Annotated in this window: 46 protein-coding genes (1 of these 46 running past the window's edge); 27 read left to right on the forward strand and 19 right to left on the reverse strand. The window is 41.8% G+C overall.

Going from position 1 to position 57,671, the window contains the following annotated elements; translation table 11 throughout:
- Positions 1-791 precede the first annotated feature (791 nt).
- Together QNI15_RS35180 and QNI15_RS35185 are read right to left on the reverse strand one after the other, a co-directional pair.
- Positions 792-3,179 (reverse strand): ABC transporter permease, encoded by a 2,388-nt coding sequence (locus tag QNI15_RS35180; RefSeq protein WP_314036538.1) that lies wholly within the window; start codon positions 3,177-3,179, stop codon positions 792-794.
- 471 nt (positions 3,180-3,650) lie between these two features.
- Entirely contained in the window at positions 3,651-4,025 is a 375-nt protein-coding gene (locus QNI15_RS35185; RefSeq protein WP_314036539.1) for a DoxX family protein, read from the reverse strand.
- A gap of 125 nt (positions 4,026-4,150) precedes the next feature.
- Here QNI15_RS35185 and QNI15_RS35190 point away from each other — a divergent pair, with 125 nt between their 5' ends.
- On the forward strand, positions 4,151-4,486 hold the full coding sequence (locus tag QNI15_RS35190) for a winged helix-turn-helix transcriptional regulator (RefSeq protein ID WP_314036541.1): 336 nt from the start codon (positions 4,151-4,153) through the stop codon (positions 4,484-4,486).
- Between the two features lie 33 nt (positions 4,487-4,519).
- Here the strand turns inward: QNI15_RS35190 and QNI15_RS35195 are convergent, their stop codons facing one another.
- The 6 genes from QNI15_RS35195 to QNI15_RS35220 form a co-directional block, all read right to left on the reverse strand.
- Positions 4,520-5,026 (reverse strand): hypothetical protein, encoded by a 507-nt coding sequence (locus QNI15_RS35195; protein ID WP_314036543.1) that lies wholly within the window; start codon positions 5,024-5,026, stop codon positions 4,520-4,522.
- Between the two features lie 51 nt (positions 5,027-5,077).
- Positions 5,078-5,704 (reverse strand): class I SAM-dependent methyltransferase, encoded by a 627-nt coding sequence (locus QNI15_RS35200; protein ID WP_314036545.1) that lies wholly within the window; start codon positions 5,702-5,704, stop codon positions 5,078-5,080.
- Positions 5,705-6,107: 403 nt separating this feature from the next.
- The gene (locus tag QNI15_RS35205; RefSeq protein WP_314036547.1) at positions 6,108-6,761 is read right to left on the reverse strand and encodes a DUF5066 family protein; all 654 of its coding nucleotides are present in this window, start codon (positions 6,759-6,761) and stop codon (positions 6,108-6,110) included.
- A 140-nt stretch (positions 6,762-6,901) separates the two neighbouring features.
- Entirely contained in the window at positions 6,902-7,708 is an 807-nt protein-coding gene (locus QNI15_RS35210) for a hypothetical protein (protein WP_314036549.1), read from the reverse strand.
- Complete coding sequence (locus QNI15_RS35215) at positions 7,705-8,205, reverse strand: transposase (protein WP_314036551.1); 501 nt, start codon at positions 8,203-8,205, stop codon at positions 7,705-7,707. The genes QNI15_RS35210 and QNI15_RS35215 overlap by 4 nt, the downstream gene beginning before the upstream one ends.
- Positions 8,206-8,868: 663 nt before the next feature.
- The gene (locus tag QNI15_RS35220; RefSeq protein ID WP_313991951.1) at positions 8,869-9,006 is read right to left on the reverse strand and encodes a hypothetical protein; all 138 of its coding nucleotides are present in this window, start codon (positions 9,004-9,006) and stop codon (positions 8,869-8,871) included.
- Positions 9,007-10,226: 1,220 nt separating this feature from the next.
- On the opposite strand from QNI15_RS35220, the gene QNI15_RS35225 reads away from it, so the two are divergent.
- From QNI15_RS35225 to QNI15_RS35235, 3 genes are all read left to right on the forward strand, one after another.
- Positions 10,227-10,577 carry a helix-turn-helix domain-containing protein gene (locus tag QNI15_RS35225; RefSeq protein WP_313991948.1) on the forward strand — a complete coding sequence of 117 codons (351 nt, stop codon included), beginning with the start codon at positions 10,227-10,229 and terminating at the stop codon, positions 10,575-10,577.
- A gap of 3 nt (positions 10,578-10,580) precedes the next feature.
- A complete protein-coding gene (locus QNI15_RS35230; RefSeq protein WP_314036553.1) occupies positions 10,581-12,149 on the forward strand; it encodes a DEAD/DEAH box helicase in 1,569 nt (522 codons plus the stop codon).
- A gap of 444 nt (positions 12,150-12,593) precedes the next feature.
- Positions 12,594-14,765 (forward strand): VapE domain-containing protein, encoded by a 2,172-nt coding sequence (locus QNI15_RS35235; RefSeq protein WP_314036555.1) that lies wholly within the window; start codon positions 12,594-12,596, stop codon positions 14,763-14,765.
- A 524-nt stretch (positions 14,766-15,289) separates the two neighbouring features.
- Here the strand turns inward: QNI15_RS35235 and QNI15_RS35240 are convergent.
- The gene (locus QNI15_RS35240) at positions 15,290-15,466 is read right to left on the reverse strand and encodes a hypothetical protein (protein ID WP_314036557.1); all 177 of its coding nucleotides are present in this window, start codon (positions 15,464-15,466) and stop codon (positions 15,290-15,292) included.
- Positions 15,467-15,536: 70 nt separating this feature from the next.
- Between QNI15_RS35240 and QNI15_RS35245 the strand changes: the two genes are divergently transcribed.
- On the forward strand, positions 15,537-15,860 hold the full coding sequence (locus QNI15_RS35245) for a hypothetical protein (RefSeq protein ID WP_314036559.1): 324 nt from the start codon (positions 15,537-15,539) through the stop codon (positions 15,858-15,860).
- Between the two features lie 550 nt (positions 15,861-16,410).
- The gene (locus tag QNI15_RS35250; protein WP_314036561.1) at positions 16,411-16,755 is read left to right on the forward strand and encodes a helix-turn-helix domain-containing protein; all 345 of its coding nucleotides are present in this window, start codon (positions 16,411-16,413) and stop codon (positions 16,753-16,755) included.
- 113 nt (positions 16,756-16,868) lie between these two features.
- Here the strand turns inward: QNI15_RS35250 and QNI15_RS35255 are convergent, their stop codons facing one another.
- Complete coding sequence (locus QNI15_RS35255; protein ID WP_314036563.1) at positions 16,869-20,423, reverse strand: DUF7619 domain-containing protein; 3,555 nt, start codon at positions 20,421-20,423, stop codon at positions 16,869-16,871.
- Positions 20,424-20,897: 474 nt separating this feature from the next.
- Between QNI15_RS35255 and QNI15_RS35260 the strand changes: the two genes are divergently transcribed.
- Together QNI15_RS35260 and QNI15_RS35265 are read left to right on the forward strand one after the other, a co-directional pair.
- Positions 20,898-21,314 carry a hypothetical protein gene (locus tag QNI15_RS35260; protein WP_314036565.1) on the forward strand — a complete coding sequence of 139 codons (417 nt, stop codon included), beginning with the start codon at positions 20,898-20,900 and terminating at the stop codon, positions 21,312-21,314.
- 136 nt (positions 21,315-21,450) lie between these two features.
- Positions 21,451-21,705 carry a hypothetical protein gene (locus QNI15_RS35265; protein ID WP_314036567.1) on the forward strand — a complete coding sequence of 85 codons (255 nt, stop codon included), beginning with the start codon at positions 21,451-21,453 and terminating at the stop codon, positions 21,703-21,705.
- 38 nt (positions 21,706-21,743) lie between these two features.
- Here the strand turns inward: QNI15_RS35265 and QNI15_RS35270 are convergent, their stop codons facing one another.
- Positions 21,744-21,872 (reverse strand): hypothetical protein, encoded by a 129-nt coding sequence (locus QNI15_RS35270; protein ID WP_314036569.1) that lies wholly within the window; start codon positions 21,870-21,872, stop codon positions 21,744-21,746.
- Positions 21,873-22,106: 234 nt separating this feature from the next.
- Between QNI15_RS35270 and QNI15_RS35275 the strand changes: the two genes are divergently transcribed.
- Together QNI15_RS35275 and QNI15_RS35280 are read left to right on the forward strand one after the other, a co-directional pair.
- Entirely contained in the window at positions 22,107-22,292 is a 186-nt protein-coding gene (locus QNI15_RS35275; RefSeq protein WP_313981155.1) for a hypothetical protein, read from the forward strand.
- 158 nt (positions 22,293-22,450) lie between these two features.
- Positions 22,451-22,942, forward strand: coding sequence for an N-acetylmuramoyl-L-alanine amidase (locus QNI15_RS35280; protein WP_314036571.1), 492 nt, complete (start codon positions 22,451-22,453; stop codon positions 22,940-22,942).
- Positions 22,943-22,974: 32 nt separating this feature from the next.
- On the opposite strand, the gene QNI15_RS35285 is transcribed toward QNI15_RS35280, so the two are convergent.
- On the reverse strand, positions 22,975-23,943 hold the full coding sequence (locus tag QNI15_RS35285; protein ID WP_314036572.1) for an aldo/keto reductase: 969 nt from the start codon (positions 23,941-23,943) through the stop codon (positions 22,975-22,977).
- A gap of 109 nt (positions 23,944-24,052) precedes the next feature.
- On the opposite strand from QNI15_RS35285, the gene QNI15_RS35290 reads away from it, so the two are divergent.
- Positions 24,053-24,412 carry a winged helix-turn-helix transcriptional regulator gene (locus QNI15_RS35290; protein WP_313991915.1) on the forward strand — a complete coding sequence of 120 codons (360 nt, stop codon included), beginning with the start codon at positions 24,053-24,055 and terminating at the stop codon, positions 24,410-24,412.
- A 51-nt stretch (positions 24,413-24,463) separates the two neighbouring features.
- Positions 24,464-25,270: an alpha/beta fold hydrolase gene (locus QNI15_RS35295; RefSeq protein ID WP_314036574.1), complete on the forward strand. Its 807-nt coding sequence runs from the start codon at positions 24,464-24,466 to the stop codon at positions 25,268-25,270.
- 92 nt (positions 25,271-25,362) lie between these two features.
- Here the strand turns inward: QNI15_RS35295 and QNI15_RS35300 are convergent, their stop codons facing one another.
- From QNI15_RS35300 to nudC, 5 genes are all read right to left on the reverse strand, one after another.
- Complete coding sequence (locus tag QNI15_RS35300) at positions 25,363-26,085, reverse strand: hypothetical protein (RefSeq protein ID WP_314036576.1); 723 nt, start codon at positions 26,083-26,085, stop codon at positions 25,363-25,365.
- A 163-nt stretch (positions 26,086-26,248) separates the two neighbouring features.
- The gene (locus QNI15_RS35305; RefSeq protein ID WP_314036578.1) at positions 26,249-26,827 is read right to left on the reverse strand and encodes a hypothetical protein; all 579 of its coding nucleotides are present in this window, start codon (positions 26,825-26,827) and stop codon (positions 26,249-26,251) included.
- A 10-nt stretch (positions 26,828-26,837) separates the two neighbouring features.
- Positions 26,838-27,119, reverse strand: coding sequence for a hypothetical protein (locus tag QNI15_RS35310; protein ID WP_314036580.1), 282 nt, complete (start codon positions 27,117-27,119; stop codon positions 26,838-26,840).
- A gap of 165 nt (positions 27,120-27,284) precedes the next feature.
- Positions 27,285-27,635: a hypothetical protein gene (locus QNI15_RS35315; protein ID WP_314036582.1), complete on the reverse strand. Its 351-nt coding sequence runs from the start codon at positions 27,633-27,635 to the stop codon at positions 27,285-27,287.
- 46 nt (positions 27,636-27,681) lie between these two features.
- Complete coding sequence (gene nudC, locus QNI15_RS35320) at positions 27,682-28,638, reverse strand: NAD(+) diphosphatase (protein WP_314036584.1); 957 nt, start codon at positions 28,636-28,638, stop codon at positions 27,682-27,684.
- A 534-nt stretch (positions 28,639-29,172) separates the two neighbouring features.
- Between nudC and QNI15_RS35325 the strand changes: the two genes are divergently transcribed.
- The 5 genes from QNI15_RS35325 to QNI15_RS35345 all read left to right on the forward strand — a co-directional run bounded on the left by QNI15_RS35325 (position 29,173) and on the right by QNI15_RS35345 (position 38,825).
- Positions 29,173-31,581 (forward strand): S9 family peptidase, encoded by a 2,409-nt coding sequence (locus QNI15_RS35325; protein WP_314036586.1) that lies wholly within the window; start codon positions 29,173-29,175, stop codon positions 31,579-31,581.
- Positions 31,582-31,843: 262 nt separating this feature from the next.
- The gene (locus QNI15_RS35330) at positions 31,844-32,566 is read left to right on the forward strand and encodes a carboxypeptidase-like regulatory domain-containing protein (protein ID WP_313991895.1); all 723 of its coding nucleotides are present in this window, start codon (positions 31,844-31,846) and stop codon (positions 32,564-32,566) included.
- On the forward strand, positions 32,566-33,609 hold the full coding sequence (locus tag QNI15_RS35335; protein ID WP_314036588.1) for a transglutaminase domain-containing protein: 1,044 nt from the start codon (positions 32,566-32,568) through the stop codon (positions 33,607-33,609). The genes QNI15_RS35330 and QNI15_RS35335 overlap by 1 nt, the downstream gene beginning before the upstream one ends.
- 452 nt (positions 33,610-34,061) lie before the next feature.
- Entirely contained in the window at positions 34,062-36,179 is a 2,118-nt protein-coding gene (locus QNI15_RS35340) for a M48 family metallopeptidase (protein WP_314036590.1), read from the forward strand.
- A gap of 516 nt (positions 36,180-36,695) precedes the next feature.
- A complete protein-coding gene (locus QNI15_RS35345) occupies positions 36,696-38,825 on the forward strand; it encodes a HEPN domain-containing protein (protein WP_314036592.1) in 2,130 nt (709 codons plus the stop codon).
- Between the two features lie 81 nt (positions 38,826-38,906).
- Here the strand turns inward: QNI15_RS35345 and asnB are convergent, their stop codons facing one another.
- Positions 38,907-40,823 (reverse strand): asparagine synthase (glutamine-hydrolyzing), encoded by a 1,917-nt coding sequence (asnB, locus tag QNI15_RS35350; RefSeq protein WP_314036594.1) that lies wholly within the window; start codon positions 40,821-40,823, stop codon positions 38,907-38,909.
- 161 nt (positions 40,824-40,984) lie between these two features.
- On the opposite strand from asnB, the gene QNI15_RS35355 reads away from it, so the two are divergent.
- Complete coding sequence (locus QNI15_RS35355) at positions 40,985-41,431, forward strand: hypothetical protein (RefSeq protein ID WP_314036595.1); 447 nt, start codon at positions 40,985-40,987, stop codon at positions 41,429-41,431.
- Between the two features lie 719 nt (positions 41,432-42,150).
- On the opposite strand, the gene QNI15_RS35360 is transcribed toward QNI15_RS35355, so the two are convergent.
- Entirely contained in the window at positions 42,151-43,197 is a 1,047-nt protein-coding gene (locus QNI15_RS35360) for an oxidoreductase (protein ID WP_313991877.1), read from the reverse strand.
- Between the two features lie 378 nt (positions 43,198-43,575).
- Here QNI15_RS35360 and QNI15_RS35365 point away from each other — a divergent pair, with 378 nt between their 5' ends.
- The 9 genes from QNI15_RS35365 to QNI15_RS35405 all read left to right on the forward strand — a co-directional run.
- Entirely contained in the window at positions 43,576-44,829 is a 1,254-nt protein-coding gene (locus QNI15_RS35365; RefSeq protein ID WP_313981120.1) for an efflux RND transporter periplasmic adaptor subunit, read from the forward strand.
- Positions 44,830-44,907: 78 nt separating this feature from the next.
- On the forward strand, positions 44,908-45,585 hold the full coding sequence (locus tag QNI15_RS35370; RefSeq protein WP_313981118.1) for an ABC transporter ATP-binding protein: 678 nt from the start codon (positions 44,908-44,910) through the stop codon (positions 45,583-45,585).
- A 154-nt stretch (positions 45,586-45,739) separates the two neighbouring features.
- Positions 45,740-46,009, forward strand: coding sequence for a hypothetical protein (locus QNI15_RS35375; RefSeq protein WP_313981116.1), 270 nt, complete (start codon positions 45,740-45,742; stop codon positions 46,007-46,009).
- Between the two features lie 96 nt (positions 46,010-46,105).
- Entirely contained in the window at positions 46,106-48,496 is a 2,391-nt protein-coding gene (locus QNI15_RS35380) for an ABC transporter permease (protein ID WP_314036597.1), read from the forward strand.
- 273 nt (positions 48,497-48,769) lie between these two features.
- Positions 48,770-51,163, forward strand: a complete 2,394-nt coding sequence (locus QNI15_RS35385) for an ABC transporter permease (RefSeq protein WP_314036599.1) — start codon at positions 48,770-48,772, stop codon at positions 51,161-51,163.
- 94 nt (positions 51,164-51,257) lie between these two features.
- Positions 51,258-53,636 (forward strand): ABC transporter permease, encoded by a 2,379-nt coding sequence (locus QNI15_RS35390; RefSeq protein WP_314036601.1) that lies wholly within the window; start codon positions 51,258-51,260, stop codon positions 53,634-53,636.
- A 221-nt stretch (positions 53,637-53,857) separates the two neighbouring features.
- Positions 53,858-56,299, forward strand: a complete 2,442-nt coding sequence (locus QNI15_RS35395) for an ABC transporter permease (RefSeq protein WP_314036603.1) — start codon at positions 53,858-53,860, stop codon at positions 56,297-56,299.
- Positions 56,300-56,390: 91 nt separating this feature from the next.
- Entirely contained in the window at positions 56,391-57,134 is a 744-nt protein-coding gene (locus QNI15_RS35400; RefSeq protein WP_314036605.1) for a head GIN domain-containing protein, read from the forward strand.
- A 200-nt stretch (positions 57,135-57,334) separates the two neighbouring features.
- Positions 57,335-57,671 carry the 5' portion of an ABC transporter permease gene (locus tag QNI15_RS35405; RefSeq protein WP_314036607.1) on the forward strand. Its footprint extends 2,090 nt past the window's final position, so only the first 337 of its 2,427 coding nucleotides appear in the window; it begins with the start codon at positions 57,335-57,337; the stop codon falls past the right edge of the window.

Below are 57,671 nucleotides of genomic sequence, written 5' to 3' on the forward strand. Positions count from 1 at the left end.
TGCTAAAATAAGAAGACAATTCAGTGAAATCTTTATCAGAAGTCACAATATTTTGAAAATCAATATCTTGCATACGACAAAGATATGCTTTTTTCCTTAGCCTGACGGCTATGGTGATAACACCAACAACGGGCACACAATTATCACCAGTCGGAAAGGCCGCCGGTCTTGCCACGAGTTCCTTTCAGGAGGACAATAAGGGGTGTTTTTTTTCCAGAGGGACAAGTTCTTTCAGGAGGGCAAAAGGGGATGAGCAATAGGAAAACGGAGGGAGAGGGGCATTCAGAAGGACAGCAAGGAAAGTGTTTCTTTTCAGAAGGGCAGAAAGGGAACGCGCCATGCAGGAAAACAAAAAATTTCAGGAATAGAAAGGAAGACTGAGGAGGGAAAGAAATCCTTTCAGAATAACGGCGAAGGGGAGTTTTTTCAGAAGGGCAGAAAGAAAGACAGTTTCTTTCTGGACGATAAAAAGAGAGGAGTAACCCTTTCAGGAGGAATGTACGCTTTTCAAGAAGGAATCATACAAAGGGAGAACAGGGAGAGAATGATTCTTTATCTACAGACATCCTTCCCTGAAAATATATGGGACAGGATAATAGCATTATCCCGAAAGTAAAAGAGAGAGGAGGTCTTTCTATCCAGGATAATCTTCTGGATAATTAGGATAATGGCCTCAGACGTTGACAGAGGGATTTTTTGTGCTACTGGTTTTGTTGGTACTGTTTACTGGCTAAAAAACAAAGAGTGACCATATGCAGTCACTCCCTGTTTACAATCGAACAATCTTATGGTTACTCTGTACGTAAGGACTTAATGGGATTGACACGGGCAGCGCTGATAGCCTGTATACTGATGGTACAGACTGCCAGGACAATGGCACCTATACCTGCCAGCGCAAATACTATCCATGAAATCTCAATACGGTAGGCAAACTCCTGCAGCCATTGATTGGTGACATACCAGGCTATCGGAGTGGCAAGAATAATGGCAAAAACAACCAGACGGATAAAGTCCTGGCATAGGAGTAACACAATGCTGGATACCGAAGCTCCCAATACTTTCCGGATGCCTATTTCTTTGGTACGCATTTCGGCTATGAAGGCGATCAATCCAAACAGTCCCAGACAGGCTATGAAGATGGCTACACCTGTAAAGGCTTTCATCATAGCTGCCAAACGATGTTCGGATTTATACATCTTGTCAAAAGCGTCGTCCAGAAACTGATACTCAAAAGGCTTTTTGGTCTGATATGTAGTATACAGATGCTCAATCTGTGCCAGGGTTTTGGGAAGGTTGGCTTTAGGATCTACGCGTACAAACAGATGGCCTCCCTGGCTGGCAAGGCTTTGTGAGGTGTCTTTTACTACCTTTAGTGCCAGGTCGTTTATTTCATGTTTGAGTGAGCTGAAGTTAAAGTTTTTGACCACACCGGCTATTTCCTTGGTCCCATCCCATTCGAGTCGCTTCCCAATCGGGTTGCCTTTCAGATTTAGTTTGGCAATAGCCTTTTGGTTAATAATAATTTTGTCATTCAGGCTAATCTGACTTTCGATGCTTGGAGGAATGGCCCAGTCAATCTCCAGTGTTTTTAGGAATTGCTCATCAACCACCATGAAGTTGAGAGATATATTCTGCTGACTATCTGGCGTTTTGGTGAAGATCATATTCCATCCACCTGAGAAGAGCGGAGAGCCGGCGGCGGCCACAGAGCGTACTCCTGCTTGCTGACGGATGTCGTTGCGAAAGCGTATATAATTGTTTTTAAATTCTTTGTCCAGCGGTATCATCAGCACCTGTTCTTTATTCATGCCGATTTTCTGATTGCGAATAAAGGCGATTTGTTGCTGAATGAAGATGCTGCCTGCTATCAGAACCATAGACACGGCAAACTGAAACACGATAAAGCCCTTGCGAACGTTGGTGCCTGTCATGCTTACTTTGCCTTTGAGAGCTTGTATAGGGCTAAAGCCAGACAGTACCAGTGACGGATAGCTGCCTGCAATAAGGATGGTTATGATGAGCAGACCTGCAAGTACTATGACAAATAACGGACTAAACAGAAAGTCTGTGTCTATCTTGAGCTGTAAGGTGTTAAGAAAAACAGGCTTCAGGAATTGCAGTAAAACCAGTCCCAGCACAAATGCAACCAGGCTGATCAGCATAGATTCCATATAAAACTGTCCCGCTATACGCTTACGGTCAGCTCCCATTACCTTGCGTACACCAACTTCTTTGGCACGTTTGGTGGCACGGGCAGTAGACAGACTCATATAGTTAAACAGTGCCAGGAATAGGATCAGGACAGCCACTCCCATAAATATCCAGACATACTGGAGGTTAGAAGAGTCACCAAAGTTGTTTCCAAAGTGAATATTCAGCAGAGGGTCCAGCACATACTGGAACTGTAACCCGAATCCTTCTTCTTTGGTTATTATTGACGGAATGGCTTTCTGCACCAGATCCAGATCAGATTTATCTTTCAGTAAAAAGTACGTCTCATAGGCTCCCGGACCGATTTTAGCGTTCTCAGAAGCATAATGGTCGGGTCCTTCCTGCTTTTGAATAGCATCATAGCTGGGCAGAGAGGCAATAAAGTCGTAGGTTAGTGTAGAGTTAGAGGGAGCATCTTTGACAACACCTGTGACCTCGAAAAGATGTTTTTCGTCATAGCTGAGTGTTTGTCCTATAGGGTCTTTGTCTCCAAAATATTTGTGTGCTGTATGTTCACTTATCACAACTGAAAAAGGTTTGTTCAGTACATGCTGCACATTGCCTTTCAGGAGCGGAAATGAAAAAACGGTCAATACGGATGGATCTGCAAAAAGGAATTTTTCTTCATAAAACTTCTGATCGTCACTTGTCTTTATAACAACCCGGTTAGACATGCGCATGCGTACGAAGTCTTCTACATGGGCACTGTTTTGTTTCACTGCTGGCCCAAAGGGCATAGAGAATAGATTCATTTGTATGATAGTCTCTCCCATTTTAGCTTTGTATAGGGTGCGGACGATCTTTCCGGAATGAGTATGAAAGTGATCATAGCTATACTCATGTACTACATAGAGCATGATCAGCATACTGACTGCCAGGCCAAGTGCTAAACCTCCTATATTAATAGCCGAGTAGAGCTTATTACGCCATAGGTTGCGAATGGCAATGAGAAGATAGTTTTTAAGCATAAAATTGGGAATAGTAGTTTGATGGCTAAAAACAAAAAATCACACAGAGGCTTCTTAGTTTTCTGGATAAAGAAACATTCAATTATAAAGCCAGATTTTAAAAAGGGCATTTTTTCGCTGTTAAGTGAGGATTTTGCAGGATAAAGAGCCACCGACTGTCCGGAAATGAACATACCCTGTCCAGCGACGAACAGGGTGTAGAAACGCAGAGTAGGCTATAAAGTCTCTTTTTCTGCCCTTTCACTCCCCTTGCTGTCCTCCTGAAAGGAACTCGTGGCAAGACCGGCGACCTTTGGATTCTGAGAATATTTTTTCTCTCCAAAACCAAACGCGGCTCTATTTGTCACAAGATTCTTTCAGAAGGACACAGAAGAGAGGTCCTTTCAGGAGGACAGGGATAGTGTTATTTTCTTTATTTCCAGACCTCTTTTCCTGGAAGGTCTGGGACACGATAATGCCTTTGGGATTGTATCATTGATGGTTTTCAGTGGAAGGCAAAAATATTTCTTTACTCTTAAGAAACATTGCAATCCAGATCAGCACCAGAAACATAAGAGAGGCCGGTGGTGCACCTGCCGATATTTCCAGGGCTAAGGCTCCACTCAGGTAACAGCTTGTGAGCAGAAAGCCTACCTTGCTGGTTTTAGGATACAGCAAAAGACCTGCTATACCTAATTCTGTAATTCCAAGAACCGGCATAAGGTGTCCGAATCCGGCGTGAGTCAGAAACTGTACCACCGATTCGGGTTCGGCTCCGATCAGTTTGAGCACTCCACCCACTATAAGCATCAGGGCAGTAAGAGCCACTAATACAGTGGCTGTAATACGTTTGGTTTTAGATAGCATAAGCTTTTTAATTATGAGGCAAAAGTATGTAACTTTGGTAGCCAGTTGTGGCTACTAACCTGGTGGTTAGCGCTAACCGCCAGGTTAGTGAAACAAAGACTTAACCCTACAAAACGCCAAAAGAGATGCTAACACAGGATGGTGGATGCCCCAAGAGTATACTGGCTATCAAGGATGCCATAGAAACAATGGATGGAAGATGGAAGCTTCCGATTCTGATCTCCCTGTCGGCAGGTACTAAACGATTTAAGGAGATTGCCAAAGATGTACAGGGAATCTCTGACAAGATGCTGTCAAAGGAGTTAAAAGAACTGGAACTAAATAAGTTGATTACAAGAGAGGTTTCCGAACTATCGGTAGTGGAATATTCGATTACTGAGCACGGCAAATCTCTTGAAAAGGTAATGAAGGAGCTCTATGACTGGGGACTAGAGCACAGACGGCAGATTATAGGAAAATAAGCTCTCTGCAGCTGCCCGCATTAGGGCTATCTTCTATCTTATCATACGCTTTACATCTTCCTGTCTGTACCAGCAGATGGAGAATATGACTACAAGTAAAAGCAGATGATTGATCGTGGATACATTGCAGTCTCCAGTATAAATTGAACCTGAATAAGCATGCCAGTGCCAGGGAAAGATTTTTGGTAGAACAGGTAAGTGCAATCCTACTTGTTTATTAATAATGGCAGGTGATAAGTCTACTATATCAGGAAATATGCAGCCTAAGAAAGATGCTCCGACGATTATCTGATATCGTTTATGGGTCAGCCAGGTAACCACTAAGATCATAGCCAGGCCAATGGCAACATCGATTTTGGAATTAACAGGATAACAATGTGGAATATAGTCCAGTGCGCCATGTGAAATCACTCCTACTGTAAATGCCACTATTCCTGTTGTTATTCTATTAATCAGAGAATGTGATTTTTCAAGTTGACTTGTGTTTGTCAATAAAACGGCTACACCGATGGCCGTGGTTGTATGAAAAAGTACATTCATAGCTTTTGTTTCTTATAGCTAGTCTGTATAGTTAAACGTTGAAGGTGGTACTTAGTTACCGTTTTTCCTGCATGTAATTAAAAAGAATGGGAAGTTCTCGCTTACTTCTGTGATTTCGACTAAGCCTGCCTGACCAAACTCTGCCTGGATGGATTCTCTGTCATAAAAGAACATGTTGACTCCGTCGAATATTTCGTACCGATCCTGGCTAATAAACTTGCCTTTGCCATACGTATGCGCCTCTTTTGTGATAGCTGTAAACACCATATAGCCATTATCCGTCAGTTGATTATAACAGTCCTGGATGAGTTTTTCTCTCTCGTTACTGTCTAATAAGTGAATTAATGCATAGCAGAATATGCCGTCATAGTGGTTGTTGTCAAAGGGCATATCTGTTACAGAGCCATGGTAGATAGTCATGTCTGTGCCGTAATGCTTTCTTGCCATCTCGATAGCCGTTTTTGAGATCTCGATCCCTGTTACGGTTATTCCGTTTTCTCTGAAAACCTGTGCATTTCGTCCGTAGCCAATGCCAGGAATAAGGATGTTTTTTACAGATTTTTCAACAAAAAAATCCTTTGTTGCTAAGGCGGACTTTGATGGCTCAAAGCCCCACATTTCTTTCTTTTCGATAAAGTTCGTTTCCCAGAATTCGGGTTTGTCTGTTTGGTCTGGCATGTTCTCCTGTAAGGCTATGATTCCGTAATGTAATTGGTTGGAATAGTCTGGTATGAGTAGAGGAACACGGTTTCTGCGTTTCTGGTTCTTTGAAGGTTTCGTATACTACTACTATGAATAACACCTGGCATAAATCCTCTAAATGAAGCAGATACTTAATGCTATCAAAGACTTTCTTTCTTTTTTCATACTCTCCCCTGTCCTTCTGAAAGAATCTTGTGACAAGACCGGCGGCCGTTCCGACTGGAGATAATCTTTTCAGAACCCAAACGCAGCTTTATTTGTCACAAGATTCTGTCAGAAGGACAGAGAGAGTGTTTCTTTGAGAAGAATAAAAAAGAAAGAAATGATCCTTTCAGAAATAGCACCCTTTCTCGAAGACAGAAAAAGGAATCCTTCACCTTTAATCATTCAGCGCATTAAAATAAGGGGTGAGTTCAGGGTTTTGACTAAAGGCTTCCTGTTTCACAAACGCTTTGTATTTGGTTGATAGTGCCTTTTTCTTCTTCTCAAAATCAGCTTTCTGTATATCGGATGCCTTGCCTGTTACAGACAACACATAGTCGATAAGGGAAGATTGACTTATCCATACACAGGGTTCATTGTCAAATCGGGCAACAGGGTATTCGCCTTCCTTTGTTAGGTTGGTAATGTAAAGCATTACGATCTGGTCGCCAAAGTGCGTGACTGGCAGCAGTGCTGGCATATCAGGGGTATCATGCCAGATGTAGAGTGACTCCGGAATGCTGTTCAGACCTACACCGATAAGAGAATCCTGCCGGATGAGTTGGGTGATGGTTACCGAAGGCACACGATAGTTTGCATCCAGCGACGTGAGCAGGTAGTTGAGTAGTGGCGGATAGTTTTTGGCTATTTTAAAATGCCTGTCATACCGAAGAATGGCTTTTACACTTTCAGGCAAAGGCATCAAAGCCCCACTGCCATTCCTGAATTGAGAAATACGTATCCGTTCGATTTCTTCCTCCGGCATAGGAGCCAGCGTTTCATTGAGGTTAATCAGAGGTAGTTGAGAAACGAAGTAGGCGAGTAATTCCATGTAGTAAACTTGTGTAGTTTTGTGTGTCTGTTTGGGTAAGTAGGTGCTTGTACGAGAAGGTACGCTGAAGGTTTTAGTATAGTTCTTTACCTAGATAATGTCAATCTCATAATGTTCAGCAGATGACTATACGACCTTTATTATTGGTTATGTTGTTTAAAGAATAACCTCGCTATCTCGGCTATTTTTCTCGACTGCCCAGAGTTACTAAGTTCCCTCATAATTTTGGCAAGATCTTTTATTGAAATGTCTTCTTTGATATCCAGTACCTCTTTAGCGATTATAAGGATTCCATCAAATTCATGTTTTTTTTGCTCAAATTCCTGTTTTCTTTTAAGCATATTCTCGTCTGAAATCAGTAGTTCTCTGGCTTCCTGGATTGACGAAACGGCTTCTTCCTGATCCTTCGGGTTTTCCAGTTTATGCACCACCTTTTCTACTGCATCTATTACCCGATGACTTTTGAGCTGGTCGGTAATTTCAAGTAACAGCTCCACTATCTCTAGTAAAAATGTCTGATCTTCGGTTTGCTCTATCCGTGTGATAAGTTCATCTTCTCCTTGTGTGCACAGTTCTTCCAGTCGTTTTATATGATAAACAAAGCTTAGTTCATCTGCTGTAAGCGTCTTTTTCTGAGCTTCCACTATATCCAGTGTCAGAAGATACATTTCGTCCTTGCCAAGATAGGAAAACCGACGAGGGAGTTTTTCAATGGCGTCGATAAAGCGTGCACTTTGAAACTCAACTGCCAGGTTCTCGAAGAATGGCGAGAGTTGAAACAGAAGTTGGGTATCTGTAAGCTGGTCTATAAAGTCAATTACCTCTTTCTTTCTTGTTTGCAGATAGTCCAATACCTTTTGGCAATGCACCATATGGGCAGGATTTTTGGGATCTATTGCAGACTTTTGAATCAGCAAGTCTGTTATTTCTTTGTGTGTATCTGTCATAAAGTGTAGCTGTTATCAAGGTGAGACTGTTGATAGAGCGAATCCTGTTCCCATTTCTGAGGATTGGAGAGAATATAGTCTGTAATTTTTTCATAGGCAGGTTGATTGCGGATGATGTGTTCATGGTAATTGCGCTGCCATAATTTGCCTGGAAATGCAGGCCATTTGTTTTCTTTCACACCCCGAATATATTCATTGGTAGTCATGGTTTTAAACCATTGAATTATTTTTTGTAGGGGCGAACCCATGTGTTCGCCCTGGTTGTGGCCCGTCTGATTGGGTTTGTCCGAATCGTTGGACGTTATTTCATTATCCAAATCTTTCGGCGGGGAAACTGGGCGAACACATGGGTTCGCCCCTACAGTATCTGTGCGAATCAGGATAAAATGAACATGGTTAGGCATAATGATGTATTCACCCAATTCAACATCCGGGAATTTATCGTCTATTTTCTCATACCATTTTTTGATCATATTGCCTGCCTCGTTCAGCACCATCTCCCCAGTAATCACCTCGCCAAAAACACACTACCTTTCATGGGTGCAGATGGTAATAAAATACAACCCTGCCTGGCTATAGTCGTATCCGTTCAGTCGGATAGACCGCCGATGATGCAGATCGGGATGAAAGTAAAAATGTAAAGACATACTATAATCTAGAGAATTGTTATTCGGGAATTATTGATCGTTTTTGTATTGAAATACTCATACCTCTCCTTCTTCTATCGGGTTCCGTGTATTCCATAAAATCTCTGGAAGCGATAACCGAAAATAGTAAATTGCCTTTATTTTGATAGTGGTAATCTAGTGAAAATATACGTTAAAAAGGCAGAGTATTTTGTAATAAAAGATATCAAATATGTAAGCTATTGATAATCAGTCTGTCATCTGAGTGCTCTCTCAAAATTGACTTTTTCCGGTCTTGTTTCTATTCAGGCTTTCAGAACGCATTAGAAGCGATTGGAGCGATTTAATTCTGTTTTGACACTCTTAATCGACTTATGGCAGATAATGGCTTATAAACGATCTTTCGAGGCTTATATCGCATTTCTGAGCCAAATCGCGCAGACCTCTAAAATAACATACAACCTGAACCGCGCCAGAATCGCGTATTTGCGGGAATTTCTGACCTGGAGGGCATATACGCCATTGTCAGGCGGTTTAGAAACCGGGATTTTGTGTAATGATGGTTCTAAATGAAACTATCCCACACGAAAATGTAGGGGCAGGGCTTGCCCCTGCCTGAACGTTCCCACCCGTCTGATCAGGTATGTGAAATAATTGTTTCGGATTTGTCATGGGCATGAATTGGATAAATGGATTGTCGGACTATCACAAACGTGCGTGCCGGATTCCTACAAACCGTGTCCGTATTAATCCGACCCAATGTAGGGGCGGGGTTCACCCCCGCCCACATTCCCCACCGACCGATTGGATTTATCAGACATAATTGTACAGGGTCTGTGGGAACCAAGGCGACCGCCAGTCGCCCCTACAGTATGTCTGTTTATTGCAGGCCTGTATGCCCGTATCACCTATTGGTTGGTCTATTCCCTCTCTCCTACGCATTTAGAACGCATTAGAACGATTCTGAGACAAAATCCACCTCTATATCGTCTTCGTGAAGATTTTAGGTTGTAGAGCTTCTGCGAGGCCTTAAATCAAGTATTTCACATAGATTGCTCACCGTTTTCTTTTCTGGGGTGTTTTATGCAGAAAAATTATACACTACCAGGATAATTGCCTTTGAACCTGTTAATCTCTCTGTCTATGCTTGCTACTGCCTGTTAATCAGTAAAATGCAAAATCCTGTTTTATATTATTGTATGAGTAAATATAGATAACGTCTGTAATCCTATTATTATTTTTCACAAAACAGGAAAAATCTTATGTATTTTACTTGTATTATAAAGACAGAACTAATACCTTCGCGACATATTAATAGATAATAGTCACAAACAACACACTAAAACAGGAGCATTCGAAAACAAACCGGCTGGATGACTTCTTACAATCAAAAAACAATGAAAAACTAGAGGATAATTTAGAAGCTTTAATCGGAAGATTTTGATATAAAGGCAAAAAAAAGAGCTCGTTGTGAGAACGAGCCCCTGATACCAAAGGATGTTTAGGCCTGAGAAACTTGACCATCCATTGGCGGAATAAACCTCTCTTCTGCGCTAACAGAAAAGTGTTTTTATTTTTATCACTTACAAACAGATTAAATAACCGACTACTACTGTAACTGGTTCGATAGGGTAAGGAAATTCTTGGAAAAAGTTATTGGAAAACAGATAACTGACAGGAAAACAAAACCATCGAAACACATCGTGCAGCAGCGGTATACAAAGGTAGTGAAAAGTTTAGAAAAGCAAATTTTGTGCTTGTATTTTTTTGTATTGTTCTGCCTGGACTACGATACATAACTATACTGTTACTATTTCGTATTTTTTTGTTTGTTTTTGTTCGTTCTCCCAGCGGGTTTCTGGTCGTTTTTTCACCACTAACCCCACACTCTCATGCACACTTCTTACGAAGAAGTAATTTGCCGCCTGACGCGGATCGAAACCCTTTTGTCTGAACTGACTGCTGACTACACGCAGGCACCTGACCGTACCCTGGAAAATGATCGCCTGGGTGGTATTGAACTCGCCATGGAAATCACCGGGCTGGCTAAATCTACTATCTATACTATGGCTTCCGAAGGGTTGATTCCCTTTATGAAACAGCGTAAAAAGCTTTACTTCAGTTCGCGTGACCTCTACCAGTGGATCAAAGATGGTAAGCACAAAACGCTTCAGGAAATGGAGGCCGAAATCCAACGCCATCTGTCACAGAAGTCTAGTCCGTTAACTACGCCAAACCGCTAATCCATGACACAGACGGACTTTTTGAACCACGCTCCGGGCGTGGATGGCGAAGCTTTGCCCAACATCATGCCTGCCTTGCAGCTGCGTGACTATCAGGAACATAGTATTACGGAACTTATGAAACGGCACCAGTCTGGTATTCGGCGGGTAATCCTATGCCTGCCTACAGGAGCCGGGAAGACGGTCACCTTTGCGGAACTGACACGGCGTACATTAGCGGGTGCGCCACATGCCCGTGTGCTAATCCTGACAGATCGCATAGAGCTGTTGTATCAGGCTGCAGCTACGTTGGAAAGAGCGGGTATGCAGGCAGGTATATTGCGTGCAGGCTGTAAATCCATGCCCGATCAGCGGGTGATTGTGGCGATGGTAGAAACCTATCACCGCAGACTGGAAAAAGGCTGGAGCATTCCGGATCTGCACCTTATTATTATAGACGAAGCGCACAAAGGCAACTTCCGGAAGGTTCTGGAGTTTCATGAGCATACACTTATGGTAGGTGCTACGGCTACTCCGCTGTCGTCGAGTAAGCAGGCTCCGTTGAATACCTACTTTGAGGACATTGTGGTAGGTACCTATATCCTTTCATTAATTGAAGCAGGCTACCTGGCTCTGCCCAGATACTTTGCTGTACCTGTTCAGCTACAGGCTGGCAACGGACTGGATGGGGACTATAATACCAGCGAGCTCTATGCCGACTTTAATAAACCCGCCCTTTATAAAGGTTGTGTAGCCAACTGGTATAAACATGCGCTGGGTAAAAAGACGCTGATCTTTTGTGTCAATATTCTGCATACACTTCGCACAGCGCAGGCCTTTGCAGAAGTACATGAACAGGTGCGTTTTGTGAATTCGGACACACCGGAAGAAGAACGAAAAGCTATCCTGCAGTGGTTTGCGCTTACACCCGATGCGATTCTGGTCAACTGCGGCATTCTGACTACAGGCTTCGACGAGCCTACGGTAGAGTGTATTGTCTTAAACCGTGCTACCCGTTCATTACCTCTGTATTTACAAATGTGCGGACGGGGCTCTCGTACTACAGCCACAAAGAAGGAATTCATCATCATTGACATGGGCAATAACATCCGGGAACTAGGCTTCTGGCATGATCCCAGAGATTGGAAATGCATCTTCTTGAATAGCAAGGAAGCTAACCTGGAAGTGGCTCCTGTCAAGACTTGTCCCGCATGCGAATCGTTGATTGCACTCACTACAGCGCAGTGTCCGTATTGCGGATATGTATTTGAGCAGGCTTCCAGTGAGGTGAAGGTATCGCATCAGGAAGCTGTAACGCAGGAGATTGTCATTGACTGGAGTTATCTGATGCAAAAGCCCTGGGATCAGATGAATGTCACCGAACTGCTCATGCGGGCACAGATGGGTAACCCTGGTACACAGAAGCAGTCCTATAAAGTGAGCTGGATCATTAACTGCATTCTGAACCACGACAACCCACGGCCCATGCTCGAAGAGTTTGCCCGCCTGCGAGGCTATCACCCCCGCTGGGTAGACCACCGCCTCGCCGAACACAAAGCGAAACAGGAAAGCCTGGAGCATGGACGGTTTTGAGGTGGGTGGTAGTGGTTCGAACATCCGTTCTGACCCGATTTAGCACCTTATCACTCACTCTGTCCTCCTGAAAGGAAACCACTCCTCTTTTTTGTCCTCCTGAAAGGATCTCGTGACAAATAGAGCCTTGCTTGGTTTCTGAGAGAATTACTCTCCAATTAGAAAGGCCGCCGGTCTTGCCACGAGATTCTTTCAGAAGGACAGGTAAGGTAGTTTGAGTGGTTTTCTCTTCCCCAGGTTGGTGTTATCACCAACCTGAACGGTGGGCAAGTGGTCGTTGGTGATAACACCAACGACGGGAAAAACACCAACGACGGGAAAATGCCCTGGCAATAGAAGAATGCAGGAATGCAAATTCTTCAGATGATGAATAACTAAACAGAATATTCTATACATAATTCAACTTTCACCTAACCATACATTTTTCACTCTAATCACAAACACATGAAATCAACACCGATCACTCTGTTTACAAACGCGTATGATAAAAAAGGACAGGCTTATTCATTGGATATATTTCTGGAAAACATCCGGCAAGGGCTCTGGCAGGATGAAGTATTGGCATTGCGTACCTGTAAAGAAGAAGCAGCCCGTAAGAAACGTAAAAACGCTCTGCCTGCCGTAACTATTGCCGGCGTATTTGAAGGAGGAAAAAGTGATCGTAACCTGAAAGTACATTCAGACCATATTGCTATTGACCTGGATCATATTGATAATCTGCCTCAGGTGAAAGCCTGTCTGGAAGCCGATCCGTATACACGGGCGGTGTTTGTAAGCTGTGGAGGTCAGGGGTTGTGTGTGGTTGTGCCTATTGATGGCAAGCGGCACGAACAGGCCTTTGACGGATTGCGTCAGTATTATTTCCAGACCTATAATCTGATTGTGGACCCCAGTGGCCGTAACCTCGGACGCCTGCGCTTTGTGAGCTTTGATCCGGACTTGATACAGAACCTTGATGCTCAGGTGTTCAAAATCTATCCCGAAAGAGAAAAACGCAAACCAGATACCCGTCAGATCTTCTTTGGTCGCCATGACCTGGACCACGTGTTTGACCAGATCCATAGTCGCCAGATTGACATCACAGGCAATTACCTCCAGTGGTGTGCCATTGGCTTTGCCCTGGCCGATTATTATGGCGAAGCAGGCCGTGAGCGGTTTATTTCTATTAGTTCGTATTCTGCCTTGTATGATCCCAGAGTAGCCGAAGAGCAGTTTACAGCCTGCCTGAAACACAATGCCCACGCTACCCGCAAGGTGACCATTGCCAGCTTTCTGTGGCATTGCCGGCAGCATGATATCAGCATTACGACCGATAAAACCAGAACCATTGTTGCCTCAGCTACGATGGGCCGTAATGGACACAATACGGTAGAAGGAACCGTAAAGGCGTTACAGGATTTTGACGGCATTGATCCGGAAATGTCACGGCCTATCGTGGAGCAGGTGTATGCTTCTAAAGATGCCAGCGAGGAAAAGGTGCCACTGGTGGTGCGCCTGGAAAAGTACTGGAAAGAATACCAGGCTACTGTGCGCCGTAATGTGATTAATAAGAAGTGTTACAAGGGTGCCGAACCTCTTACTGAAAAAAGTCTGATGGACATCTATATGGATGCCTCTAAAAAACTACATACGAATGTCCCTAAAGATATGGTAGCCGATGTGCTGAAATCTTCGCTGGTACCTGAGTTTAACCCTATTCGTGAATTCTTTGAAGGCATGGCCCACCCTACGGCTGGTCATATCCGCCGCCTGGCCGAATGCCTTAACTGCAAACAGGGTGTTGACTATGCGGATCATATTCTGACGAAATGGCTGATAGGCTGTGTGGCTTCTGCTTTTGGAAAGCCTAGCTCGGTGATGCTGACCTTGTGCGGCGAACAGGGTAAAGGAAAGAGCCACTTCTTCCTGAATCTGTTGCCGGAGTCGTTTACTTTTCGTGATGAACTGGTGAGTGAAGATTGCTTTAAAAAGGCCGATTCTCATAATAATAAGCTGATGATGATCACCCGCTGGATTGCCATTGATGAGGAATTTAATTCGATTGAAAACATCGGCGAAAATGCTCTGAAGTCGCACATCACCCAGAAGAATGTGACCATCCGCTATGCCTATGAACGCGTACCGGACACGCTGCCTCGCCTGTGTAACTTTGTGGGTACGACTAACGAACAGACTTTCCTGAAAGACCAGACCGGCAACCGCCGCTTCCCGATCATTGAAACGGATCTGATAGATCAGGAAAAGTACAATGCCATAGACAAGTACGAACTCTGGAAGGAAGCCTATTTTATTTATCTGCAAAATCCGGATGTCACCTTTGATGCCAACGACTTTGTACTCATCAACACAGTAGCTGAAAACTATATTCAGCGCACACCCGAACAGGAACTGCTGCTGAAATTCTATGAAGAAGCCGATGAAGCCACAGGCATATTCCGCAGCACCAGTGAGATACTAAACACCATACAAGGCGCTACCCACATTCGCAACCTGAATACGATCAATCTCGGCAAAGCGATATCCGCTCTGAAGTGGAAGAAAACGACTCTGGGTCATGGGAAACAAAAGCGACATGGGTATTATGTTCACGAATGTCTGCAACAGGCTGTTGCTTAATACCAGCAGCTAAGGGGTAAGAAGGGTCGGATGCGGGTAAGTTGCGGGCAAGATCTAAGTGATTGATAATCAATGCGGGTAAGAAGGGTAAGATGTTTAGGGCTAAACGGTAGCAGAAGAATAGGAGCAGAAAGGGTTAGTATATACTATATTTAGTATTTTCTTTTTATATTATATATATAACACACGTAGTATAGAAAATATTCTTACCCCTTCTTACCCTAACTGATTATCAGGCTTTTACATCTGACCCGCAACCGACCCGCTTCTTACCCTTCTGACCCGCATGTAATAGCCTCATTTTCAGAAAATTAATCCTACACACATATGCAACCAAGATATTACCCTAGCCCAATGAACCTCGTTTGCAACATTCCGATACCGTGTTTGATGCAGACCCGATGTGGATTCATCTGAAATGGTTATTTCATAAACCTGGTCTCTCGGTTGGGAATGTGGGCGGGGGTAAACCCCGCCCCTACATCGGGTCGGCATCATCCTAATCGTTCGGAGGGGAATCGCCCCTACAGAATCCGATTAATACAAACATGGTTTGTGGGAATCCGAACCCATGTAGGGGCAGGGCTTGCCCCTGCCCTGTTTCCCAACTCGAATGTTTGGGTTAATGGAATAATGTAGGGGCGAACCCATGTGTTCGCCCGGTTTCGTGCAAACCCTGCCTGGGATTTGTAAACCATCATTGTGAAATGTAGGGGCGACTGGCGGTCGCCCCTACATTTCACAAACCCTGTCTGAATTTATTCGGAATGGTTGTTTGATAAATCGAATCATTCGCGTGGGGAATGTGGGCGAACACATAGGTTCGCCCCTACAATATCCGATTCTCACAAATCGTGTCTGGGATTAATCCGGAATGGTTATTTCATAAACCTGGCCGGTCGGTTGGGAATGTGGGCGGGGGTAAACCCCGCCCCTACATCGGGTCGGCATCATCCTAATCGTTCGGAGGGGAATCGCCCCTACAGAATCCGATTAATACAAACATGGTTTGTGGGAATCCGAACCCATGTAGGGGCAGGGCTTGCCCCTGCCCTGTTTCCCAACTCGAATGTTTGGGTTAATGGAATAATGTAGGGGCGAACCCATGTGTTCGCCCGGTTTCGTGCAAACCCTGCCTGGGATTTGTAAACCATCATTGTGAAATGTAGGGGCGACTGGCGGTCGCCCCTACATTTCACAAACCCTGTCTGAATTTATTCGGAATGGTTGTTTGATAAATCGAATCATTCGCGTGGGGAATGTGGGCGAACACATAGGTTCGCCCCTACAATATCCGATTCTCACAAATCGTGTCTGGGATTAATCCGGAATGGTTATTTCATAAACCTGGCCGGTCGGGTGGGAACGGTCGGGCGGGGGTAAACCCCGCCCCTACATTGGTTCGGAATATCATAAACGCGGTTTGCGCCAACCAGGGCGAATCACAGCAGGTCGTGACAGGCACGTGGGTTCGCCCCTACATTGCCGTAATAATCCGGACAGGGTTTGAAGGAATAATCAACATCAGAGTTCTGATAATTTTCTGAGTGAAATCCCTACATTCAGACAAAACAACATTCAATATTATGATAACAAATCAAAAAGATCAGAATACTGATGGTCTTACACATCTATCAGAGATCTGATGAAAACAATTCACTATCAGAAATCTGATAACTGGCTATGGACTATCAGAACGCTGATTACAACACATAAAACTATTTTCACATTTAATTTTTCATCCATGAGTTTACAAGCAATCAGTCAACGCATTCATCATATTCGTACCGAAGTACTCCATTTGCCTCAACAGGATTTTGCCCAACGTATGGGCATGAAACAAAACAACATGTCTGGTATCGAGAAAGGACAATGGCTTCCCTCCTGTTTCTTTCTGTGGGCGTTACACACAACCTATCAGATTAACCTGCACTGGTTACTAACAGGCGAAGGAGAACCGCTGTGTCAATCAGATGGAGTTCAGAAATGAAAGAAGTGTCTACAAGCAAAACAGCGCATAGGATATAAACCTGTGCGCTGTTTGAGTATATTCAATCTGATTAATATGTAAAATCAACAACTATAAAGTCTGAGAAATCATGCCTACTGTAAAACCACTCTCTGTATAGAAGTACCCTTGTTGGTCTGAATATGGATCAGATACATTCCTTTGGGCTTAGCCTGCATAGTCAGTTGCACAGCCTGACTGTCTGTTGAGGATAGACTTACGGTCTGTGACTCACCAAGCAAACTATATATCTTAACCTGCTCAATACGCACAGAGGCATCTACCGACTGTATCCACACCTGGCTCTGAGTAGGATTCGGATACAAGCTCAGCTTGCCTTTCAGGGCATCCGGTTCAGAAGCCATTACCTTATCTATAATAGAATCGCTCAGCTGATTGGCCGGGTTGATTACCTTAGGCACATCATACAGCACATTGGTAGTAGTATTGGTACGTACAGGATCATTATAATCAAAAAAGATATCTGCAAAGTTTTCAATCCCTGTCTTCTCTGGCAAGTCTGCTTTTGGCTTGATGGAAAACTGAATAAATCCATTACTACCAGCCTGATCACGGGTGCTATCGGGCAGGTTAATATCCGCAAACGTCCATTTCAATACAGGTTTACCTTTACCGCTTACCTTCAAAGAATAATTATGAGATGCACTTCCCATTTTCAGAGTAGCCACATCCAGATCGTCTGACAAAGTATCAACTACCACAACGGTATAGGCATAATCAGTCCCGGTATTCTGAAAACGAATCGTATACTTTAATTCAGAACCTGTTGGTGTATAATGGTCATCAGGCGTACCAGCAGGACTTACCAGCTTATCATTAGGGTCATATGAATCTACAATCGGCAGACATTGAATAGCTACTTCAGGCTCTGCATCATCTTGAGGTAACACATCCACAAAACCTTTACTCACTACATCACCGCTAGAGGCTACACAGCCTTCAATCGTCAGGTTGGTTTGAGATTTACGGGGGTGATCTGGCCGCTGGTCTGCTTCCAAACGAACCGTTTTGCCATTAGCAGGAACATTCAGTACCAGGCTATCGCCTTTAACCAACTTGTACCCTTTACGAAACGAAAGCCGGGCATCGAGCAAAATACGGAACTCGGCACTGTCAGCCATTGACAGTCCTATGTTTTTAATCACCATACGCACTTTCCCATTCTCCACACATTTACCTGTAAGTACGATGTCAGAGTTATCCCACTGAGAGCCTTCTGGTAAGGTATATTCATTGGAAGGTGTAATCCAGGCTTTGGTACAGGCAGTAAGGCCTCTGGCACTGGCAACACAAGCTACTGAATCGATAATCTGAATAGACTGGAAATCATTGGATTTTAATGTATCTATGGTAAAGATATAGTTAGAGTCCCGATCTATTACATACGACAGACTTGCAGACTTTAACATTACATGTTGAGGCATTTTTACATACACTTTTACATTGTATGCATCTGCATAACCAGTATTGGAATAACTGACTATAGTCCGATTGGTAAAACAACGACGTCGACGATCTGAATTGACCTGTAAGGTGAGATAGGGCACTGCGGTTGCTTTATTTGCAAAGTTAACATTGCTCACACTGTCACCTATGCTTTTAAGGACAATTTTCGGAGAAATATTGTCTGTCGGACATGTCGGCTTCACCATGGCTCGCATAGCAGGGTCTATCACCTGACTAACTGTATAAGTACCAGTATCTACAGCAATGCGATATTTTCCATTAGCATCCGTACGACCATAATATTCCCCTGGCCGAGCAACTACTATAAGGTTAGAAAGTGATTTATCAGTATCATCCAGAGTACAATTCTGGTTTTCGTCAGCAAACGCACTTCCAGAAATAATAGTCTCAGGACGGGTGGTGTTCACAGAATATTTAAGCACCCCAAAAAAGGTACTACAATATAAAGTACCAAACCGATCAAAAGCAAGCCTTCCCGTAATGGGCGTATAGGGAGAGTCTCCAATAGGAACATTTTTTATTGCAGATAAGAAACGTCCGGAAGGATCAAATTTCTGGATAGAATAATTTCGGATGTCTGATACCCAGATATTACCTTGTGCATCAATAGCTAAGCCAGCAGGAACCAGAAACTGCCCATCTCCTGTTCCTAACTTTCCAAATCTCATCGCAACTTTACCAGTTGAATCAAACTTTATTACTTGACCGTCACCATGATAAACTGTCCAGATATTTTTCTGATTATCCGTAGCTAGAAGAGACGGCATGTTTACAGAATATGGCCAAAATGGGACACCTGGTTTTGGTAGAAAGTTTCCATTAAGATCAATATTCTGAATTGAAAAACTACCTGAAACCAGAATATTTCCATTCTTGTCCAAAGCCATCCCTGTTGCATTGGCAAATTGAGTATAATTACCAACCTTCAGTAAAAAACGACCTGATGGATCGAACTTCTGGACTCGGCTATTACCGCTTTCAGCTACCCAGATATTACCTATACTATCAACAACAATATCTGTGGGGTCATTGAACCTGCCATCTCCAGAACCATATTGACCAAATGTCATCACTAAATCTCCATTAGGATCAAATTTCTGGATCTGATCGCTGGCTGTAAGGGCAATATATATATATCCCTGCTTATCTATAGTCAATCCCACAGGACAAGAACCAACATTTACATGTTTTCCAAAAATAGTAAGCAACTTTCCAGTAGTATCAAATTTCTGAACCCGTCCATTACCAGTATCCATCACCCAGAGATTTCCATGTATATCCTGTGCAATTCCATTGGGGTTTTTAAACTTGCCATCGGTAGTTCCTGTTCCTCCTATTTTCATAAGAAAGTGTCCTGTAGAATCAAACTTCTGGATACGATTGTTAACTTGATCAACTACCCAGACATTTCCTCGTTTGTCCAGCGTTATATCAGTAGGCTCAAGCAATTCACCATCATTTCCTCCTTTAGCTATTCTACCTATCTGCCTCAGAAAGCGACCAGTACTATCAAATTTCTGAACGCTCTTACCTTGGTCAACTATCCAGATATTTGCTTGATTATCTAATGTAAAATCAACTATTCTAGAAATTTTTCCTTGTTCTAATGCTTCCTTACCAAAACTCATCACATAATTCCCAGTGGTATCGAACTTATGAATACTGGCAAAATCAGCAATCCAAAGATTCCATTTTCCATCTACAGCAATTCCCTTCATATCATTTAATTCTCCTACCCCTTCAGCATGAGGATAAGTGATTTTTTTTAGTAAATTTCCATTGGAATCAAACTTCCATATAATATTGTGATCAATAACCCAGATGTTATCCTGTACATCTACTGTTATATCCGTAATATCTCCAAATCCTTGACTTTGAATAGTGTGATTCCAGTTATCCCATACAAGAGGCTTGCCAATTACCAACACAATTTTTCCTTTCTGATTCAACTTTAAAATATGTCCAAAGCCTGTAGTTACATACATATAACCCTTTTTATCAAATGCCATCTTTTTCCCCCTATAGAGACTAAGATCACTTGCCATGCCACTCATAGTATACTGCTGTCCTCTAGCCATATTACAAAGCAGCGTTGTGATTAATAAAAGGACTGTCGTCAGATATAAGCGTAAAGTTTTTTGAATGTGTAAAGTTTTTTTCATGGATATAAATAAGAACTATTAGTTACTAAAGGTCAGCATTATTTTAGTGGTTACTTTCTCATACCATAGAATTACTACAGAAAAGAAGCCTAAAACTACACAAACCTCTGATTTATAACCATACCATCTCTTAAATTAATTTCTTTACAAATGTTTGTTCTTAATCAATCGGCTAACTTTCAATCTAGCACCTAGATAAATCAAGTATTTCATCAATGAATAGTAGCCATTTTTTTTATTCTCAACTCAAGGGTAATCAACTGATAATCAAATCCAATCAGACTTCTGATAATCAGAAATCTGATTGGATTTGCATGGCTATAATGCCGATCTTTGTATCACGAAATCGGTCAGAAAAGGGGCTTACAAACCCTGCCTGCAAGTGATCCAGGACCCTTGTCAGCAGCCCAACCAACGCCCCACTCTACCGACCCTTTGTATGCTACTATTTCCACATCAAACCAAACAAAACCAATGGCATTAACATTAGCATTACTCACCTCACGCACAGACTGCGACAAAGTCCTTGACGAATTAAGCGACCTGAAAAGCGATCTGGAATACAAGCAAATCTCCCTGACACGCAGCCGCGGAAACGCTGCTGACCGGGCCTCCGACATCGAAGCCACCCTGGCATCCGCTGAAGCCGAAGTAGACTCCCTGACTTCTATCATCGCCGTATTGCCGGAAGGCTCTACCAAAACCGAGATGGAAAACCGCAAGGTGAAAGCCGAATATAAGCTCTTCACAGCCCAACAACGCAAACTGCAATACGGTACTACAGCGGTGGTTTTATACGAATCGGAACTGGATGAGGTAGAACAACGCCTGTCGGTTATAGATGGCTCCATGTCTACCATCACTACACACAAGGCAACGCTACCAGCCTAATAATCGGAAGCATAGGTCCTACATAGTAGAAGGTTTAGGTGAGAAGCAGTAGACTTTTAGTCTGCTGTTTCTTTTTTCAAAGAGCCATTTGCCCTGACTGCTTTATCTCGCTCACTTATTTCACTAACACTATAGCATGCCACTACGACTTTTACTAAGCGCCCTGTGTTTCGTCTTCGGTCTGGCTACTGGGATCTTTACCGAACACAGACTCAACCCTGCAGAGGTATACGAATGTGAGACAATAGACTACGCACAGATAGAGTCCATCGTAGCCAGACAGGTAGCAGCTCACCCGATTCAACCTCTGGACGTAGAGAAGATCAAACATGTGAAGAATTTCACCTATGCACCTATATTCCAGATCCGGGACACCTGTAAAGGACCGTAGATGATTTCTGTAGGGGTAAATGACGATCACCCAGTTTCCTAACAACAATGATTTCGATATCCTGTAGGGGCGATTGGCAGATCGCCCAGACGTTTCCCACCCGAATGATTAGGTTTATGCCGAACCAATGTAGGGGCTGGGCTTGCCCCTGCCCAGTTTCCCAACATGCATGTTTGTGATATTCCGACAATCCATTTATCTCATTCCTGTCTATGACAAATTCAGAATCGTGTTTCTAAAACCTAATAGATCGGGTAGGAATGTGGGCGGGGGTAAACCCCGCCCCTACAGGATCGGAAATGCACAAACGCGGTTTGCAACAAACAGGGCGAATCACGCCATGTCGTGACAGGCACATGGGTTCGCCCCTACACATTCTAATAACCTAACCACAAAACCACATGGCAAAATCAATATACGATTACATCCAGTTCGTCTTAGACAACTGGAAAACCTCAACCCTGGGTTTATTCACATTTTCAGGATACATTCTCTGGCTGATGAATCGCATCGACACACAATCGTTCGTTTCACTGCTAGCCTTTATTTCAACAGTAGGTTTCTTCTCCATGAGAGACCCTAAATAACACAACAGGACGGATTCACAACCCGTCGTTCCCGTCGTTGGTGTTATCACCAACGACCCTGTGTCCCACCGTTCAGGTTGGTGATAACACACAACCTGGGGAAGAGCACAACGGATTCACACCTCGTCCTGTTCACTTTCACCACACATAACAAACCCATGCACTTCCAATACCTGATCATCCACTGCACTGCAACCCCCGCCGGACGCTGGGTTTCCCCAGAAGACGTTAAACGCTGGCATACTGCCCCCAAACCCTACGGCAACGGCTGGAAACAAGTAGGCTATTCCGACCTGATCTTACTGGACGGCTCCCGTCACCAGTTCGTCAAGCATAACAATGACCAGATCATAGACTCGTTCGAGATCACCAACGGAGTAGCAGGCATCAACTCCATCTCGCGCCACCTATGCTACGTAGGCGGACTGGACAAAACCTTTCACCAAGCCCAGGACACCCGCACGCCTCAGCAAATCGAAACCATGCTAACGATCATCCAGGAAGTACTCGCCTATGCGCCTACTATCAAGATTGCCGGACATAATCAATTCGCCAGTAAAGCCTGTCCCAGCTTCTTCGTGCCCGAATGGCTGAGGATGGTAGGTATCGCGGAACGGAATATAGAGGGACGTAAATCAGTGAAAATCTGATGCTAAACACTATCTGCTACTTATAAATGATCTCACCATTTTTTCTGTACTGTAGCAAGCAAATCATGTGGATAGCCCATCGCAATGGCACTAATCTCGTCCAGGCGTCTTATCTGGTCAGCCTCGAGGCGAATAGCTACCGCCGTCAAACCCGCTTCAAGATGCCCCAGTGTCCGAGCCCCAATGATTGGAAATACATCTTTACTCAACACCCATGCCAATGCTATCTGTCCCGGAGTAGCGTTCAACTCTCTGGCAATCAGTTCCAGTTCATCAATTACAGTTTTCGTTCGTTCATCTTCATGATACCCATCTGCTGCAGAGAGTGTCAGTCGCCCGGAGGCTCCCTGCCGGTATTTCGCAGTCAATAATCCACCTGCCAACGGAGAATAACACATCATACCCAAGCCAAAGTGTTTTGCCATGGCAGTTAACTCACGTTCTGGTGCTCTTTGCAAGAGGTTATATTCGATCTGCATGGCTGTGAGCGGTATCACAGCCGCAATAGCCGCTGCTTTCCAGGCAGGGAAGTTTGCCAGGCCTGTGTACAAAACTTTACCAGAGGCAACCAGATCTTCCAGACCACGGGCAATCTCTTCCAACGGCGTTATCCCATCATCAAAATGGGGTATGTAAATGTCTATGTAGTCTGTTCTCAAGCGTTTTAAGCTGCCCTCTATTGCCTGACGCATGGCTTTGCGATGGTTACCCGTATTAGCCAGTGACGGCTCGGGGTGACTGCTTCGGGTGTACTTAGAGCATAGAATAAAATCGTGTCGTTTATGCTCCGTAAACCTGCCAACAATCTCTTCTGCTTCGCCAAACTGATAAGTATCAGAGACATCGATAAAGTTTCCTCCGGCATCGACATAGGCCGAGAGTATTTGAAGTGCGTCTTGTGGAGTAGAGCCATAACCCCGGCGATTGCCCAGGTTTGAGCCTCCCATAATAAGTTCACTAGCTGGTAAACCTGTCTGTGTTCCGAATAATTTATGTTTCATGAAGCAAAGGAATACAGCAGGCAAAGCATAATCAAGTATGGCTAAATTCAGCCGTATCAAATAAATCTGTAGATAACGTATATTTGTCTACCAACTTATAGTTACTAGAATGTACGAGAGAAAATTACCTGTTGAAACAGAATGTGGCCTTCACCTGTTTATGGAAGTGATGAACGGAAAATGGAAGATTAACCTCATCAGGTGCATTCACTCAGGCATCAGACGACCCGGCGAACTGCAGCGCAAAATTCCCAAAGCATCACGGAGATTATTAGATACGCAATTAACCCAACTGGTGGAGCATGGCATCCTTTCCAAAACCAGTTTTGATCAATTGCCTTTAAAGGTAGAATATAACCTCACCCCACTGGGTGAAACATTAGTACCCATCATTGAGCTGACAGCAAAATGGGGTGAAGACCATCGCAGTGTACTAGAACCACTATTTATCAACGAGAACTTAAAATAGCCTAACATACATACTGATTTATTACCAACAACTGAGCAGACTACCCATACCATGACAACTACAAGAACCGACACCCTGACCTTCAAAAGCGATTATTCGGATGTAAATGGCCTGAAAATGTATTATGAAATATACGGAGAAGGCAAGCCATTGGTACTTATTCATGGGGGCGGATCTACTATTCAGACTACCTTTGGCCGCGTTATTCCTCTGCTGGCACCACACCGAAAACTTATCGCGGTAGAACTACAAGCCCATGGACGTACAAGCGACCGTGAAAACGAGCTTTCGTTCGAACAGGACGCGGATGATGTGGCTCTTCTGTTACAAAATCTGAACATTCCAAAGGCCGACATCTTTGGCTTTAGCAATGGGGGTACAACTGCCCTGCAAATCGCTATTCGTCATCCCGAACAAGTCGATAAAGTCATAGCAGCCTCTGCACTCAGCAAACGAAGTGGGGTACCTTCTGCATTCTGGGATTTTATGAGCCAGGCCAGGCTCGACAACATGCCCGAACAGCTACAGCAAGCCTACAAAGAGGTGGCTTCAGATCCTGAGGGGCTACAAACCATGCACGACAAGGACGCCAGGCGGATGGTTACTTTTAAAGATATTCCTGATGCACAAATCCAATCCATTAAAGCTCCTACCCTACTCATAATCGGCGACAAGGATGTGATTACACAGGAACACGCCACCGAAATGCATCGACTAATCCCCAACTCGCAGCTAGCCATAATCCCCGGCGGACACGGTGAATACATAGGAGAGATAACCACACTTAAACCAGATACCCAGGACAGTGACTTCGTAATTCCGCTGATCGAGAATTTCCTTCAAAAAGAAAACGGATAACCATACGAAGCCTTTAAGTAGATCATACCTATACACTGTTTACGAAAAAGGTCCGGACAGAAATCCAGGCCTTTTTCATAGCATATGTACAACTACTTATTAGGTATCCTGTCAATATTCTCCAAATCCTCTTCTGTTAGTCCTGTGCCATCTGTAATGCTCCACAACGCATCCTGCACATAGCTTTCTGTTTCATAAAACTTTGTCTTATCAGAATAGGCACTATACAGAATCTTTTTATCAGAGAGCTTATCCAGTAAATCTTTTATCAAGGCAGAAGAGGTAACAGGACCTAGTATAAACTCTGCCTCACTGTTGGCCGGATCTTTCATGATATTCAGACAGGATAGCATAAGAGTAGCCTGGCATTGTCCATTGCTGCTACCCCCATTATCCGGATTACCTGATTTCGCAGGAATGGTTACAATAACCTTTTCAAGTAATATGCCATGCTGGTAATCTCCAGACAAAGAGATGATGATCAAGCCAGCCGGAAACTCAATGGTGATAGGTACAGTCGTTGTGTTTTCAAGCGGAAGGCTTACCGTCACATAATGACCCGCACCATCGACAATACAGCTCTCACCGTCATAAATGTAATCGTCGCCTACAATAGAGCCTGTTAGCTTTATGCCGGCAGGCAGTTTAAATTCTGTTCCTTCGGGTATGCCCTCTTCCTCTCCTAAACCGGGTATGTGGCCAGGTCGCTCCTGCTGAGAAGGCGCAGGTTCGCTGGTGTTATCTTTTTTACAGGCTGATAAACAGAATACGATCAGGCAAAATAGAATAGAAGTGGTCCGTTGTATAGTTTTCATAGTAGCTTTACGAAAAAGTGTGATAGTTTTCCAAACATACGGCAGGCATGCTGGACAGACTACACAGAGCTGTTGAAATGCTACATACGATCACTGAAATGGAACTTTACCCAACTGAGTTGTGTGGCTAGGAGCAGGAATTCTGAAGTGTCTACAAAGGAATTTATCTTTTCTTCTTCGTGTAACTACCACCAATAAGCTGAAACCGGTTATTGATAATTTTATAGGTATACACAGCTGTATCTTTGTCTATGTCAATCTTATTACACATCTCATCTTCACAAAATGGTTTTCGGTACACAGATGAAATCGTATAGGTGTGATTGTCTTCTTTATAAAAGGAAAGAACAGGGTCTGCTGAAGCTATTCTGAGTTTTGATACTACTTGATTTTCTTTGACATCATAGATACATAAGTACACATCCCTCCAGTTTATTAACAAATTTGTAAACCGATAAGATGCCATATAAAAGTCCATAAATGATATAAGATAGTGGCGGTCATTTAGTTTTTCTTTATAACCATAAAAATAACGATGATTCACATTATATAGAGGTTCATTCACTTCATTTGTGGCCATTACTATTTCCAGATCCTGTTTGTTGACCTGTTTTGTATAAAAAAAAGCTGATTTTGTTTTCTCTCCTCTTTCAGTAAAATGCTTTAGAAAAGCAGGATCTGTTTTTTTACAGGAAATCAGTCCTGTTACAAGAAATATAAGAACTAGTATATGTTTGATCATTATTTAATTTTTAAGAAAAGCACATCCCCAATATAAAACCACCACTTATCAAAAGATGCAATACCAGTGATGGTACACGCGTTTTTTGGCCATAGGCTACCTGAAAAAAATTTTTGATACACAGCACTACACTTCCAATAATACCAAATAGAATAGCCATAAAATCCGCTCCGGGTCCACAAACGCTACTAGGAGCAGAGTTGTTTCCTAAAAATACAAACCCTAGTACAAGCACATAAAACAAGAAGCTGAAAGCGAGTCTGATAAGCGTTTTTCGGGTAATGTCTGTCATAGATATTTATGCTAAAATCTTCTCAAGATAACATCCTGCCCTATTCAATACAAATAGCAAAGCGAAGTCTTCTGTATAGTAGTAACGTAAGGGGACTACGCTTTTAGTAGATAGAGATGACATAAGCTACATGGTTCTTTCCTTATCCAACACCCAGATCAGAGCCTATATCTGATACAAAGCTCCCAATACTTTATCAAAGGATTCATTAATAAATATGATATACTGTTTTCCTTTGGTAGAAAGTCCTACCAGGTACATAGAGTCGTTAGTTTCTTTATAGACCTCCAGTTCTTGTATTAATTCTTCATACCCATGCACCTCATGATTAGGCTGAGGATACATCTGATAAAAGGTGAATCGTCCCCTATACGTCATAAAAATATGTTCCGAATCCGCTTTGATGAGTGATTTCAGGGCATACTCGTTTGAAAGAAGTATATCTGCAAAAAGTGTCTCCTCTTTTAGTAGAGCGATGATTCGTTTCTGTAACTCTTTATCATGAGAGATATTCATTTCTGATTCTGAGTAAATGCAGTGTTTTTCTCTATACTATGGTAATTTACTTAATCTGAGACAGTTTGCCTTTATTTTTCTTTCGGAACCAGTCGTCAATCAGCCGATAGGAGATCGATACCGGACGGGGCAGCTTAATGGATTTGTCTTTTATTTTTTCGATCAGTTCCTGTCGGGTAAGCCAGCAAGCCTTTTCAATTTCGCGCTGGTCGAGAGTATACTCCATACTAGTAGCTTCTGCTGTAAAGCCAACCATAATAGACGCTGGAAAAGGCCAGGGCTGTGAGGAGTGGTATTTGATGTTTGTCAGAGTCAGACCTGTCTCTTCCTTCACCTCTCTGGCTACTGCATCTTCCAGACTTTCACCTGGTTCCAGAAAACCTGCTACCGTAGCATACATTCCCTCCGGCCAGATAGGCTGCCGTACCAGCAAACACCGATCCTGATAGGTAATGCGCACAATAATAGCTGAATCCGTTCGTGGAAAATGCTTCAGATCACAAGCCGGATTCGTACACTGTCGAACATGACCTGCTTCAATGCTGATGGTTTTATTACCACATCGGCCACAATACTGATGTGTACGATGCCAGTGTATCATGGCCCGTGCATAAGCAAGCAGATTACCTTCTTCCTGGCCGAGCAAGGCACCTGTTTCGCGTAAGTCCTTAAATACCAGGCTGTCCCCAAAAAGCTCTTCTGTCACAATCGTATCAGGCAGGGCAAACGCAAAATAAGGAATCTCTTCCAGCATACCCAGAAACACAAACTCTGCTCCTTCGTTTAGCAATCGGTCTGTTTCTTCCTTCGACAGAAAAGCTGGCTGCAAAGGGTCATTCATCGCAAACAGATTCTGATTTTTCCAGAGTGGAATAAACCGGGCTGTGGGAGCTGTCAGAATAGTATGGATGTGCTGCTCATCCAGTCGGGATTCTGAAAACCGGTGTAACGTACCGGTAGAAAACATATTTTTAATAGATCCGGAAGTGCGGTTGCCTGACATAGTATAAAGCTAACCGAGAGACGCTTTAAAAAGTTTATATATGAGGAAAGCAAGGAAAATATAAAGAAAACACACTCTCTCTTTTTCCTTTTTTCCCTCTCTTCCTGGAAGAGTCTCTCCCCTCACTGTCCTTCTGAAAGAAATTTTTGACAAATAGAGCCATTTTTGGCTTATAAGAAAATAACTATACTCTAGGAACAGAGACCGCTGGTCTTGCCACATCTGTCCCGTCGTAGCAGGAAGATCCTTACAGAAGGCCAGAAAGTGGGGGTGACAGAAAATAGAAATGGATATTCAGGTATTTAGATTGAAAAGATATAAAAAACAAAATAAGCTGCCAAATATGCATTCTGAAAGGGTAAGCGAGCGTTTGTATACACTATTGTTATCAACGAAAATGTAAAAAGACACAAAAGATTTTCTCTATAACCAGATATAAAATAGGCAACCCTCCTTATTAAATCGCTATCTTTTGCTTACTTAGTATTTCATAAACCAGTATATTCCTACACTAAAAACCTAACCCTATAAAGTATGAAAAAATATCTATCTCTCCTGGTATGGTGGATAGGGCTTCAGCTTGTTGCCCAGGATAACCTTACCTACCAAACCCCACCTAAAGCTATTGCGGATCTGATCAATGCACCTACTACTCCACGTGTCAGTATTGACACCAAGGGAAACTGGATGCTGATCATGCAGACAGCCAGTTATCCGGGAATAGCAGAGCTGGCAGAACCGGAGCTTCGTATTGCAGGCCTGCGGATCAATCCGCGTAACAATGGACCAAGCCGGATGAGTTATCTGACAGGTCTTTCGTTGAAAAACATTCGTACAGGAAAGGATGTGCCAGTAACAGGACTGCCTCAGAATCCGCTTATCTCTAATGTAAGCTGGTCACCCGATGACTCCCAGATTGCATTTTGTGTAACAGAAGGAGAAAATATCCAGTTGTATGTACTGGATGTAGCTACTGCAGCCACCCACAAAGTAACAACTACACGCATCAACAGTGTATTAACTACTCCATTTATATGGTTATCAGATAATACACATCTTCTGGTTCTGTCTGTGCCTGATACCAGAGGCGCACTACCCGAAGCTCCCAAAGTTCCCAGTGGTCCCATTGTACAGGAGAACCTCGGCAAAAAAGCCCCTTCCCGTACCTATCAGGATCTGCTGAAAAGCCCTTATGACGAAGCCTTATTTGATTATTATGCTACCACACAACTTAACAGAATCAATGTTAAAACTGCTGCTGTTGAAAAGCTGGGTAAACCTGCTCTTATTCAGAATTATCAGCCTTCTCCAGATGGAAAATATATTCTATTTCAGACCTATCACAAACCGTATTCTTATTTGGTAACAGTACGGTTATTTCCTCACAAAATAGAGCTACTGGATAGCAAGGCCAATCTGGTAAAACAACTGGCCGATGTACCACTGGCCGACAATATCCCTATTGGTTTCAGTGCTACCCGTACAGGACAACGTGAACACAGCTGGCGCAGTGATGCTCCGGCAACGCTATACTGGATTGAAGCACAGGACAATGGCGACCCTAAAAACGACGTTCCTGTCAGAGATAAAGTATTTACACTATCTGCTCCGTTTACAGGCAATGCCGACGAACTAGCCTCAACCAAACTTCGCTTTGATGGCATTCGCTGGGGAAATGAAAATCTGGCGTTAGTAAGTGAAAGCTGGTGGTCTACCCGTAAAGAGATAACCACAATCCTGAATCCTAAAACCAAAGCAACGACTGTTCTTTTTGACCGTTTGTATGAAGATACCTACAATAATCCCGGTTCGCCTGAATTAACTAAAAACCAGTATGGCCGCTATGTACTGGAAATTATAGATAATAGCTTAATCATGACCGGACAAGGTGCGTCACCGGAAGGAGATCGCCCGTTTGTCGATTTACTTAGTTTGAGCACGAAGAAAAGTACTCGCCTGTGGCGTTCTGCAGCGCCCTATTATGAAGTACCTGTAGCTATTCTGGATCTCAAAAAACAGGTATTGTTGACTCGTCGCGAATCACTGACAGAAAACCCCAACTACTTTATACGCAACCTGAAAGCCCGTATAGCCCCTATAGCTGTTACTCAGTTCGCACACCCTTATCCGCAGATGAAAGATGTACAGAAACAGTTGCTCAAATACAAACGTGCCGATGGTGTGGAACTATCCGCTACTCTATATCTGCCAGCAGGTTATAAGAAAGAAGAGGGTCCGCTGCCTACACTGATGGAAGCTTATCCTACAGAATTTAAAAGCAAAGATGCAGCCGGACAAGTAACCGGATCACCTTATCAGTTTACCTATATTTACTGGGGCTCACCTGTATTCTGGGCTACTCAGGGGTATGCTATCATGGAAAATGCCTCTATCCCGATTGTAGGAGAAGGAACTAAAGAACCCAATGACACTTATATTGAACAACTCGTTGCCGGAGCCAAAGGAGCCATTGACGAAGGAGTTCGGTTAGGTGTGGTAGATGCCAAACGTGTAGGAGTAATGGGACACTCTTATGGTGCCTTTATGACTGCCAATCTACTCTCACACAGCAATCTCTTTAAAGCAGGGATTGCCCGAAGCGGAGCTTACAACCGTACACTGACACCCTTTGGATTTCAGGCAGAAGAAAGAACCTACTGGCAGGCACCAGATGTGTATTTTAATATGTCACCATTTAGTTCTGCCGATAAAATCAAGACCCCTATACTGCTGATTCATGGAGAAGCGGATAATAATCCAGGAACTTTTCCGATTCAGAGTGAACGGTATTACAACGCCATCAAAGGCCATGGAGGCACTGCCCGTTATGTAGTGCTTCCCTATGAGAGTCATGGGTATCGTGGCAAAGAATCTATTCTTCATATGTTGTGGGAAATGGATAAATGGCTGGATACGTATGTGAAGAAAGCAGCCGTTAACTAAAAACAGACTGGATCTTGTACGATCTGCCTTTTTGAATTACCTTAACTCGTCTTCCTGTAACTATGCATGGCATACTACAGGAGGACGAGTTTTTTATGAGACCTTATTTTGAAAGAATATCATTCTATTGAAAGTTATGATTCATTCTCAGACTTTTAGTATAATCATAGTTTAGAGATCCATAAAATCATAGAATTTCTACAATATATTTTATGGAATTTGTGTGGATCAGGCATCTTCTATGAAAAAACCTGGTCTTTTTATGAAAAATACGATCTCCTTATCTATCGCCAATCCATGTACTGAAAAATGGGAACATTTTACACCTACCTCTCAGGGTGGCTTCTGTGGTTCCTGTAGTAAAAACGTAATTGATTTTACCCAAATGAGTGATCAGGAGGTACTGGATTTTTTCAAAAACAAACCAGCCTACACCTGTGGCCGCTTCCGCCCAGATCAGTTGAAAACCTATACCGTAAAAAATAGGTCTGTTACCCGTCCCCGCCGAAGCCTGGTTCAGGCTGGAGCTTTGGGTTTACTATTGCTTTTTGCAGACAAGCACGGCTATTCTCAAAACCTGGCAGAAAAAACATTTACATCTGTTCAGTTACCACAAGAACATACTGGAAAAGACATCTCAGATAATCCTGGTTATACAATAAGAGGTATAGTAAAAGGAGATAATAATGAACCACTTCCAGGAGTAAGTATCGTTCTGAAGGGCTCCTCTGTGGGTACCACAACTGATGCGAACGGAAAATTTCAGTTTCCTAAAGACCTAAAAGAAGGAGATGTTTTGACTTTCAGCTTCATTGGATACGAAATGCGGGAATATGTTATCACTAAAAATACACCAGCTACCTTTGAAATGACTTTATCTCTTGATAGTGTAACTTTAATGGGTGCAGTAGCTGTAAATGACCACTATAAAGCCAAACCATCTGGTCTCAGTAACTTCTGGCAAAAGGTAAAGTCTATATTCTGATGATTGCTTTTTCCTGGCTTCCTGTAAAGAGTACCCTTCTTATAGTATCCTGTTGCTTCTGTTTTTCTTTCAATCTGAAGGCCCAGATTACAGATGATAAAGCGAATGATTTTGCCAAGGCAGATAGTATGGCTGCTCTGTATCCCAATCATTCGCTTATCAACTTAAAAGAACTGGCAGATAAACTCACCAACCCTCTGGATACGGATGTAGATAAGTTCAGAGCTATTTTCAGATGGGTATGTGACAACATTGAAAGCGACTATAGCTTCTATGTAAAAAATAAAGCGAAACGGGAGAAGCTAAATGATAAACCAGAAGAACTTGAGCAGTGGAATACACAATCCAATCCTTATTTCTTCCGACGACTACTGCATGATCATAAGACCATTTGCTCCGGCTATGCTTATCTGGTTAAAGAACTCTGTTTTCAGGCAGGTATTACCTGTAAAATAATAGATGGTTATGGACGAACCGTTGATGCAAACATTGGTGGTACAGGCATACCCAATCATTCCTGGAATGCCGTGTATCTTGCCAACCAATGGTATCTCTGTGACGCCACCTGGTCTAGTGGGGTGATTGATTCGGAACAAAAACAATTTATCTCTCAATTTGATGAAGCCTATTTCCTGGCTCCTCCGGCATTGTTTGTTCGCAATCATTATCCATTGGATACCGTCTGGACTTTGCTGAAAGAAAAACCGACATTACACCAATTCCTAAATGGTCCTCTCATTTATAAAAAACTATTTCCATATAATGCTTTACCTGTTTACCCGGAAACGTTTACTGCTACAGCCACAAAGGGAGAAAAGTTTTCTTTTCGTTTTAATAAAGGAAGCGGTCTGGAAATAAAAAAAGTAGAGCTACAGCTTGTACAGGGCAGCCGAACAATTTCTGTCAATCCGAAACTATACACAGACGCTGAAGGACTTACTACAATAGATTATGTCTTTGCCCACAAAGGAACGTATGTAGTACACATACTTTTTAATGGAGATTATGTATTTACTTATACAGTTACTGTTTCAAGCAGATAGATGCTAAGGGGTAAGAAGGGTCGGATGCGGGTAAGTTGCGGGCAAGATCTAAGTGATTGATAATCAATGCGGGTAAGAAGGGTAAGATGTTTAGAGCGAAACGGTAGCAGAAGAATAGGAACAGAAAGGGTTAGTATATGCTATATTTAGTATTTTCTTTTTATATTATATATATAACACACGTAGACTAGAAAATATTCTTACCCCTTCTTACCCTAGCTGATTACCAATGGCTTACATCTGACCCGCAACCGACCCGCTTCTTACCCTTCTGACCTCGTACAGAGTAGCCATGAGATATGCAATCCTATATCCGTTTCTTCGTAATTCATAACTCACAGTAACTTAACAAAAAAGTACATTCTTACATACTCTTTTTTTTTTCTACATATATTTACATCCGTTGCTATTTTGGTATTAAAAGCGAGTTATCAATTTTACTACTAAAATACATGTCTCTGTTTTACCCACCCTCTCCTCAGAATGTACCCCCTTCATTGACACAACCATCCAAAGCCTATGCTGCCAATATTGGCAAAGTAATGGTAGGTATTGTGCTCTTTATCTTACTATACATTCTTCTACTTGTGGCCTCTGTCTTTATGCTCTATTATGGAGTTATAGTAGGCCTTTTTATCATTTCCCTACGCGTTAATTTACTAACTATAGGAGCTGGTGGGGGTATAGTAGCGTTAACCGTTATGTTCTGCTGGTTTCTGATTAAGTTCATCTTTAAAACCCGACACAACGAAAATCCACAACGGGTAGAAATTTTCGAAAAAGACTATCCTGAGTTATTCACCTTTATTTATCAGGTCGCAGCCGATGTGAAAGCACCCAAACCCAAAAGCGTGTTTCTGAGTCCGGATGTCAACGCCTGCGTGTTTTACAACTCCAGCTTTTTAAGCCTTTTCTTTCCTGTGTCAAAAAATCTTGAAATAGGTTTAGGACTGGTAAATTCACTAAATATAAGTGAGTTTAAGGCTGTATTAGCTCACGAGTTTGGTCATTTTTCACAGCGTAGTATGAAGCTGGGTAGCTATACATACACTGTCAATCACATTCTGTATGATTTGATCTATGAATATGATAACTGGGATGCTACGCTTGTCAAGTGGGCAGAGGTTGGAGGCGTATTCAGCTGGTTTGCAGTTATAACGTTCCGCCTGGTTCAGGGTGTTCGCTGGATTTTACGCAAGGCATTTGAACAAATAAATCTGGCCTATATGAGCCTTTCCCGCGAAATGGAATACCACGCAGATTCAATAGCTGTTAGCCTGGCGGGTTCGAAAGCCATTAGCAGTGCATTACGCAGAATCCAGTTTGGTAGTTCGGCTTACCAATCCACCATACATCAACTGAACCGTCTGGCAGAGGAGAAAATTCATACTAACAATGCCTTTGTGAATCACAAAGGTATGATTGCTTATCTGGCAAATGCATTTCAACTACAACAGGTTGACGATCTTCCAGTTATCAGTGACGAGATGCTGAAAAAACATACCCAGGCATCACGTGTGTATATCAAAGACCAATGGGCTTCTCACCCAAGTTTATCAGAACGTGAAGCCAATATTTTCAGAACACCTGTAGATACGGTCATTGACCAACAATCTCCCTGGGTTCTGTTTGGCAACGTAGAAGCCATTCAACAAAGACTAACCAAATTGCTGTATAGCACAGAAATTTCTGAAGCAGAAAAGGGTGAAGAAAAGCAGGCAGATGAAGCTCAGAAAATGATTATGGAATATATACAGAAGGAACAGCCAGATCCAATGTATAATGACTATTATGACAATCGTTATCTGGAAGTATTTGATGTAGAGACATCATTACAAAACACAACATTGTCTGTGCCTTCCAGTATTGATCAACTCTTTAGTGACGAAATAAAAGAGAAGATAACTTCATACAACAATAACCGAAACGACCTGGATATACTAGCCAATCTACGTGATGGTCATACACAAGCTCGCACCTTTGATTTTGATGGAAAGAAATACCACGTTTCTGACAGTAACCATTTATTTACTCAATTAGAGCAGGAGGTACAAGAGCAGCAACAATGGATGCAGCGTCAGGATGAAACTGTATTCCGATTTTATTATCTCAAAGCATTAGAGCAATCTCAGGAACAAGCCGATGTATACAAACAGGCCATGAAGAATCATCTGGAGTTGCAGACTTTCTTTCGGAAACTGATGGATTTTCGCTCCCGATTACAAATGGTACAGTACTGGGCATCATTGCAACAACACTGGGTAGAAGATAACTTCAATCAACTCAAGGAAGAGACTATTTCATTGCATGGCAATCTGGAACAAATACTGCTGGATTCAGAAAAACTGGTTCAGCCTGCAGCCAATCCCAACCAGGTTACGTTGCGCTTACAACTGCTTCAAGAGCCTCTAACGAATGTACTTACTGACTTTACAGGAGAGGTGTACAATCAGTTTATACATCAATCCTATGATATACTGGGCAAAGGCAGTGAAGTATTTGACCAATCGTTTAAACATCTGATGACTGTACAAAAGGATATTCTTACTCAATCTGTGATTTCGGCCTAACGAATTCTATCTGAAAGAAAGTATTTTTCAAATTCTGGATATTAGACGTATCTATCAGTATAAGATCCTATGCTCTATTAAAAGCATAGGGTCTTATGTTTGAAAATCTTTCCATCTTCGTTATCTCAGACAAAAGCATTGTATAGTATACCTATGGAGAAGTCTAAAGAGTTTTTTGTTTTTTATTGCTTAAATTAAATTTTTCTCATAACTTATACTTTCTCTATCCCATTTTCTTAAAAAAAATGGATAGATATTTTGTTTGCACATAAAACCTCATTAAGTTTATAGACTAAATAGAAACATGAAACTAGTAGTAGAAAATATATATAAGTCCTGTTGTTGTCCTGAGTTGTCATAGCAGGGCTTGCTATCCAATATTTTATATTCTAACACAAGCCCTTTGCCATTGTAAAGGGCTTATTTTTTACTAGTGCTATCAACAAACAAAAGTCTTCGAACAGAAGTGACAGTTTAAGTAAATGCAATTCATAACATCCCAATTTTTATAGTATCATGCAAAGTTTCCGAACCGAACTGGAGAACCCGCTGGTTGAAAAAGAGATCATAGATCTGGAAAAAAAGATCGCGCTTTTTCGTGAAGGAAAAATCCACGATGAGAAGTTTCGTAGTCTACGGTTGGTACGTGGTATATACGGCCAGCGTCAGCCCGGTGTACAGATGATCCGTATCAAATTGCCATTTGGCAAAATGACTGTCAAGCAGATGCTACGGATTGCTGATGTATCTGATGAATATGCAACCGGAAATATGCACCTGACTACCCGTCAGGATGTCCAGATTCACTTTGTAAGTCTGGACAAAACACCTGAGTTATGGGCAAAACTAGCACACGATGATATTACAATCCGTGAAGCTTGTGGTAATACCGTTCGTAACGTAACAGCCTCTGCCAATGCCGGCATTGATCCGGAAGAGCCGTTTGATGTATCACCCTATGCAGATGCGATGTTCCGGTATTTCCTTCGGAATTCTATCAGTCAGGAACTAGGTCGTAAATTCAAAATAGCATTTTCAAGCAGCGATAAAGATACAGGCTTTACCTTTATGCACGATATCGGCCTGATCCCAAAAGTAAAGATCGAAAATGGCAAAGAAGTTCGCGGTTTTAAGGTAATGCTTGGCGGAGGATTAGGCGCACAGCCTTATCTGGCGTTTGTGGCCTATGAGTTTCTGGAAGAAGATAAATTTATTCCTTTTACAGAAGGGGTAGTACGTATCTTTGACCGATATGGAGAGCGGAACCGCCGTCACAAAGCCCGTCTTAAGTTTTTGATTGAAGAGCTAGGCTTTGAAACCTTCATGGAACTGGTAGCTCAGGAACAAAAGGCACTGAAAAACAAATCTTTTCAGGTCGATACCACAGCGGTAGGCCAGCCAGAACCGGCTCCTGAAAACAATATTCCGGAAAGTGCTAAATCGCTGGACATTGCTCAGGTTACGGCTACAAAAAAATACAAAGACTGGTATGCAACCAACGTATTCGAGCAAAAGCAAAAAGGATTTTATGGTGTACAAATCAAAGTACATCTGGGAGATATTCCTACTGTGATAGTTCGCAAGCTGGCTCCTATTGTAGAGACGTATGCAGCAGATGATGTTCGGGTAACTGTTAACCAAGGTTTACTATTAAAATATGTGCGTCCGAAATACCTACCCTATGTATTCGCAGCTCTGGACGAAATTGGCTTGGCAGAACCAGGATTTGACAGTACAGCGGATGTGACTGCCTGTCCGGGAACAGATACCTGTAACCTGGCAATCTCCAGTAGTACCGGTATCAGTGCAGAACTGGAACGTGTAATGAACGAAGAGTATCCGGATCTGATTCACAACCAAGATATCAAAATCAAGATCAGTGGCTGTATGAATGGTTGTGCTCAGCATAGTGCCTGTCAGATAGGTTTCCACGGAAGTTCTGTAAAGAAAGGTGCGGCCGTATTACCAGCTCTTCAGGTGATGCTGGGTGGTGGTATAGAAGGAAATGGAATAGGAAGTATTGGTGACAAGGTAATAAAAGTTCCTAGCCGTCGTGGTCCGGATGTATTGCGTTGGTTAATCAATGACTACGAAGCTAATGCAGCGGATGGTGAATATTTCAACAACTATTACCGCCGTCAGGGTAAAGACTACTTCTATAAACTGCTGAAACCGCTGGCTAATCTGGATAACCTGTCTCCACTGGATTATGTAGACTGGGGGAAAACAGAAAACTTTGAAACAGCAATTGGTGTAGGAGAGTGTGCGGGTGTAGTAATTGACCTTGTATCAACCTTATTCTACGAGTCTGAAGAGAAATTAGCCTGGGCTAAGGAAGCCTTCGAATTACAAGCTTACGCCGACAGCATCTATCATAGCTATGCCGCTATGGTTAGCTCTGCTAAGGCATTTCTGTTAACTCAGAATGTAAACTGTAACTCACAGCATGGCATTATGAAAGATTTTGATACACATGCTGTCCAGACAGGTACCATTACACTACCTACTGATTTTAAAACCTATATCCTGCAAATCAACGAAAATGAACCATCTGAAGCATTTGCCACAAGCTATATGCAGGATGCCATTCGTTTCCATGAGCAGGTTGTAGCTGCCCGTCAGCGTATGATCATGCAGGAAGCATAATATCTAAGGTAAGACAAAAAAAGAGGCTGGGAAGTATACTTTCCAGCCTCTTTTTTCTGAGCTATTCCCATGTTCCACTATCTATTTAGCTACTGAGACCCCAATATTTTTCTTCCACCAGTATTGAAATACAATCAATCCCCAGATACGGGCATGCACATCTTCCGGATTAGAGGAAAAGAGCTTCTCTTTCAATTTGCGAATCTCTGTTACCGAGAAGATGCCTTGTTCAGCAATGAAGTCGTCATTCAACAGGTCGTTGGTAATCAAACTTTTCAGCTCATTACGCATCCATTTTAGCAAAGGAACTTCGAATCCATGTTTAGGACGTTTGTATAGTTCGGACGGTAATTCATTCCGGAAGGCATCCTGCACAATTTTTTTCTTCATTCCACTATCAATTTTGTAGCTGGTAGGCAATGAAAAGGCAAATTCTACCACTGTATAATCCAGAAACGGATTACGTACTTCCAGACTGTTTGCCATACTCATCATATCTACCTTGGTCAACATATCGTTGGTGAGCACCAGATCTACATCCGTAAGCAGAAAATCATTAAAGTCTTTGTCTGTGAGCAGGTGTTGCAAGGAAGCTTTCCTGCGAGTATTCAGTTCCTGTTCAGTCTTTTCAGACTCGGGTAAGTTAAGTAATGCACTCGCCTGGGCTTCACCTGTAAATGTAGCCATACGCCAGTACCGATCACTAGGTGACATGGCTGTAATCTCTGCAAACTTTTGTAGCTGGCGTACCTTATTACCCAATGCAGAACTACGGGACTTAGGCAATGCATCCCATAGACCTTTCAACCCGGCAATGACACTATTCTGCCACCCTCCTTCTCTCACACGAAACTCTGCTGCATGTTTGTTGTAACCAGCAAATATCTCATCCGCTCCGTCTCCACTTAAGGCAACAGTTACTTTCTTACGTGTACGTTTACTCAGAATATAGACTGCCAATGCAGAAGAGTCAGCAAAAGGCTCATCAGTGTAATCCAGCATGTCATACAGTCCGTCCAGCAAATCGTCATTGCTGAGTGAAAACACAGTATGGTTGGTGTTAAACTTCTTAGCTACCAGATTGGCATACTTGGTTTCATCAAAAAATGGTTCATCCCGATAGCCAATAGAAAATGTATTGAGGTGCTGTGTATGTCGTGAAGCCAGAGCTACAATCACAGATGAATCTATCCCACCAGAAAGGAATGCACCCAAAGGCACATCGGCAATCATACGACGTTGTACAGAAGCATCCAATAGTGAAGCAAGATCCTTTTGTGCTTGTTCGTAGCTGCCTGTATACGTTTTCCTGGATTTAACTTGTTCAGGCAGATTATACCATTGTTTTACGGAAACTTCTCTGCCTTTGATCTTTATAAAATGTCCGGGCATAAGCTTCTTTACATCCTTAAAGATCGTATTGGGAGCAGGAATATAGTTAAGTTGCAGGTATTGTTGCAGTGAAGCATAATCCACTTTCTTTGGGAACCCAAACACAAACAAAGCCTTCATTTCAGATGCAAACAACAAACGATCTTCATCTACTGTATAAACCAGCGGTTTTACTCCAAAACGGTCTCTGGCAATAAACAGACTTTCATCCTGTTTGTCATAAATCGCAAATACGAAAAAACCATTCAGACGATTCAGACAACGTTCGCCCTCACGCTTATATAGTTGCAGCAGTACTTCTGTATCTGAAGTGGACTGAAATGACACGCCATGTTGCTCAAGCTCTTTCCGCAGTTCCAGAAAGTTGAAGATCTCTCCATTGAAAACGATAGTATACCGTTCTTCGTCATCTGTCATGGGCTGATTGCCTCCACTGCTGGTATCAATAATAGATAACCGCCGATGCCCGAGTCCTACATAATTATGTGTAAATGTATTGCCTCTGTCAGGCCCTCGCAGGCTTAATGCCTCTGTAGCATTCCATAGATTAATATGAAAAAACCGACCTATTTCATTAAATGCATAAACACCTGTAATGCCACACATACAATTTCAGATTTGTGATTGTGATAGAGTATCCATGCAAGATACGTAGAAAGTGTGAAATGGGATGTGTAATTTTAGGGTGTATCTTTCTTCCAGTCTGTTATCAGACAATTTTTATATTTATGCGAAATGTTCTTATAGGCAAATTTAGTTTTTCTTAGATGTCAACTACCATCCTACACCTTATTCCATTCGACCCATCTCATGTACCTACAAATACCAAGCAACAAACTACAAAGGCATTACTCAATATCTTATTTCCTTCTAAAGAAATTGAATTAGTAATAACAGAAGAAACTATATTCATTGATTCAGGACAATATTTTACCAACGTTCATTGTCATTTGTGTGGTGATGTAGTTAAAATAGAAATATGGCAGGATGCAATGGATGCAGCATATAATACTAGATTTAGAGATCTAACATTTACTACACCATGCTGTAGCAGGGAAACTTCACTCAATAGTTTAGACTATAAAATGCCATCAGGTTTTTCAAGGTTTATGATAATTATTCGAGATCTGGAAACAGAATTATCTATACAAAATCTTCAACAGATTGAGAAAGCAATGGGATGTCACTTGAGAGAAATATGGACACGTTACTGAAAAACATTTTGACTACTTTCAATAATGATTCGAAATCTGTTCAACCATCCTCAACAAAAATGTTTATACTGGTTAGTAGATGAAAATGCTTTTGACCATTATTCGAATCATTTCTCTTTTTGACCTAAATAGTGATCACTTCATAAAAATATTCGAATAATGGTCAATTTTTATTTTGACCTAAACTCTGTTCACTTTATGTTTTTGACCGGAGTTTAGGTCATGTCTGTTAATGACTGGAAATCCAGTTAAATTTTTAAAATATCAGAATGCTGATAATTGCAGAACATAATCAGTATTCTGATTGTCTACAAACAAAAACATGAGTCATCCCGAATTTTGAGTAAAGAATGCTATTGAGAAAGGATAATACATGTCACAAAGAGAGTTGTGATGCCTTCAATCGTGTGTGGTAGTGAAGGTGCGTTGGCATTCTTTTCTCCGCGAGGTTGGCCTTTGGCCTGCGGGCGGAAGGATCGGAGAAAAGTGCCCTTTTTTGCGGCTAGCACACATCCTGGCCCAACAAATTCTCATTTATTGTCCTTTTTTGGGCAAGCAAAAAATGAAGAAGTCACAAGAAGAGTAATGTAAGTGACAATAGACAAATGAGGAGAGATTAATTCTCAAAAATTAACCCAAGACCATATTTTCAAAAACATAGGCTTGGGTTTTACTCTCATCTAAAATCCAAGATGATTCATGTTTCCTATTTTCATACATTACAGATCTATAGTTCGTTTTTCCTGATGACTCTGATAAGCAGCTTCAATAATCTGAATTATCTGAAGAGCTTCTTCTGGCTTTACATCTAGTGGAGCATTATGAACAATGGCATCATACACATTTTCATAGAAATGCCGGTAATTACCTGCCAGAGTTTCTATTTTGCTTTTATAATGCAGTCCATTGTAAGTAGTATTTAGTACACCCCATTCACTTTCCGGCTCTGCTCCCCAGTTAGGTTCCAGTGGAAGGCGGCCTGCTTTCAGTGCATCTTCCTGCGGATCAATACCCCATTTTAAAAATGAACCGTCTGTACCATGCAATATATAACGAGGTCCCTGTTCACGCACCAGATAACTGGATTTCAGAATAACCCGAATATCTGAATAATGGAGTATCAGATGATAGCTGTCATCAATACTACTTCCAGGGCGTTGTGCCCGGAGTTCTGCGGTTACAGCCTGAGGCATCCCAAACAAGACAAGTGCCTGATCAATCATGTGTGACCCCAGATTGTATAAAATACCTGATCCCGGACCAGTTTCTTCCTTCCAGGTATTGGCTTCTACATAATTTCGATACCGGTCATAATGGCCCTCAAACTCCACCAGTTTACCCAGCAGATTTTGTTTTACGACTTGTTGCACCGTCAGAAAATCACCATCCCACCGACGATTCTGAAACACAGTAAGTACCCTGTTTTGCTGTTTTGCCAGCTCTATTAGCTTTCGGGCTTCTTCTTTGGTAACAGTAAAAGGTTTTTCAACTACCACATGCTTATTAGCCTGAAGAGCCTGCTTACACATTTCAAAGTGGTGTGCATTGGGTGTATTCACTACAACCAGTTCTATGTTTTGGTCAAATAAGATTTCATCCCATGTTTTTACTCTTACAGTTTCCGGGAAATCGGTTTTCGACTTCTCTGAAGTACGTTCTACAATCTTTTTGAGCCAGAAGCCACCAAGTGATTTGAGTAAAGGACCATGAAAAACCTTACCAGACATTCCGTAGGCGGCCATACCTACCTGTATAATTTTATTCATAACAATATCTGTCATTTATATACCTGCGTTCTGAGTGTATTTTTTCTGTTTGCAATAAGACATTGCAAGCTAAGTGATAATGAAAGTTTTCCAAATAAACCCCTTCACTTTCTTCTTTATAATCAAGCATGTATAACCTTAAATATATAGGTCTATCTCAGCAAAAAGATCCGTTTAACCAGTTTGTTCAAACAATCTGTTACACCACTGTCCGCTTTCGGACATGCTTGTTCGCAGTCGAACAAATATATAGCCTTTAAAGTGGCTAATTTCGCACAAAAACGGTCTTTTTATTTTTGGCACAGCAATTGGCATTAGTCTTACCAACAGAATAACTTAGAATCATACTTACTAATTACCATAAATTTCTATTACGTCATGGATCGCAAGATTGAAAAAAAGAAGTGGACGCCAAAAAAAATTGCTTACATCGGGGCTGCATCCTTATTTGGAGTCTTTGCTATATATAGCCTTCTATTCGCTAACAATAAATCGAAACTGAATGTAGAATCAGATAAAATCACAGTTTCTACTGTTTCGAAATCTGCTTTTACAGAGACTATCCCGGTGACAGGAGTAGTACAACCTCTTAAGACAATTCGTCTGGACGCTATTGAAGGTGGTTATGTAAACCGCAAGTATATGGATGGTGGTAATATGGTAAAAAGAGGTGATACCATTCTGCAATTACAAAACCACCGTCTGATGATGGACTTTGTAAACCATGAAACAGAGATGTATCGTTTGATCAACGAGTTACAGAATACACGATTAACACTGAAACAAAAACGTTTTGAACTGCGTCGGACATTATCAGAGTTGGATTTCAAAATTGGTCAGGCAAAGGATCTGTATGAAAGAAATAAGAAACTGGTAAAAGACAAATTAATTTCTGAGCAGGATTTCTTTAAATTTAAAAATGATTACGATCAACTGGTAAGACAACGTGAAATTGAAATAGAATCACAGGAATTCCAGGAACAAAACGCTGTAACTCAGATCAAACAACTGGAAGGAACACTAGCTCGCACCAACCGTAACCAGAAAATGATGCAGGATAACCTAAGCAACCTGTATGTAAAAGCACCTGTAGCTGGCCAGCTTTCTACGATAGATGTAGAAGTAGGTACAAACATCAATGCCGGTCAGAACATTGGTCAGATTGACGACTTGAATGGATTCAAAATGCGTGCACAGATAGATGAGCACTATATTTCACGAATATATCTCGGCTTGAGAGGAGAATTTGACTTTAACGGAAAAACCCACGAACTTACTATCAGCAAAATATTTCCTGAAGTAAAAAATGGACGTTTTGAAGTGGATATGATCTTTACCAAAGGAGCACCGGAAGGAATCAAACGTGGTCAGTCGTCTCCAGTTCGCCTGGAATTGGGTAAAGCAGAATCAGCTATCTTATTGCCAACAGGAGGATTCTTCAGTACTACAGGTGGTAACTGGGTATATGTACTGGATGAAAGTGGCAAACGTGCTACCAAACGTAATATTACTTTAGGCCGTAAGAGTCCGGAATACTATGAAGTACTGGAAGGTTTGAATGTAGGAGAGAAAGTAATCACATCTTCCTATGAAAACTTCGGAGACAACGAAGTGCTGGTACTGGATAAATAAAATCAGACACCTGTGCTTTGTTTCAGAGCACAGGTAAAACATAAAATCATTCACTCATTTCTATATTTCTGCACTCACATGATCTCTACCCGAAACCTGAAGAAAGTATTTACGACTGACGAAGTCGAAACCACTGCGCTCAACGGAGTTAGCATGGAAATTAACGATGGCGAGTTTGTTGCCATGATGGGACCATCTGGTTGTGGCAAATCAACCCTGCTAAATATCCTGGGCTTGCTCGACAACCCTAGTGAAGGCGAATACCATTTCTTCGGACATGAAGTAGCCAAAGTATCCGAACGCGAACGTGCCAGATTACGGAAGGGTTCACTAGGTTTTGTATTCCAAAGCTTTAACCTGATTGATGAACTTACAGTATATGAAAACGTGGAGCTACCATTGTTGTATCTGAAAGTTCCTGCCAGTGAACGTGTGAAGAAGGTAGAAGAAGCACTGGAGCGTATGAATATGATGCACCGTCGCAACCACTTCCCGCAACAGCTTTCCGGTGGTCAGCAACAGCGTACCGCCATTGCCCGTGCCGTGGTAGCGAATCCAAAACTGATATTGGCCGATGAGCCTACAGGTAACCTGGATTCGGTAAATGGTGAAGAGGTAATGAAATTATTGCGCAGCCTGAATGAGGCGGGAACCACTATCATAATGGTGACTCACTCACCCTACGATGCAGGCTTTGCACACCGAACTATTAACCTGTTTGATGGTAAAGTAGTAACTGAAAACTTCCACGTATAATATATTTTCGTTTATAGTTGGTCATTAGACTCATAAGGATTCCCACGCCAGGGAATCCTTGTTGCGCAACATACCTTTCTTGTCCTGAAAGGCTTTTGCAATGGCTACTGTAAACTGCGAGGTCGGTAGTTTCACTATAAATGTACATCCAATTATGGCACACATCGCAGTCCCAATTCCTTCGCTTCCAGGCAAGCAGGATATTGAAATCGAAGTCACTATCAATGGTCAAAAACAGCAACTTCAGTATCGGGTAGAACTTTTCTATTGGGAAGACTGTCACATACCGGTCATTGATCGCGCCGATTGCATTAAACAAATGCTTGCCAAATACGACCAGGACTGGACTCTGTATTACATTGGTACCCCGACAGATGAGTTTGTTCCTATTACTTTCCGCAAGAAAGGAGTCGCAGTATTGTAGACATTTACACAACAGGTATTTTCTAAACACATCACTTCCACTTCAAAAACGAAGTGGAAGATTCTTTTTTACCCATATTAAAACCATCTTATCGGAATGATACGAAACTATGTAACTATTGCATTAAGAAATTTATGGAAGAATAAAGCTTTTTTTCTGATTACTGTCTTTGGCCTGTCTATAGGTCTTACATGTTGTCTGATGATCAGTTTATATGTCCAGCATGAGTTAAGCTATGATAACTTTCACCAGAATCGTGATCGGATTGCACGTGTGGTGATGGAGTATAAAATGGGCACAACCGTAACAAAAGTAAGTGTGACAGGAACCAAAGTAGCCCCTGCCTTTAAAAGAACTTTTCCTGAAGTAGAGTCAGGTGTCCGATTGATGAAATATGCGTCTGTTCTAAAGTATGAAGATAAACTCTTTGAAGAACAACAGTTTCTTTTTGCAGATTCTACCTTTTTTGATATATTCTCTTTTCCTCTGCTACAAGGTAATCCGAAGACAGCACTGGCAGGACCCGATAAAATTGTACTTACCGAAGCCTCTGCTAAAAAATACTTTGGCAATACAGACCCTATCGGTAAAATATTATCATCCGGAAAGAAAGATTATATGGTTACGGGTATAGTTGGAAATGTTCCATCCAACTCACAGATACAGTTTGAATTCGTAGCTTCCTTTGCCTCCCTATCCGCTGCTACAAAACCGGAAACCTGGTTTAATGCCAACTACACAACCTATTTTTTACTAAAAGATGCACATGCAATCCAGACACTTCAGTCAAAGATTACGCCATACATGAAAACTCAGGCAGCAGAAACAGGTGCTACAGATGGAAATTATCTTACCTATGAACTGGAGCCTCTTACCAGGGTACACTTACATTCCGAAGTTGGTGGTCTGGAGCCTAATAATAGCATTACCTATATCTATATCTTTGGTGCTATCGTATTCCTGATTCTGGGTATTGCCTGCGTCAATTATGTAAACCTTACCACTGCCCGCTCACTGGAACGTGCCCGCGAAGTTGGTATGCGCAAAGTACTTGGAGCTGTACGTCATCAGCTTTTCTGGCAATTTATTGGTGAGTCTGGTATTATTACCAGTGTCTCTATTCTTTTAAGTGTAGGACTAACAGCTCTTTTGCTTCCCTACTTTGCTGTATTGTCAGGACAATCTATCTCACTGAGTGTACTGGCTCAGCCTACCACGTTGGTTGGACTGGTGCTAGCCGGAGTCGTGATTAGTCTGCTTGCGGGTAGTTATCCGGCATTATTACTTTCCAAATTTCAGCCTATCAAGGTTTTAAAAGGTGATTACAAAACATCTGGTTCGGGCTTATGGCTTAGAAAGTCGCTTATTGTCTTTCAGTTTGCGATTTCTATCTTCCTGATCATCGCAACCTTTACCATTCAGGGGCAACTTACCTTTATTCAAAACCGAAAGCTGGGTTATAACAAAGACCATATACTTGTGTTACCTTCGGATGGTAAGATCCAAAAGAGTATCTCAACCATTAAAACAGAATTTAAACGCAATCCTAACGTTCAATCTATTACACTTGCCTACGAAACCCCTACCTTTATTGAAGGTGGATATAGTATGCGGAGACCGGATATGCAGGAGTCACAAAGCATGTATGTAACCGCTATCCCTGTAGATGAGGATTTTGTGAAAACGCTAGGATTGCAAATCATTGCCGGGAGCAATTTTTCAGAAACAGACATGAATGATGTGTCAGGCGATGATTATGACAAATACAGGTATCACTACATTGTCAATGAATCCGCAGTAAAAGCATTGGGTTGGAAGGTAGACGAGGCAATAGGAAAACGTATGGTTTTGAATAAAGAAGGAGAAATAAAGGCAGTAGTGAAAGATTTTCATTTTGCCTCTATGCACCAGAAAATTGAGCCTCTGGTAATTTTTCCGCAAAAAGAAAGCTATGGTGTTATGATGGTAAAACTGTCGGGCCAGCAACTACCTGAAACAATAGAGTTTATCAAAGGAAAATGGCAGGCACTAGCACCTCACTACCCTTTTGAATACCACTTCCTGGATGATGAATTTAATCAGATGTATAGTTCTGAGCAGCGGACTGGTAAGATATTCACGTTGTTCGCCTCTCTGGCTATTGTGTTGGCCTGTCTGGGCTTGTTTGGACTGGCAGCTTATACAGCTATACAGCGCACCAAGGAAATAGGTATTCGCAAAGTATTGGGTGCTTCTATAGGGGATGTGGTTATGTTGCTTTCCAGAGATTTTGTCAAACTTGTATTTATTGCATTCCTGATTGCCACCCCTATAGTCTGGTATGCTATGGATAAATGGCTGCAGGATTTTACCTATCGGATAAATCTCTCCTGGTGGATATTTGCAGCTGCAGGTATACTGACAATGATTATAGCTTTATTGACGGTAAGTTTTCAAGCTATCAAGGCAGCTATTATCAATCCGGTGAAATCACTACGAAGCGAATAAGTCGATTAATTTATACTGCAACGATAAAAGGATTGGGCATTACCCAATCCTTTTTTTATACTATTGACTTCTAAATAAAATGTATAAAAAATGAAAACTATTTATACATTTTAGTGTACGTAACTGAACAATGAATGTTCGGAAATGGACACTTATTTCGCCTGTATATACAAATCCAGGGTCTGTATATCTCAAGATTAGCCTTTTTTAAATTTGGTAAGCTGTTTGCAACAGATCTTCACGAGATAAACAAACACTAGCACATTCAAGACTATGCTACGCAACTACTTCAAAATTGCTTTGCGAAACCTGCAGCGCCACAGAACGTATGCGACTATTAATGTCCTTGGTCTGGCATTGGGCATTACCTGCAGCATTCTGATTTTTGCGATGATCAAGTATCATCTGAGCTTTGATACCTTCCACACCAAGGCAGACCGAATCTATCGCATGGTTACAGAATTTCATGGTGAAGAAATGGGATACACACAGGGAGTACCTGCTCCGGCAGGAAAGGCTTTTCGGGAAGATTTTACCTTTGCAGAAAAAGTAGCCCGGGTGACAGCTTTTCATGATGCGTTGATCTCTATTCCTTCCTCAAAAACAAATAAGAAATTTGAAGAAGAAGCAGGAGTTGCATTCACCGAACCTCAATATTTTGATATACTCGATTTTCCTTTCCTGGAAGGAGATAAAAAAACTGCCTTGACTCAACCTAATTCAGCTGTCATTACACAAAAACTGGCAGACAAATATTTCCCAGGTGAGAATGCTATTGGTAAGGTAATCCGCTTTGATAATAAGCTGGATTTTAAGATTACCGGAATACTACAGGATCTACCTCCTAACACCGACCGTCGTCACGAAATTTTTCTTTCCTACTCCAATCTGAAAGATCAAAGCAAATTCCTTGCAGCGGATGATAGCTGGGGTGGTGTGTACAGCGATCTGCAATGTTTTGTCCTTCTCAAACCAGGAGTTACAGAAGCAACAGTAGAAAAGGCGCTACCAGGTATGTCTAAAAAATATTATAAAGGAAAAGATGCAACCGGATTTCAATTCAGATTACAACCAATAGCCGACATTCACTTTAATCCCAATATGGATGGGTATGTCGAAAAAAAGAATCTGTGGGCACTGGCCTGGATAGGTGTATTTCTGATCATTACTGCATGTGTTAACTTCGTGAACCTGGCAACAGCTCAGGCCTTAAATCGTTCAAAAGAAGTCGGGGTACGCAAAGTACTGGGAAGCCAGCCAGCACAGTTATTCTGGCAATTCATCTCAGAAACTGCGCTAATTTCTTTTGTAGCTATTCTTATAGCCTATTTACTGGCTAACCTTGCACTACCTTATATAAACGGATTGTTTGAGAGTCAACTGTCTATCAATCTCTTTCAGGATATTTATCTGTCTGTCTTTCTGTTTATTTTGCTAGGTGTGGTGATTTTTCTGTCAGGGTCGTATCCGGGCCTGGTACTCGCTGGCTTTCAACCTATATTAGCTTTAAAGGGAAAAATTTCACAAAAACACGTGGGAGGATTTTCTTTGAGACGAATATTGGTAGTATCTCAGTTTGCTATCTCACAAGCTCTTATTATTGGCACTATTGTTATTGCCAACCAAATGCGGTATTCCAAAGAATCCGATCTGGGATTCACAAAAGAGTCCGTTGTCATGTTGCCTGTACCTGTTTCAGACAAGGTAAAGATGAATACCTTACGTACCCGTCTTTCTGAAGTGTCAGGAGTGAACAATGTATCCTTTTGCTTCCAGGCCCCAGCTGCAACCTCTAATAACAATACAGATATCCGCTATGATAACAGACCGGAAGGAGAGAAGTTTGGGATTAACCGCAAAGATGCTGATGACCAATATGTAACGACCTTTGGATTAAAACTGGTTGCAGGACGCAATATTTTTCCATCTGATACAGCACGGGAATTTCTCGTAAATGAGATCTTTGTGAAGAAACTGAGTCTTAAATCTCCTCAGGATGTAATAGGTAAACCCATAAGCGTGAATGGAGATCATCAGAAAGGCATTATTGTGGGCGTAGTAAATGATTTCTACAACTATTCTTTCCGTACAGATATTAGTCCAATTTGTATAATGTCTGTTTCCGACATGTATAATAACTGTGCTGTTAAGATACATCCTGCCAATATAAAATCAACGCTGGCAGCTATGGAAAAAGTGTGGAATGAAACCTATCCTGAGTATGTATACAGCCATTCCTTCCTGGACGAAAAAATTGCAGAATTTTATGCACTGGACGATATCATGCTCCAGCTTATTCAAGCCTTTGCGGGGATTGCAATCTTTATTGGCTGTCTGGGTTTGTATGGACTGGTATCATTTATGGCCGCACAAAAAACCAAGGAAATCGGTATTCGCAAGGTATTGGGAGCTACGACAGGCCATGTATTGTGGCTATTTGGAAAAGAATTTGTCAGACTGATTGCCATAGCATTTGTCATTGCAGCGCCCTTGGCATGGTGGACAATGAACAGTTGGCTTCAGGACTTTAAGTACAAGGTATCCATTGGACCTGACATCTTTGGGATAGCGATTGGCTTCACAGTCCTAATTGCCACACTAACAGTAAGCTATCGATCTGTAAAAGTTGCTCTGATGAATCCAACCCGATCATTGAGAAGTGAATAATTATTTTCTCTGAAGCAACTCCTAACTCAGATAGTGCATCTAAGTTAGGAGTTCTTTATTTTAAAATCTGACCCTTATACTAACTGCTCTATCTATGCTGTATAACTATATCATAACCACTTTCCGGAATCTGAGTAAAAATGTGGTTTACTCATTTCTCACCATTTTCGGGCTGGCAGTAGGACTAACTGCAGGTCTTATGATGCTGCTCTGGGTACAGGATGAATTGAGTATTGACTCGTTTCACAAGAATACACCAGACATATATCTGATAGCAGCCAACTTTAAAATAGATGGTAAGACACAAACCTGGGGAAATTCACCTGCACCCATAGCGTCATTTGGCAAACGGGAAATTCCTGAAATAAGTGATGCTATTCGTACTACGCGCATCTGGAATACTACTCTTTTCCGTTTTCAGGAAAAGGTATCTACAGAACACAATGGCATCTACGTGGATCCTGGATTTTTCAGTGTTTTTGATTTTCCACTTATCAAAGGCAATGCAAAAAATCCTTTTCCCAATAATCGATCTATTATCCTTACAGAAAAGATAGCTGAGAAGTATTTTGGGGCAGATGATCCAATGGGAAAAATCATTCAGGTAAACGACAAAGACAATTATGTGGTAAGTGGTGTTATTGATAATATACCTGCTACTGCCTCCCAAAGTTTTCGCGGAGAGTGGTTCATGCCGTTTATAGTGGTTGATGAACGGTACGACCGTAAATATGAGCCCAATGGCATGGAGGGAGATTGGGGAAACTATAACTATATAACCTGGTTTTATCTGAAATCCGGTTCCTCACCTGAAAAAGTAGCACAGAAGCTGACAAAGATACATCAGAAAAACCAACCCAATGCATTTACAAGCAATATGCATTATTCGTTTCTGCCACTTTCAAAATTTCATTTGTATAATGCAGATGGGACAGAGGCAGGTATCCAATCTGTACGGATTTTTACGATTGTAGCTATTGTCATTTTACTTATCGCCTGTATTAATTATATCAACTTATCTACAGCCCGTGCTACTAAACGTGCCAAAGAAGTAGCCGTGCGTAAAGTGATTGGTGCCAATACAATTCAGTTATTCCGTCAGTTTTTGGGTGAGTCAGCCATGATTTTTGTTATAGCTTTATTCCTGGCATTAGTGTTCATCTTTCTGCTGATGCCAGTTTATAATCAGATTGCTGACAAGCAAATGACGTTCAATCTGTTTAACCCTACCATTCTGCTTATACTAGGAGTCACCTTTGCCGCTACATTATTCGTTGCCGGAATTTATCCATCTATCCTGTTGTCCTCATTCCAGCCGCTACAAATTATGAAAGGCAAATTTTCGGTAGGAGGAAACAATGCTGCATTCCGCAAGATACTGGTAACCATACAGTTTACACTTTCCATTACTATGATAATTGGAACCATCATTGTTGGCAGACAGCTTTCCTATATTCAGAATAAGGAACTTGGATACAACAAGGAAAATATCCTGCAGTTTAGCTTGCGTGGTGAAATGTATAAACATCTGGATGCGATTAAGAATCAGCTAAATAAGAAACCTGAAATAAAGAAAGTAGGATTTGCCAGCCAGAACATTGTGTCTCTTGGAAGTTCCTCTGGTGACACCGACTGGGAAGGAAAAGAACCCAAACGGGAGTTTATTATCAATCAGCTATCTGGTGATAAAGATTTGTTTGACCTACTTGGCCTCCAACTGGTAGCTGGAGAGGGATTTTTCAATACTCCAGCTGATTCCGGGCGCTATATTCTGAATGAAACCGCTATCAAACGTATGGGTATCAAAGATCCTATTGGCAAACGATTTTCCTTTCATGAACGCAAAGGAATCATAGCAGGTATAGTGAAAGACTTTCATTTTGCGTCTATGCATCAGAAAATTGAACCTGTCATATTTTTTTACAATCCTAACTGGTGGCAAATAGGGTGCGTCAAAACCACGTCACAGGACGCATCAAAGACTATTGCTGCTGTAGAGAAGATCTGGAAGCAATACAACCCAAATTTTGAATTTAAGTACACATTTATGGATGAAGAGTTTGACCAACTATACAAAACCGAACAACGCATCAGTACACTCTTCAATATTTTTGCAGGCATCGCCATCTTTATTTCCTGTTTGGGTCTATTTGGACTGGCAACCTACACAGCCGAAACCAAAATCAAGGAAATTGGTATTCGTAAGGTATTAGGGGCTTCTGTCACACATATTGTGGCTATGCTTTCCAAAGACTTTATACAATTGGTGGTACTGGCATTTGTTATCGCTTCGCCATTAGCCTGGTACATTATGAATCAATGGTTGCAGGATTTCGCCTATCGGATTGATATTCAATGGTGGGTGTTTATAGTTGCAGGTGTACTGGCGTTAGCAATAGCCTTGTTCACAGTAAGTTTTCAAGCAATAAAAGCTGCATTAGCCAATCCGGTGAAGTCTTTACGAAGTGAATAATGAATTTTTAGTATGTAAGGTAAAAGGGATTGGGGAATACCAATCCCTTTTGCTTTGTACACTATCTTAAGGATGTACGTAACTGGACAATGGTGTTCGAATACGAACACCATTATAACCTCAGATATCCAAACATGTTGTAAATTTTCTAAAAACAGCCTTTTATTTTTTTGGTAAACCATTTGTAAGAGATTTGGCACAACTAAACTGCAACTCTGCTCATGTTACGCAATTACTTTAAGATCGCCTTCCGGAACCTTCAGAAGAACAAAGCATTCTCATTCATTAATATTCTGGGTCTATCTGTAGGAATGGCTTGCTGTATGCTTATTCTTTTGTATGTGCAAAACGAAATCAGCTATGACAAACACCACACCCGATCTGAAGATATGTATCGGGTAGGAACAACGTTTGTCACTACAGATCAGACAAAGAATATGCCTTATACTCCAGCACCTATGGCATTTACGCTGAAAGCTGATTTTCCGGAAGTAGAACAGGCAACCCGTGTATTTGTACCTTTTAATGAAGATAAGGCGATTTTTAAACTTGCAGAAAATGGAAAGGTTAGTAAGTCTTTTTATGAGTCCAAAGGGTATATGGCAGACTCAACCTTCTTTGATCTATTTTCATACAAATTTATAGAAGGTGTACCTCACACAGCATTGAATGAACCTAATTCTGTAGTTGTCTCAGAAGAGATTGCGCAGAAGCTGTTTGGTAATCAATCAGCATTAAACAAGATTGTACATATTGCCAGCAGCAATGGTAACATTGATTTTAAAATCACCGGTGTATTCCGACCTGATAAGTTATCAACCATTGACGGGCGATTTTTTATGTCTCTGAGTAGCGGAGAAATGGGGGCTTATGTACGAAGTGCCCGCAACTTCGCCTTCAACAATATGTTTTATACATTCATTCGGCTACAACCAGGCTCCAACACTCAGGCACTAGAGAAAAAGTTAACTGCTTTTATTAATAAATATGCGGGAGCAGATATGAAAGCAGCTGGATTCAAGAAAAAACAGTTTCTGGAGGCAGTTTCTGATCTGCATCTTAAATCAGAAGATAATGGACAAATGGCTGGTAAAGGAAGTATTAGCTATGTTTATCTGCTTACTTCTATCGCCATCTTTACTCTCCTGATCGCCTGTATCAACTTCATGAATCTGTCTACTGCTCGTTCTGGTAAGAGAGCTGCCGAAGTAGGTATACGTAAAGTGGTAGGAGCCGAAAAAGCAATGCTGATCAGTCAGTTTCTTGGTGAATCTCTATTACTAAGTATATTAGGTCTGGTCATTGCCAGTGTATTAGTGTTTTTATTCCTTCCGGTTTTTAATCAGTTAGCCAGCACTTCTATTCACATTGAGGTTTCTCAACATGTGTTTACCTTTTTGGGATTTATTGCCCTGGCAATAATTACAGGTCTGATTGCAGGTAGCTATCCGGCTTTTTATCTGGCCTCTTTTCAACCTATTAAAGTGTTGAAAGGGAAATTTACCAATACACTGGCAGCTGTTAACCTGCGTAGAGGACTTGTTATATTTCAGTTTTCAATTTCTATCATCCTGATTCTGGCCTCACTGGTAGTATGGAAACAAATGAATTACCTGAAAGATCAGTCTCTTGGTTTTAAGCAAGCCCAACAGGTTGTTATTCCACTGCGTACCAAAACAACTAAAAGCAGTTATGAAGCCCTCAAAACAGAGATACAAAAGAACAGCCAGGTAGTTTCAGCTGCTGCAGCCGGATCTTATCCAGGTATATTTTCGGCTCGTGACCAAAATTTCTATACAGACGGAAAAACCGGGGCAGAATCTGTCAATGTGAAACTGAATGATGTGGATTATAACTTCATTGAGACACTTGGCTTTAAAGTAATCAGCGGACGTCCGTTTTCAAAAAACTTTGCTGCAGACACGAACAGTCGCATTGTACTTAATGAAAAAGCAGTAGCTGCATTTGGTTATACACCTGAAAACGTCATAGGAAAGCGACTGCACTTTGACTGGAACAATGAGGTTTTTGACTATGAAATTATTGGTGTTGTAAAAGACTTCCACTATGAAGGCCTGCAGCAGTCAATTGGTCGGTTTGGTTTCTTATTAGATCGAAATCAAAACTATAACTATATGGTTGTCAATGTGAATACTTCTTCAATGGAAAATATGCTGCAATTCATGGAAACACAATGGAAAAAATTCAATCCGGAAGAACCCTTTGAGTACACTTTCATGGATCAGGATTTTCAGCGGAACTATGATACAGAGCAACGCATGGGTACTATTGTAAGCTACTTTACCTTTATTGCCATCTTTATTTCGTGTCTGGGACTATATGGACTGGCAACATTTACAGCCGAACAACGCATCAAAGAGATTGGCATCCGGAAGGTACTGGGAGCCAGCATTACCAATATTGTGCAACTATTATCCAAAGATTTTCTGAAACTGGTACTCATCGCACTTCTCATTGCAGGACCTATAGCTTGGTATGCCATGAATGAATGGCTGCAAAAGTTTGCTTATCGTATTGAGATACAATGGTGGATGTTTGCAATTGCAGGATGTATGGCACTCCTCATAGCATTCCTTACAGTAAGTTTCCAGGCAGTGAAAGCAGCATTGATCAATCCGGTAAAATCTCTGAAAACAGAGTGATTTTTTAAACAATCTTCTCAGGTAGATGCAACCTCTGCAAAAATATATGCATCTACCTGAAACAAGGATTCCCAAACCTAATTATGACTCTATGAAAACATTTTTCACCTGCCTGATTGGATTGGCACTGGCAGCTACTATTACTACACAAGCCCAAACCCTGACTAAAGATCTCCCGGAGTTCAATAAAATTGTTTCCAGTCCGCTTATTGATGTGATATTGATCAAAGGAGAGAAAGAGAGTGTTCGTATTGAATACCACAATGTAACACCTGATAAGATTAATGTGGTAACCAAAGGAAAAACATTGCGGTTGTATCTAACAGATGCACAAATCACTGATTCTAAAAAGGAAGGCAACTGGAAGGAAGCTACCTACTGGCGACGGTTATATCCGGGAGCCCATCTGAGAGCCTATGTCACCTATCGCCAGTTGAACTATGTAGAGATGCGTGGACAACAGGACCTTACCTGCAATGATACGCTTATAGCACAGAAACTAAAGCTTAAACTATACGGTGAAAACAGAGTGGAACTGGCAGGCTTAAAAGCCCGAAAACTCAAAGTATCCTTGTTTGGCGAAAACCGGGTAGATATTTATAGTGGAACAGCAAAAGCACAAAAATACAATGCATTTGGTGAGAATAAGGTCCATGCTGAAAAACTACAGAGTGAAACTATTAAAACCAGTCTGTTTGGCGAAACGCTTATGGACCTATATGCCTCTGAACGTATACGTATGACAGCGTTTGGTGAGTCTACAGTAGTGAATAATGGTACAGGTAGCCTGCGCAAATGGATTACGTTGGGTGATAATACTCTTAAAAGAAAATAGCATACTTTTTTAAGGTTGTCCAGCATAGAAAACATAAACACGAAATGCGTTCGTCAATGAACAAAGAGTGTCCGCAATCGGACACTCTTTTCGTTTTTATATGCCTCTTTTCTGCATCAGCGGGCTAAAAACGCATTTCTCAAAATCTGGCTTTATATTGGCATATCACAAATCGGTATCACCCAAACAAGCCATTACCTATGGTAAAGAACTACCTGAAAATAGCTATACGAAACTTCTGGAAACACAAAGTTATTTCCGCAGTTAATCTTTTAGGTCTTACACTGGGTTTAACAGCCTGCCTGCTGATTACCACCTATATTCTTGATGAAGTCTCCGCTGACAAACACTGGAGTAAAAAGAATCAGCTATTTCGTCTGGTCGAGGTGAAACAAAATGGCACAGCAGAAGAAAAATCAGCCTTTCTGATTTCTCATGTAGCCAATACGTTACACACCAAGTTTCCTGAAGTTGAGGCATATACCCGTGGCAATCATCTGGAATGGCAGTTCAAGTATGGTAACAAAACTATTCCAG

Origin of the sequence: Xanthocytophaga flava, assembly GCF_030068545.1 — a bacterium.
Taxonomy (GTDB): Bacteria; Bacteroidota; Bacteroidia; order Cytophagales; family 172606-1; genus Xanthocytophaga; species Xanthocytophaga flava.

Coding starts and splice junctions, on each gene's coding strand:
- QNI15_RS35265 (WP_314036567.1), top strand. CDS start 21,451: ATGCCACTACGACTTTTACTAAGCGCCCTGTGTTTCGTCTTCGGTCTG.
- QNI15_RS35330 (WP_313991895.1), top strand. CDS start 31,844: ATGAAAAATACGATCTCCTTATCTATCGCCAATCCATGTACTGAAAAA.
- QNI15_RS35195 (WP_314036543.1), bottom strand. CDS start 5,026: ATGAATGTACTTTTTCATACAACCACGGCCATCGGTGTAGCCGTTTTA.
- QNI15_RS35365 (WP_313981120.1), top strand. CDS start 43,576: ATGGATCGCAAGATTGAAAAAAAGAAGTGGACGCCAAAAAAAATTGCT.
- QNI15_RS35185 (WP_314036539.1), bottom strand. CDS start 4,025: ATGCTATCTAAAACCAAACGTATTACAGCCACTGTATTAGTGGCTCTT.
- QNI15_RS35210 (WP_314036549.1), bottom strand. CDS start 7,708: ATGACAGATACACACAAAGAAATAACAGACTTGCTGATTCAAAAGTCT.
- QNI15_RS35270 (WP_314036569.1), bottom strand. CDS start 21,872: ATGTTGGGAAACTGGGCAGGGGCAAGCCCAGCCCCTACATTGGTTCGG.
- QNI15_RS35380 (WP_314036597.1), top strand. CDS start 46,106: ATGATACGAAACTATGTAACTATTGCATTAAGAAATTTATGGAAGAAT.
- QNI15_RS35250 (WP_314036561.1), top strand. CDS start 16,411: ATGAAAACAATTCACTATCAGAAATCTGATAACTGGCTATGGACTATC.
- QNI15_RS35295 (WP_314036574.1), top strand. CDS start 24,464: ATGACAACTACAAGAACCGACACCCTGACCTTCAAAAGCGATTATTCG.
- QNI15_RS35400 (WP_314036605.1), top strand. CDS start 56,391: ATGAAAACATTTTTCACCTGCCTGATTGGATTGGCACTGGCAGCTACT.
- QNI15_RS35360 (WP_313991877.1), bottom strand. CDS start 43,197: ATGAATAAAATTATACAGGTAGGTATGGCCGCCTACGGAATGTCTGGT.
- QNI15_RS35215 (WP_314036551.1), bottom strand. CDS start 8,205: ATGGTGCTGAACGAGGCAGGCAATATGATCAAAAAATGGTATGAGAAA.
- QNI15_RS35200 (WP_314036545.1), bottom strand. CDS start 5,704: ATGCCAGACCAAACAGACAAACCCGAATTCTGGGAAACGAACTTTATC.
- QNI15_RS35325 (WP_314036586.1), top strand. CDS start 29,173: ATGAAAAAATATCTATCTCTCCTGGTATGGTGGATAGGGCTTCAGCTT.
- QNI15_RS35385 (WP_314036599.1), top strand. CDS start 48,770: ATGCTACGCAACTACTTCAAAATTGCTTTGCGAAACCTGCAGCGCCAC.
- QNI15_RS35280 (WP_314036571.1), top strand. CDS start 22,451: ATGCACTTCCAATACCTGATCATCCACTGCACTGCAACCCCCGCCGGA.
- QNI15_RS35235 (WP_314036555.1), top strand. CDS start 12,594: ATGAAATCAACACCGATCACTCTGTTTACAAACGCGTATGATAAAAAA.
- QNI15_RS35355 (WP_314036595.1), top strand. CDS start 40,985: ATGTCAACTACCATCCTACACCTTATTCCATTCGACCCATCTCATGTA.
- QNI15_RS35300 (WP_314036576.1), bottom strand. CDS start 26,085: ATGAAAACTATACAACGGACCACTTCTATTCTATTTTGCCTGATCGTA.
- QNI15_RS35205 (WP_314036547.1), bottom strand. CDS start 6,761: ATGGAATTACTCGCCTACTTCGTTTCTCAACTACCTCTGATTAACCTC.
- QNI15_RS35180 (WP_314036538.1), bottom strand. CDS start 3,179: ATGCTTAAAAACTATCTTCTCATTGCCATTCGCAACCTATGGCGTAAT.
- QNI15_RS35260 (WP_314036565.1), top strand. CDS start 20,898: ATGGCATTAACATTAGCATTACTCACCTCACGCACAGACTGCGACAAA.
- QNI15_RS35220 (WP_313991951.1), bottom strand. CDS start 9,006: ATGACAAATCCGAAACAATTATTTCACATACCTGATCAGACGGGTGGG.
- QNI15_RS35305 (WP_314036578.1), bottom strand. CDS start 26,827: ATGATCAAACATATACTAGTTCTTATATTTCTTGTAACAGGACTGATT.
- QNI15_RS35390 (WP_314036601.1), top strand. CDS start 51,258: ATGCTGTATAACTATATCATAACCACTTTCCGGAATCTGAGTAAAAAT.
- QNI15_RS35225 (WP_313991948.1), top strand. CDS start 10,227: ATGCACACTTCTTACGAAGAAGTAATTTGCCGCCTGACGCGGATCGAA.
- QNI15_RS35240 (WP_314036557.1), bottom strand. CDS start 15,466: ATGATGGTTTACAAATCCCAGGCAGGGTTTGCACGAAACCGGGCGAAC.
- QNI15_RS35375 (WP_313981116.1), top strand. CDS start 45,740: ATGGCACACATCGCAGTCCCAATTCCTTCGCTTCCAGGCAAGCAGGAT.
- QNI15_RS35335 (WP_314036588.1), top strand. CDS start 32,566: ATGATTGCTTTTTCCTGGCTTCCTGTAAAGAGTACCCTTCTTATAGTA.
- nudC (WP_314036584.1), bottom strand. CDS start 28,638: ATGTCAGGCAACCGCACTTCCGGATCTATTAAAAATATGTTTTCTACC.
- QNI15_RS35370 (WP_313981118.1), top strand. CDS start 44,908: ATGATCTCTACCCGAAACCTGAAGAAAGTATTTACGACTGACGAAGTC.
- QNI15_RS35285 (WP_314036572.1), bottom strand. CDS start 23,943: ATGAAACATAAATTATTCGGAACACAGACAGGTTTACCAGCTAGTGAA.
- QNI15_RS35395 (WP_314036603.1), top strand. CDS start 53,858: ATGTTACGCAATTACTTTAAGATCGCCTTCCGGAACCTTCAGAAGAAC.
- QNI15_RS35190 (WP_314036541.1), top strand. CDS start 4,151: ATGCTAACACAGGATGGTGGATGCCCCAAGAGTATACTGGCTATCAAG.
- QNI15_RS35290 (WP_313991915.1), top strand. CDS start 24,053: ATGTACGAGAGAAAATTACCTGTTGAAACAGAATGTGGCCTTCACCTG.
- QNI15_RS35345 (WP_314036592.1), top strand. CDS start 36,696: ATGCAAAGTTTCCGAACCGAACTGGAGAACCCGCTGGTTGAAAAAGAG.
- QNI15_RS35340 (WP_314036590.1), top strand. CDS start 34,062: ATGTCTCTGTTTTACCCACCCTCTCCTCAGAATGTACCCCCTTCATTG.
- QNI15_RS35310 (WP_314036580.1), bottom strand. CDS start 27,119: ATGACAGACATTACCCGAAAAACGCTTATCAGACTCGCTTTCAGCTTC.
- QNI15_RS35315 (WP_314036582.1), bottom strand. CDS start 27,635: ATGAATATCTCTCATGATAAAGAGTTACAGAAACGAATCATCGCTCTA.
- QNI15_RS35275 (WP_313981155.1), top strand. CDS start 22,107: ATGGCAAAATCAATATACGATTACATCCAGTTCGTCTTAGACAACTGG.
- QNI15_RS35255 (WP_314036563.1), bottom strand. CDS start 20,423: ATGAAAAAAACTTTACACATTCAAAAAACTTTACGCTTATATCTGACG.
- asnB (WP_314036594.1), bottom strand. CDS start 40,823: ATGTGTGGCATTACAGGTGTTTATGCATTTAATGAAATAGGTCGGTTT.
- QNI15_RS35230 (WP_314036553.1), top strand. CDS start 10,581: ATGACACAGACGGACTTTTTGAACCACGCTCCGGGCGTGGATGGCGAA.